General features: G+C 75.4%; 50 protein-coding genes and 3 tRNA genes (1 of these 53 running past the window's edge). 29 read left to right on the top strand and 24 right to left on the bottom strand.

Annotated elements, in window-relative coordinates:
* Positions 1-62 carry the 3' end of an orotate phosphoribosyltransferase gene (gene pyrE / locus U5M74_RS08635; RefSeq protein WP_410908087.1) on the top strand. Its footprint begins 514 nt before the window's first position, so the window shows 62 of its 576 coding nt (coding positions 515-576); its start codon lies beyond the left edge, outside the window; its stop codon occupies positions 60-62.
* Positions 63-176: 114 nt separating this feature from the next.
* Here pyrE and U5M74_RS08630 read toward each other — a convergent pair whose 3' ends face one another.
* Positions 177-917: an HAD-IIA family hydrolase gene (locus U5M74_RS08630; RefSeq protein ID WP_410908289.1), complete on the bottom strand. Its 741-nt coding sequence runs from the start codon at positions 915-917 to the stop codon at positions 177-179.
* 115 nt (positions 918-1032) lie between these two features.
* Entirely contained in the window at positions 1033-1833 is an 801-nt protein-coding gene (locus U5M74_RS08625; RefSeq protein ID WP_410908085.1) for a VTT domain-containing protein, read from the bottom strand.
* Between the two features lie 109 nt (positions 1834-1942).
* Here U5M74_RS08625 and U5M74_RS08620 point away from each other — a divergent pair, with 109 nt between their 5' ends.
* Together U5M74_RS08620 and fbaA are read left to right on the top strand one after the other, a co-directional pair.
* A complete protein-coding gene (locus tag U5M74_RS08620) occupies positions 1943-2728 on the top strand; it encodes a TrmH family RNA methyltransferase (protein WP_410908083.1) in 786 nt (261 codons plus the stop codon).
* 139 nt (positions 2729-2867) lie between these two features.
* Positions 2868-3887: a class II fructose-bisphosphate aldolase gene (gene fbaA, locus U5M74_RS08615; protein ID WP_410908081.1), complete on the top strand. Its 1020-nt coding sequence runs from the start codon at positions 2868-2870 to the stop codon at positions 3885-3887.
* Between the two features lie 100 nt (positions 3888-3987).
* On the opposite strand, the gene U5M74_RS08610 is transcribed toward fbaA, so the two are convergent.
* Positions 3988-4353 (bottom strand): STAS domain-containing protein, encoded by a 366-nt coding sequence (locus U5M74_RS08610; RefSeq protein ID WP_410908079.1) that lies wholly within the window; start codon positions 4351-4353, stop codon positions 3988-3990.
* 159 nt (positions 4354-4512) lie between these two features.
* Here U5M74_RS08610 and U5M74_RS08605 point away from each other — a divergent pair, with 159 nt between their 5' ends.
* Complete coding sequence (locus U5M74_RS08605; protein ID WP_410908077.1) at positions 4513-6870, top strand: SpoIIE family protein phosphatase; 2358 nt, start codon at positions 4513-4515, stop codon at positions 6868-6870.
* A 22-nt stretch (positions 6871-6892) separates the two neighbouring features.
* Here U5M74_RS08605 and U5M74_RS08600 read toward each other — a convergent pair whose 3' ends face one another.
* On the bottom strand, positions 6893-7303 hold the full coding sequence (locus tag U5M74_RS08600; RefSeq protein ID WP_410908075.1) for an STAS domain-containing protein: 411 nt from the start codon (positions 7301-7303) through the stop codon (positions 6893-6895).
* Between the two features lie 87 nt (positions 7304-7390).
* Here U5M74_RS08600 and U5M74_RS08595 point away from each other — a divergent pair, with 87 nt between their 5' ends.
* The 4 genes from U5M74_RS08595 (at position 7391) to U5M74_RS08580 (ending at position 11923) form a co-directional block, all read left to right on the top strand.
* Positions 7391-7849 carry a DUF3151 domain-containing protein gene (locus U5M74_RS08595; RefSeq protein WP_410908073.1) on the top strand — a complete coding sequence of 153 codons (459 nt, stop codon included), beginning with the start codon at positions 7391-7393 and terminating at the stop codon, positions 7847-7849.
* A gap of 209 nt (positions 7850-8058) precedes the next feature.
* Positions 8059-9351 (top strand): adenylosuccinate synthase, encoded by a 1293-nt coding sequence (locus tag U5M74_RS08590; protein ID WP_069983362.1) that lies wholly within the window; start codon positions 8059-8061, stop codon positions 9349-9351.
* Positions 9352-9454: 103 nt separating this feature from the next.
* A complete protein-coding gene (gene purD / locus U5M74_RS08585; protein WP_410908071.1) occupies positions 9455-10747 on the top strand; it encodes a phosphoribosylamine--glycine ligase in 1293 nt (430 codons plus the stop codon).
* A gap of 204 nt (positions 10748-10951) precedes the next feature.
* On the top strand, positions 10952-11923 hold the full coding sequence (locus U5M74_RS08580) for a phosphoribosylaminoimidazolesuccinocarboxamide synthase (protein WP_410908069.1): 972 nt from the start codon (positions 10952-10954) through the stop codon (positions 11921-11923).
* A 157-nt stretch (positions 11924-12080) separates the two neighbouring features.
* Here the strand turns inward: U5M74_RS08580 and U5M74_RS08575 are convergent, their stop codons facing one another.
* Entirely contained in the window at positions 12081-13118 is a 1038-nt protein-coding gene (locus U5M74_RS08575) for a DUF4190 domain-containing protein (RefSeq protein WP_410908067.1), read from the bottom strand.
* 433 nt (positions 13119-13551) lie between these two features.
* On the opposite strand from U5M74_RS08575, the gene purS reads away from it, so the two are divergent.
* From purS to U5M74_RS08560, 3 genes are all read left to right on the top strand, one after another.
* A complete protein-coding gene (gene purS / locus U5M74_RS08570) occupies positions 13552-13836 on the top strand; it encodes a phosphoribosylformylglycinamidine synthase subunit PurS (protein WP_069984737.1) in 285 nt (94 codons plus the stop codon).
* A complete protein-coding gene (gene purQ / locus U5M74_RS08565) occupies positions 13836-14555 on the top strand; it encodes a phosphoribosylformylglycinamidine synthase subunit PurQ (RefSeq protein ID WP_410908065.1) in 720 nt (239 codons plus the stop codon). The genes purS and purQ overlap by 1 nt, the downstream gene beginning before the upstream one ends.
* Positions 14556-14752: 197 nt before the next feature.
* Complete coding sequence (locus tag U5M74_RS08560; RefSeq protein ID WP_410908063.1) at positions 14753-15166, top strand: hypothetical protein; 414 nt, start codon at positions 14753-14755, stop codon at positions 15164-15166.
* A gap of 40 nt (positions 15167-15206) precedes the next feature.
* Here U5M74_RS08560 and U5M74_RS08555 read toward each other — a convergent pair whose 3' ends face one another.
* From U5M74_RS08555 to U5M74_RS08520, 8 genes are all read right to left on the bottom strand, one after another.
* Positions 15207-16034, bottom strand: coding sequence for an MBL fold metallo-hydrolase (locus U5M74_RS08555; RefSeq protein ID WP_410908061.1), 828 nt, complete (start codon positions 16032-16034; stop codon positions 15207-15209).
* Positions 16035-16064: 30 nt separating this feature from the next.
* The gene (locus U5M74_RS08550) at positions 16065-17126 is read right to left on the bottom strand and encodes an LLM class flavin-dependent oxidoreductase (RefSeq protein WP_410908059.1); all 1062 of its coding nucleotides are present in this window, start codon (positions 17124-17126) and stop codon (positions 16065-16067) included.
* A gap of 59 nt (positions 17127-17185) precedes the next feature.
* Positions 17186-17803, bottom strand: coding sequence for a hypothetical protein (locus U5M74_RS08545; RefSeq protein WP_410908057.1), 618 nt, complete (start codon positions 17801-17803; stop codon positions 17186-17188).
* 83 nt (positions 17804-17886) lie between these two features.
* Entirely contained in the window at positions 17887-19392 is a 1506-nt protein-coding gene (locus tag U5M74_RS08540) for an amidase (RefSeq protein WP_410908055.1), read from the bottom strand.
* A 25-nt stretch (positions 19393-19417) separates the two neighbouring features.
* Positions 19418-20311, bottom strand: coding sequence for an LLM class flavin-dependent oxidoreductase (locus U5M74_RS08535; RefSeq protein ID WP_410908053.1), 894 nt, complete (start codon positions 20309-20311; stop codon positions 19418-19420).
* Positions 20312-20382: 71 nt separating this feature from the next.
* Positions 20383-21477 carry a MaoC/PaaZ C-terminal domain-containing protein gene (locus tag U5M74_RS08530; protein ID WP_410908051.1) on the bottom strand — a complete coding sequence of 365 codons (1095 nt, stop codon included), beginning with the start codon at positions 21475-21477 and terminating at the stop codon, positions 20383-20385.
* Positions 21474-22841 carry a 3-oxoacyl-ACP reductase gene (locus tag U5M74_RS08525; protein WP_410908049.1) on the bottom strand — a complete coding sequence of 456 codons (1368 nt, stop codon included), beginning with the start codon at positions 22839-22841 and terminating at the stop codon, positions 21474-21476. Before U5M74_RS08525 ends, U5M74_RS08530 begins: the two co-directional genes overlap by 4 nt.
* A gap of 28 nt (positions 22842-22869) precedes the next feature.
* On the bottom strand, positions 22870-24255 hold the full coding sequence (locus U5M74_RS08520; RefSeq protein WP_410908047.1) for an acetyl-CoA C-acetyltransferase: 1386 nt from the start codon (positions 24253-24255) through the stop codon (positions 22870-22872).
* A 100-nt stretch (positions 24256-24355) separates the two neighbouring features.
* Here U5M74_RS08520 and U5M74_RS08515 point away from each other — a divergent pair, with 100 nt between their 5' ends.
* Entirely contained in the window at positions 24356-25117 is a 762-nt protein-coding gene (locus U5M74_RS08515) for a TetR family transcriptional regulator (protein WP_410908045.1), read from the top strand.
* Positions 25118-25166: 49 nt separating this feature from the next.
* The gene (locus U5M74_RS08510) at positions 25167-27437 is read left to right on the top strand and encodes an acyl-CoA dehydrogenase (protein WP_410908043.1); all 2271 of its coding nucleotides are present in this window, start codon (positions 25167-25169) and stop codon (positions 27435-27437) included.
* Between the two features lie 36 nt (positions 27438-27473).
* Here the strand turns inward: U5M74_RS08510 and U5M74_RS08505 are convergent, their stop codons facing one another.
* Positions 27474-27839, bottom strand: a complete 366-nt coding sequence (locus tag U5M74_RS08505; protein WP_410908041.1) for a hypothetical protein — start codon at positions 27837-27839, stop codon at positions 27474-27476.
* A gap of 212 nt (positions 27840-28051) precedes the next feature.
* Here U5M74_RS08505 and U5M74_RS08500 point away from each other — a divergent pair, with 212 nt between their 5' ends.
* Complete coding sequence (locus tag U5M74_RS08500; protein ID WP_410908039.1) at positions 28052-29356, top strand: MFS transporter; 1305 nt, start codon at positions 28052-28054, stop codon at positions 29354-29356.
* 92 nt (positions 29357-29448) lie between these two features.
* Here U5M74_RS08500 and U5M74_RS08495 read toward each other — a convergent pair whose 3' ends face one another.
* On the bottom strand, positions 29449-30471 hold the full coding sequence (locus U5M74_RS08495; RefSeq protein ID WP_410908037.1) for a LacI family DNA-binding transcriptional regulator: 1023 nt from the start codon (positions 30469-30471) through the stop codon (positions 29449-29451).
* A 174-nt stretch (positions 30472-30645) separates the two neighbouring features.
* Between U5M74_RS08495 and U5M74_RS08490 the strand changes: the two genes are divergently transcribed.
* The 5 genes from U5M74_RS08490 (at position 30646) to purL (ending at position 38460) form a co-directional block, all read left to right on the top strand.
* Positions 30646-32580 (top strand): glycoside hydrolase family 127 protein, encoded by a 1935-nt coding sequence (locus U5M74_RS08490; RefSeq protein ID WP_410908035.1) that lies wholly within the window; start codon positions 30646-30648, stop codon positions 32578-32580.
* 122 nt (positions 32581-32702) lie between these two features.
* Positions 32703-34016: an ABC transporter substrate-binding protein gene (locus U5M74_RS08485; RefSeq protein WP_410908033.1), complete on the top strand. Its 1314-nt coding sequence runs from the start codon at positions 32703-32705 to the stop codon at positions 34014-34016.
* Positions 34013-34972 carry a carbohydrate ABC transporter permease gene (locus U5M74_RS08480; RefSeq protein ID WP_410908031.1) on the top strand — a complete coding sequence of 320 codons (960 nt, stop codon included), beginning with the start codon at positions 34013-34015 and terminating at the stop codon, positions 34970-34972. The genes U5M74_RS08485 and U5M74_RS08480 overlap by 4 nt, the downstream gene beginning before the upstream one ends.
* A 1-nt stretch (position 34973) precedes the next feature.
* Complete coding sequence (locus U5M74_RS08475; RefSeq protein WP_410908029.1) at positions 34974-35906, top strand: carbohydrate ABC transporter permease; 933 nt, start codon at positions 34974-34976, stop codon at positions 35904-35906.
* Positions 35907-36111: 205 nt separating this feature from the next.
* A complete protein-coding gene (purL, locus tag U5M74_RS08470; RefSeq protein ID WP_410908027.1) occupies positions 36112-38460 on the top strand; it encodes a phosphoribosylformylglycinamidine synthase subunit PurL in 2349 nt (782 codons plus the stop codon).
* Between the two features lie 85 nt (positions 38461-38545).
* On the opposite strand, the gene U5M74_RS08465 is transcribed toward purL, so the two are convergent.
* Positions 38546-39610 carry an alpha/beta hydrolase family esterase gene (locus U5M74_RS08465; protein ID WP_410908025.1) on the bottom strand — a complete coding sequence of 355 codons (1065 nt, stop codon included), beginning with the start codon at positions 39608-39610 and terminating at the stop codon, positions 38546-38548.
* Positions 39611-39679: 69 nt separating this feature from the next.
* On the opposite strand from U5M74_RS08465, the gene U5M74_RS08460 reads away from it, so the two are divergent.
* On the top strand, positions 39680-40087 hold the full coding sequence (locus tag U5M74_RS08460) for a hypothetical protein (protein WP_410908023.1): 408 nt from the start codon (positions 39680-39682) through the stop codon (positions 40085-40087).
* Between the two features lie 140 nt (positions 40088-40227).
* Here U5M74_RS08460 and U5M74_RS08455 read toward each other — a convergent pair whose 3' ends face one another.
* Positions 40228-42468, bottom strand: coding sequence for an NADP-dependent isocitrate dehydrogenase (locus tag U5M74_RS08455; RefSeq protein WP_410908021.1), 2241 nt, complete (start codon positions 42466-42468; stop codon positions 40228-40230).
* Between the two features lie 237 nt (positions 42469-42705).
* On the opposite strand from U5M74_RS08455, the gene U5M74_RS08450 reads away from it, so the two are divergent.
* From U5M74_RS08450 to purM, 7 genes are all read left to right on the top strand, one after another.
* A complete protein-coding gene (locus tag U5M74_RS08450; protein ID WP_410908019.1) occupies positions 42706-44211 on the top strand; it encodes an RNB domain-containing ribonuclease in 1506 nt (501 codons plus the stop codon).
* Between the two features lie 17 nt (positions 44212-44228).
* Complete coding sequence (locus U5M74_RS08445; RefSeq protein ID WP_410908017.1) at positions 44229-44600, top strand: sterol carrier family protein; 372 nt, start codon at positions 44229-44231, stop codon at positions 44598-44600.
* A 204-nt stretch (positions 44601-44804) separates the two neighbouring features.
* The gene (locus U5M74_RS08440; protein WP_410908015.1) at positions 44805-47405 is read left to right on the top strand and encodes an ExeM/NucH family extracellular endonuclease; all 2601 of its coding nucleotides are present in this window, start codon (positions 44805-44807) and stop codon (positions 47403-47405) included.
* 80 nt (positions 47406-47485) lie between these two features.
* Entirely contained in the window at positions 47486-49681 is a 2196-nt protein-coding gene (locus U5M74_RS08435) for a 5'-nucleotidase C-terminal domain-containing protein (protein WP_410908013.1), read from the top strand.
* Between the two features lie 145 nt (positions 49682-49826).
* Positions 49827-50258, top strand: a complete 432-nt coding sequence (locus U5M74_RS08430; protein ID WP_410908011.1) for a hypothetical protein — start codon at positions 49827-49829, stop codon at positions 50256-50258.
* Positions 50259-50310: 52 nt separating this feature from the next.
* Positions 50311-51858, top strand: coding sequence for an amidophosphoribosyltransferase (gene purF, locus U5M74_RS08425; protein WP_410908009.1), 1548 nt, complete (start codon positions 50311-50313; stop codon positions 51856-51858).
* Positions 51859-51916: 58 nt separating this feature from the next.
* Positions 51917-53026 (top strand): phosphoribosylformylglycinamidine cyclo-ligase, encoded by a 1110-nt coding sequence (gene purM, locus U5M74_RS08420; RefSeq protein ID WP_410908007.1) that lies wholly within the window; start codon positions 51917-51919, stop codon positions 53024-53026.
* A gap of 100 nt (positions 53027-53126) precedes the next feature.
* Here purM and U5M74_RS08415 read toward each other — a convergent pair whose 3' ends face one another.
* Positions 53127-53333, bottom strand: a complete 207-nt coding sequence (locus U5M74_RS08415) for a DUF3073 domain-containing protein (protein ID WP_410908005.1) — start codon at positions 53331-53333, stop codon at positions 53127-53129.
* Positions 53334-53695: 362 nt separating this feature from the next.
* Here U5M74_RS08415 and U5M74_RS08410 point away from each other — a divergent pair, with 362 nt between their 5' ends.
* Positions 53696-53905 (top strand): BldC family transcriptional regulator, encoded by a 210-nt coding sequence (locus U5M74_RS08410; protein WP_069983647.1) that lies wholly within the window; start codon positions 53696-53698, stop codon positions 53903-53905.
* A gap of 141 nt (positions 53906-54046) precedes the next feature.
* On the opposite strand, the gene U5M74_RS08405 is transcribed toward U5M74_RS08410, so the two are convergent.
* The 5 genes from U5M74_RS08405 to U5M74_RS08385 all read right to left on the bottom strand — a co-directional run bounded on the left by U5M74_RS08405 (position 54047) and on the right by U5M74_RS08385 (position 55442).
* Positions 54047-54394 carry a DUF3618 domain-containing protein gene (locus tag U5M74_RS08405; protein ID WP_410908003.1) on the bottom strand — a complete coding sequence of 116 codons (348 nt, stop codon included), beginning with the start codon at positions 54392-54394 and terminating at the stop codon, positions 54047-54049.
* On the bottom strand, positions 54391-54807 hold the full coding sequence (locus U5M74_RS08400) for a phage holin family protein (RefSeq protein ID WP_410908001.1): 417 nt from the start codon (positions 54805-54807) through the stop codon (positions 54391-54393). Before U5M74_RS08400 ends, U5M74_RS08405 begins: the two co-directional genes overlap by 4 nt.
* 237 nt (positions 54808-55044) lie before the next feature.
* Positions 55045-55117, bottom strand: a tRNA-Phe gene (locus U5M74_RS08395).
* Between the two features lie 52 nt (positions 55118-55169).
* Positions 55170-55243, bottom strand: a tRNA-Asp gene (locus U5M74_RS08390).
* Between the two features lie 126 nt (positions 55244-55369).
* Positions 55370-55442: transfer RNA gene (locus tag U5M74_RS08385), tRNA-Glu, on the bottom strand.
* 152 nt (positions 55443-55594) lie between these two features.
* Between U5M74_RS08385 and U5M74_RS08380 the strand changes: the two genes are divergently transcribed.
* Entirely contained in the window at positions 55595-55939 is a 345-nt protein-coding gene (locus U5M74_RS08380; protein WP_410908287.1) for a metallopeptidase family protein, read from the top strand.
* Between the two features lie 5 nt (positions 55940-55944).
* Here U5M74_RS08380 and galE read toward each other — a convergent pair whose 3' ends face one another.
* Positions 55945-56967 (bottom strand): UDP-glucose 4-epimerase GalE, encoded by a 1023-nt coding sequence (gene galE / locus U5M74_RS08375; protein WP_410907999.1) that lies wholly within the window; start codon positions 56965-56967, stop codon positions 55945-55947.
* Positions 56968-57143 lie beyond the last annotated feature (176 nt).

The following is a 57143-nucleotide window of genomic DNA, read 5'->3' as shown; positions in this document are numbered from 1 at the left end:
TCGAGGAGCGCGGGTACGCCTACCACTACCTGTTCGGGCTGGCCGACCTCGACCTCGGCTGAGCCGAGCCCCACGCTCCCGCCGCACTTGCGCCGACGGCTGGAGAAGCAGGACGGAACAACGCGAGTTCCGTCCTGCTTCTCCAGCCGTCGGCGTGTGCGGGTGGCGGCGCGCGCTCAGACGTGCCTGATGAGGTCCGCCACCGAGTCGACCACCTGCGACGGGCGGAACGGGTACTTCTCGACGTCGGCGGGCGTCGTCGAGCCGGTCATCACGAGGAAGGTGTGCAGGCCGGCCTCGATCCCCGCCACGACGTCGGTGTCCATGCGGTCGCCGATCATCGCCGTCGTCTCCGAGTGCGCGTCGATCCGGTTGAGCGCGGACCGGAACATCATCGGGTTCGGCTTGCCCACGTAGTACGGCTGGCGGCCGGTGGCGGCGGTGATCATCGCGGCGACGGCGCCCGTGGCGGGCAGCGGGCCCTCCTGCGAGGGACCCGTCACGTCCGGGTTGGTGGCGATGAACTTCGCGCCGCCCTGCACCAGGCGGATCGCCTTGGTGATCGCCTCGAACGAGTACGTGCGGGTCTCGCCCAGCACCACGTACTCCGGGTCGTTGTCGGTGAGCGTGTAGCCCGCCTCGTACAGGGCCGTCGTGAGGCCGGCCTCGCCGATCGCGTACGCCGAGCCGCCCGGGTGCTGGTCGTCGAGGAACCGCGCGGTGGCCAGGGCGGAGGTCCAGATCGCCGACTCCGGCACGTCGATGCCGCTCGTCGCGAGGCGGGCGCGCAGGTCGCGCGGCGTGAAGATCGAGTTGTTCGTGAGGATGAGGAACGGCCGGCCGGCGTCGCGCAGCGCCTTGACGAACTCCGGCGCGCCGGGGATGGCGTACCCCTCGTGCACGAGCACGCCGTCCATGTCCGTGAGCCAGGACTCGATGGGGCGGTCGATCAGTCGCTCGGTCAACGCGGTACCTCTCTCGGAGCGGTGCGCCGGCTCGCGCCGGCGCGGTGGCGGTGCTGGGGCGGTGCGGTCAGCGCGCGTGCCGGGGCGGACGCGTGCCGTCGTCGTGGAAGGTACCGGGTGCGGCCGCCGCCGGCGCGGCACCCGGCGCGGCGGGTCCGGCGGCCGCGAGCCTGGCGGCCTTCTCTCGCTTCCGGGCCCGCAGCACCTCCACCACCATGGGCACCACGGAGACCAGCACGATGAGGACGATCAGCGCCTCGATGTTCTCCTTGACGAACGTGATGTTGCCCAGCAGGTAGCCGAGCACGGTCACGCCCACCGCCCACAGCAGCGCCCCGAGGGCGTTGAAGCCGACGAACTGGCGGTAGCCCATGTGGCCGACGCCCGCCGCGACCGGCGCGTAGGTGCGCACGATCGGCACGAACCGCGCGACGACGATGGTGCGGCCGCCGTACCTGTCGAAGTAGGCGTTGGTCTGGTCGATGTGCTGGCGCCGGAAGATCTTCGAGTCGGGCCGGTCGAAGATCCTGGGTCCGGCGAACCGGCCGATGAGGTAGCCGACCTGGTCGCCGGCGAACGCGGCGACGAAGAGGATCACGCACAGCACGGGCAGGTCGATGTGCAGCGTGCCCTGCGCCACGAGCGCGCCCGCGGTGAACAGCAGGGAGTCGCCCGGCAGGATCGGGAAGAGCAGGCCGGTCTCGACGAAGATGACGAGCGCGATGCCCACCAGCGCGGCGTCCCCGAACCGGTCGATGAGGTGCTGGGGGTCCATCCAGTCGGGGCCGAGCGCGTGCACGGCGCCCGCGGCGGGGAGGTGGGCGGCCAGCGCGGGCAGGGTGTCCGCGAGCGCGGTCGTCGCAAGCATGGGGCCGAGCCTAGCCGGGCCGGTCGGTGCGGCCCGCGGCGCCCGACGGGCCCTGGAGGGCGCCGACGGGTGCTGCCGGCTCCGGCGGTCGGTGCGGGAGGATGGGCGCATGACCGACCCCGCCGCGCCCGTGCCCGCGGTGCCCCACGTCGGTGTCGGCCCGTGGGCCGGCCCGTGGCCCACGGGGCCCGACGGCGCCCCGGACCCGCGCTACGACCCCGAGCTGCTGGCCCACGGCGACCGCCGCAACGTCGTCGACCGCTACCGCTACTGGACCGTCGAGGCGATCGTCACCGACCTGGACACCCGCCGGCACCCGCTGCACGTGGCCATCGAGAACTGGGCGCACGACCTCAACATCGGCTCGGTGGTGCGCACGGCCAACGCGTTCAACGTGGCGGGCGTGCACGTGGTGGGCAGACGGCGGTGGAACCGCCGCGGCGCGATGGTGACCGACCGCTACCTGCACGTGGATCACCGGCCCGACGCGGCGGCGCTCGCGGCGTGGGCGGACGACGCCGGCCTTCCGGTGATCGGCGTCGACAACGTGCCGGGCTCGGTGCCGATCGAGGGCTACCGGTTCCCCGAGCGCTGCGTCCTGGTGTTCGGCCAGGAGTCCACGGGCCTGACGGCGCCGATGCAGGCGGCGTGCGCCGACGTCGTCCACATCACCCAGCACGGCTCGACCCGGTCGCTCAACGCGGGCGCGGCAGCCGCGATCGCCATGCACGCCTGGGCGCTGCAGCACGCGCGCGCCGGCGGCGACGACGACGCCGACGACGACGCCGGCGACGACGACGGTGCCGAGGGCGGCGACGCCACCGGTGCCCGCCCGGACGCCCGGTCCGGCGTGCGGGGCGGACGCCTCGGTGCCCTGGCGGGCCGGACCCGATAGGGTCCGGGCGTCCGACGCCTCGTCATCGCCCGTGCCGGCGAGCGCCGCGGGCGTCGCCCCAGCCGTCTGAGGCATGACGCCCGCAGGTGCGCCGTGGGAGGATCGACCAGGCAGATCCGTTCGTCCTTGGAGCACTGACATGCCTATCGCTACCCCCGAGGTCTACGCCGAGATGATCGACCGGGCGAAGGCCGGCAAGTTCGCCTACCCCGCGGTCAACATCACGTCGTCGCAGACCATCACCGCCGCGCTGCAGGGCTTCGCGGAGGCCGAGTCGGACGGCATCATCCAGGTGTCGGTCGGTGGCGCGGAGTACGCCTCGGGCTCGACGATCAAGGACCGCATCGCCGGCTCGCTCGCCCTGGCGGCGTACGCGACCGAGGTCGCCAAGAACTACCCGGTGAACATCGCCGTCCACACCGACCACTGCACGGCGGACAAGCTGGACTCCTGGGTCCGCCCGCTGCTGGCCCTCGAGGCCGAGCAGGTCAAGGCCGGCAAGCTGCCGACGTTCCAGTCGCACATGTTCGACGGCTCCACCGTGCCGATCGACGAGAACCTCACCATCGCCTCCGAGCTGCTCGAGCTCTCGCAGGCCGCGCGCACGATCCTCGAGATCGAGATCGGCGTCGTCGGCGGCGAGGAGGACGGCCACGCCGCAGAGATCAACGACAAGCTCTACACGACGCCCGAGGACGGCCTGCAGACGGTCCGCGCCCTCGGCGCCGGCGAGAAGGGCCGCTACCTGACGGCGCTGACCTTCGGCAACGTGCACGGCGTCTACAAGCCGGGCGCCGTGAAGCTGCGCCCGGAGATCCTGCTGGAGATCCAGCAGGCCGTCGGCAAGGAGATCGGCAAGGAGATGCCGTTCGACCTGGTGTTCCACGGCGGGTCGGGCTCGACGGCCGAGGAGATCGGCCAGGCGGTCGACAACGGTGTCATCAAGATGAACATCGACACCGACACGCAGTACGCGTTCACCCGCCCGGTGGTCGACCACGTCATGAAGAACTACGACGGCGTGCTGAAGATCGACGGCGAGGTCGGCAACAAGAAGGCGTACGACCCGCGCGCCTGGGGCAAGCTCGCCGAGGGCGGCATGGCCCAGCGCATCGTCGAGGCCTGCCAGCAGCTGCGCTCGGCCGGCCACAAGATGTGACGTCTCGACAGGCCGAGATAGAGAGGCCCCCTCCGGCTGCGGGTGAACCGCGGCGGGAGGGGGCCTCTCTATCTCGGCCGGGGGGCTCTCTATCTCGGCGTCACTGGACGTCGAAGCCCTCGTCGGTGTCGACGATCTCGAGCATCTCGCCGATCCGGGTCACCTCGAGGAGGAACTTCACCGTGGGCGGCGCGCGCAGGATGCGGACCTTGTGCGGCATCCGGGAGGCCAGGCGTGCGAGGAACGCGACGCCCGAGGAGTCCATGAACGTGATGTGGTGCGCGTCGATCTCCACCGGCAGCCCGGACGCCTCGGCCTCGGAGACGGCCTCGCCCAGCTCCGGGCCGATGTCCGCGTCGATCTCGCCCGACAGGACGATGCGGGCACGGGTGGTGCCCACGATGAGATGGACGCTCGCCGGGTCACCGTCCGTCGGCAGGTGGTCGTCGGTGTCCGTGCCGCTCACCGCGGCCGCCTTGGGTTCCGTTCCGTCGCGCACGGTGCTCCTCTCACGCCCCCCGGTGCCTGGCGCGCATCCCTCGCGCCTCGTCAGGCACCACATTACGGTTTGATTGACCTGCAGGAACACCATCTTCACCCATGGACGCGGAGCGACGGAGGCATGATGACGGATTTGTACGATCCGTCACAGTGGCGTGGTGACCCCTCCGTCCTGGCCGACATCGCCGCCGCGACGTCGGTCCCCGTGCTCCTGACCGGCCCGTACGCGGCCGGGATGCCGCTGCTGTGGGCCAACGCCGCCTTCGTCGCCGCCACCGGCTACCGCCTCGACGACCTCGCCGCCGACCCCGCCCGCCCCGCCGACCCCGCCCGCCCTGCCGACCCCGCCGACCCCGCCGACCCCGCCGACCAGGGCGCGCCGCGCGACGGCCTCGGCGCGCTGGTCGCGCTGCTCGCCGACCCCGGCGCCGCGGACGACCTGCACGCGGGCCTGGCCCACGGCGACGTGGTCACCCGCACGCTGCAGTACCGGCGGCGCGACGGCGGCACGTACTGGGCGCTGAGCACCTTCACCCCGCGCCGCGACGCGGCGGGCGCGGTGACGCACTACCTCGTCGTGAGCATCGACGTCTCCCGGCGCGTGGACGAGCACGTCGCCCAGCAGCGCTCCCTCGAGGCGGAGCGCCGCCAGCGCGCCGACCTCGACCTCGTCGCCCGGTCCGCCGAGCTGCTCGCCGACCTCGACTACCCGTACGCGCTGCGGGACATCACCGACCTGCTGCGCCGGCTCGTGCCGTGGGCGGGCTTCTACCTCAACGACGACGGCCTGGTGTTCGCCGAGGGGGTCGACGTCGCCGCCCCGCCGAGCGGCCGCGGCCGTCGGCACGCCCGGTTCGTGGGCGACGCGGCGCCCGACGCCCTCGAGGGTGACCCGTCGGCCGCCCTCGGCATCGAGGCCGTCGACGCCGTGCAGGACCTGCTCGACGGGCTCGTGGACGGGCCGCTGGCGGTGCGCCTGGACGTGGCCTACCCGCCGTTCTCGGCGTCGGGCTGGCTGCGCCGCGACGTCGTGCGCCGCATCGGCGAGCGGACCGGCGCGCGGCCCGGCTCCGTCGTCGTGCACGCCGTGGGCGGGCGCCGGCAGGTGCTGGGGCTGCTCGTCACCTGGCCCGGCGACGACGCCGAGGCGCCGGCCGCCGCGGCCGTCGACGCCTCCGGGGGCGCCTCGACCGATGACGTGCGCACCGTGGTGGAGGTCGTCGCCCGCCGCGCCGGCACCGCCATCGACAACGCCCGGCTGTACGCCCGCGAGCACCGGCTCGCCGAGGCCCTGCAGCGCGCCATGCTCCCCGAGCAGGCCGACGTCGCCGGGCTGGACGTGTGGACCTACTACGCGCCCAACGTCGAGCACGCGCAGGTGGGCGGCGACTGGTACGACGTGCTGCAGATCGACGACGCCACCGTGGGCCTCGTCATCGGCGACGTCGTGGGGCACGACGTCGAGGCCGCGGCGGCCATGGGGCAGCTGCGCTCGGTGGTGCGCTCCTACGCGTACGAGCTGACCACGCCCGGGGTGGTGCTCGACCGGGTGGACCAGCTGGTCCAGGGCATGCGCGTGCCGCGCTCGGCGAGCCTCGTCTACGCCGCGCTGCGCCGGCCGGGCGACGGCGCCGGGACCGACACCCAGGCCGGGGAGACGTGGGCCCTGGAGTACACCCGCGCGGGCCACCTGCCGCCGCTGCTGCTGCGCGACGGGCAGGTGACCCAGCTCTCCGCCGTCGGCGGCTCGCTGGTGGGCTTCGGGTTCGCCGAGCGCAGCACCGCCACCGAGGAGCTGCGCCCGGGCGACGTGCTGCTGCTGTACACCGACGGGCTCATCGAGCGGCGCGACCGCTCCCTGCGCGCGGGGCTCGACGCGCTCGTCGAGACCTCGGGCCGGATCACGGCCCGCGACGCCGCGGGGGTGGGGGAGGAGCTGCTCGCGCGGCTCGCCGACGCGCCCGAGGACGACGTCGCCATCGTCGTCGTGCGGGTGCCCGACCCGGTCAACGACGCCGCGGCGGGGCGGACCCTCGGCCCGCGCTCGCGCCGCTGGCTGCTGCCGAGCGAGGCGCCGTCGATCGGGCGGGCGCGGCGCGCGGTGGTGCGCTCGTGCCAGGCGTGGGGGATCGCGGAGTCGGCGGCGGCGGAGCTGGTGGTCTCGGAGCTCGTGGCCAACGGCGTGCTGCACGGCTGGGGGAACGTGGCGCTGCGGTTGTACGACACGGGCGAGGGCCTGCGCATCGAGGTCGAGGACTCCAACCCCGCCCCGCCCGTCGCCACCGACGGGCACCCCCATCGCATGGGCGGGTTCGGCATGCAGATCGTGGAGCGGCTGGCCGACTGGGGCTGGCGGCCGACGGCGACGGGCAAGCTCGTGTGGGCCCGGCTCAAGCCGGTCGTGCCGGAGCCGGCCGAAGGGCCGGCGGGGGAGCCGGCGCAGGGGCAGACCGGCGGGCGCGTCACCCAGCCGTCCGCCTGAGCCCCGGCGGGAGGCGGTGCGCCTAGGCGCGCCGGCGGCGCTGCGCCAGCGCCGCGCGCCGGCTCCCGGCGGACTGCGCTCCGGCGGTCCGCGGCGGCACCGTGGGCATCGACGCCGGGTCGCAGCGGTGGTCGCCGTCGATCCGGAACAGGTCGAGCGCCCCGCAGACCTCGAGCACGAACAGGTCGCGCTCGTCCGCGCCCCGCAGCACCGTGGCCCCGCCGCGCTTGCGGCCGGCGTCGGCCAGGGAGATGAGGAACGCCGCCCCGGTGGAGTCCATGAAGGTGACCCGGCACATGTCGATGACCAGGAGCTGGCGGCGCAGCCCGACGACGCGTGCGGCGATCTCCGGGAACTGGTCGCGCTCGGCGAGGTCGAGGTCCCCCGCGATCACGAGGGTCGCAGTCGTCGAGGACGTCGCGATCTCGATCATGCGCTCGAGCCTACGGCGTGCGCGGGGGGCACGCGCGCGGCGGCGGGGTGCCGGACGCGCCCGCGGGAGCGGTGCGACGATGGGGCCATGAGCGACCAGCACCGCCCCGACCTCCTGGCCCCCGAGCCCACGCTGCTGCCCGACGAGCACCCCGAGGTCGCCGCCGGCCTCGACGCCGGCGAGGACCCCTCCGCGCTCGCCGCCGCGCACCCGTCGTCGTCGCTCGCCTGGGCGGCGCTGGCGGAGGACACCCTCGAGGGCTACGGCGGCGACGAGCACGCCGAGCTCGGCACCGCCCGCGTCGTGACGGCGTACGCCTACGCGCGCACCGGCTACCACCGCGGGCTCGACGCGCTGCGCCGTGCCGGCTGGCGCGGCCGCGGCCCGATCCCGGCCGACCACGCGCCGAACCACGGTTTCCTGCGCTCCTTGCTGGCGCTGGCCACGGCGGCCGAGCTCGTCGGCGAGACCGAGGAGGCGGAGCGCTGCAAGCAGCTCCTCGTCGACTCCGGCACCTCGACCGCCGAGGTCGCGGCGCTGCGCTGACGCGCGCCGGCGCGCCGGCGACGTGCCGGCGACGTGCCGGCGACGTGCCGGCGACGTGGCCGCTGAGCAGCCCGTCCGCCGGTGCGTCCACCGCCCGGCCGGCCCGCCCGCCCGGTAAAGGTCACGCGAGGGTAAACTCGGCAGGCGGTCGGGCCGCCGCCACGAGGCGGGCGCGCCGGCCTCGTCTACCTAGGGAAGAGGGATCCCCCATGCCAGCGGTCGTGCTCGTCGGTGCCCAGTGGGGCGATGAGGGCAAGGGCAAGGCGACGGACCTGCTCGGGTCCCGCGTCGACTACGTGGTGAAGTTCAACGGCGGCAACAACGCCGGCCACACGGTCGTGATCGGCGACGAGAAGTACGCCCTGCACCTGCTGCCCTCGGGCATCCTGTCGCCGGGCGTCACGCCGGTCATCGGCAACGGCGTCGTCGTCGACATCGAGGTGCTGTTCGAGGAGCTCGACGCGCTCGTCGCGCGCGGCGTCGACGTCTCGCGCCTGCTCGTGTCGAGCCAGGCGCACGTCATCACCGACTACCACCGCACCATCGACAAGGTGACCGAGCGGTTCCTGGGCAAGCGGAAGATCGGCACCACGGGCCGCGGCATCGGCCCGGCGTACGCGGACAAGATCAACCGCGTCGGCATCCGGATCTCCGACCTGTTCGACCCCAAGATCCTGCGGGACAAGGTCGAGGGCTCGCTCAACCAGAAGAACCACCTGCTGGTGAAGGTCTACAACCGCCGCGCGGTCGACGTGGACCAGACCGTCGACCAGCTGCTGGCGTACGCCGAGCGCCTCAAGCCGATGGTCGCCAACACCCCGCTGGTGCTCAACCAGGCCCTCGACGCCGGCAAGACCGTGCTGTTCGAGGCCGGCCAGGCGACGATGCTCGACATCGACCACGGCACCTACCCGTTCGTGACGTCGTCGAGCGCCACCGCCGGCGGCGCCGTGACCGGCTCGGGCATCGGACCCACCCGCGTCGACTCCGTCATCGGCGTCATCAAGGCCTACACCACCCGCGTGGGTGAGGGCCCGTTCCCCACCGAGCTGTTCGACGACTCCGGCGAGTACCTGCGCAAGACCGGCGGCGAGTACGGCGTCACCACCGGCCGCGCGCGCCGCACCGGCTGGTACGACGCCGTCATCGCCCGCTACGCCTCGCGCGTCAACGGCCTCACGGACCTCGTGGTCACCAAGCTCGACGTGCTCACCGGCATGGACAGGGTGCCGGTGTGCGTGGCGTACGACGTCGACGGCACCCGCTACGACGAGATGCCGGACGACCAGACCGCGTTCCACCACGCCGTCCCGGTCTACGAGGAGCTGCCGGGCTGGTGGGAGGACATCTCGGGTGCCCGCACCATCGAGGACCTGCCGAAGAACGCCCAGGAGTACCTGAAGTTCCTCGAGAGCGTGTCCGGCACGCGCATCTCCGCGGTGGGCGTGGGCCCGCGCCGCGACGAGATCATCCCCGTGCACGACCTCATCCACGGCCGCTGACGCTCCTGCAGCGTCGTCCCGGCGCGCCCGCCCGCCGCTGCCTCCGGCCGCGGACCGGGCGGGCGCGTCGTGCGTCACGGGCGCCCACCTACACTGGGCGCCCGTGAAGATCCTCGTCGTCGGGAACGGTGCCCGCGAGCACGCCATCGTCCACGCCCTGGCGGGCGAGCCCGGGGGCCACGAGCTCCACGCGGCGCCCGGCAACCCGGGGATCGGCCGGGAGGCGGCGCTGCACGCGGTGGACGCGAACGACGGCGCCGCCGTCGCCGCCCTCGCGACCGGCCTGGGCGCCGACCTCGTCGTCGTCGGCCCGGAGGCGCCGCTGGTCGCCGGGGTGGCCGACGCCGTGCGCGCGGCCGGGGTCCCGTGCTTCGGCCCGTCCGCCGAGGCGGCCCGCCTCGAGGGGTCCAAGGCCTTCGCGAAGGACGTCATGGCCGCCGCCGGCGTGCCCACCGCGGCGGCGCACGTGTGCACCACGCTCGACGAGGTCGCCGCGGCGCTCGACGACTTCGGCGCCCCCCACGTGGTCAAGGACGACGGCCTCGCGGCGGGCAAGGGCGTCGTCGTCACGTCCGACCGCGACGCCGCGCTGGCCCACGCCGAGGCCGCGCTCGCGGCGCCCGGCGGCGCGGGTCGCGTCGTCGTCGAGGAGTACCTCGACGGCCCCGAGGTCTCCCTCTTCTGCATCAGCGACGGCGCCGCCGTGGTGCCGCTCGTGCCCGCCCAGGACTTCAAGCGCGTCGGCGACGACGACGCCGGCCCCAACACCGGCGGCATGGGCGCCTACTCGCCGCTGGGCTGGGCGCCGGCCGGTCTCGTCGACGAGGTGGTGGAGCGCGTCGCGCAGCCGACGGTCGACGAGATGGCCCGCCGCGGCACGCCGTTCGCCGGCGTGCTGTACGTGGGCCTCGCGCTGACCTCGCGCGGCACGCGGGTGGTCGAGTTCAACGCCCGCTTCGGCGACCCCGAGACGCAGGTCGTGCTGACCCGCCTGGTCACGCCGCTGTCGGCCGTCCTGCTCGCCGCCGCCACCGGCGCGCTGGGTGACCTGGAGCCGCTGCGCTGGTCGGACGACGCGGTCGTCAACGTCGTCGTCGCGGCCGCCGGGTACCCGGGCACGCCACGCAAGGGCGACGCGATCACCGGGACCGACGACGCCGAGGCGCTGGACGGCGTGCACGTGCTGCACGCCGGCACGGCGACGTCGCCCGACGGCACGCTCGTGGCCGCCGGGGGGCGCGTGCTGTCCGTCGTCGCGCGCGGCGCGGACCTCGACGCGGCGCGCCGTCTGGCCTACGAGGGCGTGGCGCGCGTCGGGCTCGCCGGCTCGCACCACCGCACGGACATCGCGCTCAGGGCGGCGCGGGGCGAGGTCACGGTCCCGACGGCCGGCTGAGGCCGCCACCGGACCTTGCGCGGCCCGGTCTCGGCGCGGCGCCCCGGGCACGGGAAGCGGCGCCGTCCTCCGCCGGCCCGTGCTCACCGACCAGACGCCCGCCGACGTCGGCCGGCCGCCGGTAACCCGGCGGACTCTCCGCCGCCGGCGCTCGACGCCCGGACGCGGCGCCGTCGTCCGGCGCCGGGATGGGAGACTGGGCCGGTGACCGACACGCGCCCTGACAACCTCTCGGAGGCCTTCGCCGGCGGCCCGCTCGACCTGCCCGGCTGGCGGCACGTCTACTCGGGCAAGGTCCGGGACCTGTACGAGCCCGACCTGCCGTCCCTCGGCGGTGCGCACCCGCTCGGCGAGGTCGTCCTCGTCGTCGCCTCCGACCGGGTCTCGGCGTACGACCACGTGCTCGCCCCCGGCATCCCCGACAAGGGCGTGGTGCTCACGCAGCTGAGCCTGTGGTGGTTCGACCAGCTCGCGGACCTGGTGCCGAACCACGTGGTCAGCACCGAGGTCAGCGCCGCGCCGTTCGACGGGCTCGTGCCCGACGTCGTGGCCGGCCGGGCCATGATCTGCCGGCGCCTGGACATGTTCCCCGTCGAGTGCGTCGCGCGCGGCTACCTCACCGGCTCCGGCCTGGCGGAGTACCGCGCGTCCGGCTCGGTGACCGGCATCCCGCTGCCCGACGGCCTCGTGGACGGCTCCCGCCTGCCCGAGCCGATCTTCACGCCGGCGACCAAGGCCGAGGTGGGCGAGCACGACGAGAACGTGCCCTTCTCCGCCGTCGTCGAACGCCTCGGCGAGGCCGCCGCCACCACGCTGCGCGACCTCACCCTGGCGGTCTACGCCCGGGCCGAGGAGATCGCGCGCGAGAAGGGCGTGATCCTCGCGGACACGAAGCTCGAGTTCGGCACCGACCCGGTCACCGGCGAGGTCGTGCTCGGCGACGAGGTGCTCACGCCCGACTCGTCGCGCTTCTGGCCGGCCGACCAGTGGGCGCCGGGGCGCGCCCAGCCCAGCTTCGACAAGCAGTTCGTGCGCGACTGGCTCACCTCGCCGGCCTCCGGCTGGGACCGCGCCGGCGACGCCGCGCCCCCCGCGCTGCCGGCCGACGTCGTCCTGCGCACCCGCGACCGCTACCTCGAGGCGTACGAGCGCCTCACGGGCGCGCCGCTGAGCTGACGGCCGACGCGCGACGGCCGACGCGCGGCCGCCGGCCCGGCCGCACCGCCCAGGCCCGCCACGACGACGGGGCGCCCTCCGTGCGGAGGGCGCCCCGTCGTCGTGGGTGTGCCGAGCGGGTCCGGCGCACCCACGACGATGGGGGGCCGGACCGGCGTCAGAGGCCCGAGCCCTTGACGCTGCTGGTCAGCGGCTCGCCGTCGAGCGAGTAGGCGTAGCAGGCGAGCTCACGGTCGCCCATGTCCCACGAGTCGCCGTCGGGCAGGTAGGCGTCGTAGTCGAGGGCCGAGTCGTAGTAGTCGGTGCCGACGTACGGCTCGAAGGCGGACTCGCAGAACTCGACCGCCGTGCTCGCCACCGCGTCCTCGCCGGGGAAGGCCCCCTCGGCGAAGGCGTCCACGGCGTACACCTCGAACTCGTGCGACTGGGTGCAGTCGACGAACTCGATGTCGTAGACGTTGCCGCTCTCGGGCGCGTCGAAGCAGCCGCCGAGGTCGAACGCGGCGTCGGCCGCGACGGTGCCCTCGAGGGCGGTGCTGCCGGTCCCGGTGGCGGCCGAGTCCTCGGCCGTGTCCTCAGCCGTGTCCTCGGCCGTGTCCTCGACGGGCGCCTCGGACTCCTGGACCACCGAGGTGCCGGCGGCGGTGTCGAGCTCCTCGAGCTCGTCGGCGTTGTTGACCAGCCACACGACCATGGCGATCCAGACGATCCCGCCCAGGATGCCGAGCGCGCCGAGCACGATGCCGGCGATGGACAGGCCCTTGCCGTTCTGCCCGGACTTCTTGACGCGGTTCAGGCCGACGATGCCGAGCACGAGCGCGACGACGCCCGTGCCGAGGATGCCGGTGACGAGCGAGGCGATGGCGAAGCCGTCGGTGCCGGGGGCGGCGGGCCGGTCGTACGGGGAGGACCCGTAGGGCGACTGCGGCGCGGCCGACGGCTGGCTGTACGGCGACGGCGCGGCCCCGTACGGCGACGGCGCGGCCCCGTACGGCGAGGCCGGGGCGTCGGTGCTCGGCGCGCCACCCTCGGTGTACGGCGCCGGCTGTCCGGGCGTCGTCCGCGGGGCGGACGGCGCGCCGTACGGGGCGGCGGGCGGCGTGGCGCCCGCCGGCGTCGGGGCCGGCGTCTCGGGGGTCGAGGACGGCGGGGCGAACGGGTCCGGGGTCGTGCCCTCCGGGGGCGTGGTGCTCAAGGCGGCCTCACAGGTCGGCGGTGTCGTGGCGCGGGCTGGTGTCACCCCGCGGGACGGCGCCACGGGTACGAGCGGGGTGCGACGACGGCGGTGCCACCGCGTCGGTGGACGCGGACGGGCGGACCGCCGTCGCGACCCTATCCGGCCCCACGTCGCGGCGGCGGGTCGGCCCGGCGCTCCCGCGGCAGGGTGTTGCGGGATCGTGACCTGCGGACCCGCGGCGCCGGCGGGGTCGGCGGTGGCCGCGGAGGTGCGTCCCGGGTGGCGGCGCGGACGGCGGACCGGGGCGCCGCGCGCCGCGGGTAGACTGGCCGCGGAACCCCGCCGTCGTGCTCCCGCTCGCGCACGCCTGCGCCACCGCTCCGCCGGATGGCCCCGTGCGCGGGATCCCGGAGCGGCGGCACGTGCCGGAAGACCCACCAGAGGAGCCCCCGTGGGACGCGTCGTCGTCGAGGTCATGCCCAAGCCCGAGATCCTGGACCCCCAGGGCAAGGCCGTGGTCGGGGCGCTGCCTCGCCTCGGATTCACCCAGTTCACCAGCGTGCGCCAGGGCAAGCGGTTCGAGCTCGAGGTCGAGGGCGACGTGACGCCCGAGGTGCTCGCCGCCGCCCAGGAGGCCGCGGTGACGCTGCTGAGCAACCCGGTCATCGAGGACGTCGTCCGCGTGGCCGACGCCGTCACCGACGCCGCCGCGACGACGGTCGAGGGCGCGGCCTGATGGCCGCCGCCACGCTCGGCGCCGCCCGCATCGGCGTCCTCACGTTCCCCGGCACGCTCGACGACCGCGACGCGGCGCGCGCCGTCCGCCTCGCCGGCGGTGAGCCGGTCGCCCTGTGGCACGCCGACGCCGACCTGCACGGGGTCGACGCCGTCGTCCTGCCGGGCGGCTTCTCCTACGGCGACTACCTCCGCGCCGGCGCCATCAGCCGGTTCGCGCCGGCGATGGGCGCCGTCGTCGACGCCGCCCGCGGCGGCATGCCGGTGCTGGGCATCTGCAACGGCTTCCAGATCCTCACCGAGGCGCACCTGCTGCCGGGGTCGATGGTCAAGAACGACCACCTGCACTTCGTCTGCCGCGAGCAGCAGCTCCTGGTGGAGAACGCCTCCACCGCATGGACGAACGAGTTCGCGCAGGGCCAGACGATCACCATCCCGCTGAAGAACCAGGACGGGCAGTTCGTCGCCGACGACCGCACCCTCGACGAGCTCGAGGGCGAGGGCCGCGTGGTGTTCCGCTACGTCGGCCAGAACCCGAACGGCTCGCGCCGCGACATCGCCGGCATCACCAACGAGCGGGGCAACGTCGTCGGCCTCATGCCGCACCCCGAGCACGCGGTCGAGGCCGGCTTCGGCCCCGACGCCGCCGACGGCGTGCGCGCCGGCACGGACGGCCTGACGTTCTTCACGTCGGTGCTCGCGTCGCTGGTGCACGCCTGACGCATCCGCCGCACGCAGCGCGAGGGCCCCGGAGCGACGGCTCCGGGGCCCTCGTCGTCCCTGCCCCGGCCGCATCGGCCGTTCCGGGTCTCTGGCGGTCCGAGACAGCGGGGTCTGTCTCGGACCGCCAGGGACCCGGAAGGCGGGTGGAGGAAATCCCGTGCCGTCCGCCGCGCGGCGCCGCTACGGTGCCGCGCATGACCGTCCCCACGTCCTGGCTCCCCGTGCACCGGCCGTCCGACGACGAGCTCGTCGGCTACCTGCTGCCCGCGGCGGACGACCGCCGGGACCGGACCACGGCCGAGGGCGACCAGGTGCGGGAGTGGGTGCCGGCCACGCTGTTCGGGCACCCCGTGGGCCCGGCGGCCGACGAGGACGCCGGCCGCGAGCTGCTGCACGCGACGGGCCTCGCCGTGCTCGCGGACCGGTGGGTGCTCCTGCGCGGCGAGGGCGTCGACGGCCCCACGACGGTCGAGATCGCCTCCGCGCGACCCGACCGCGTCGTCGTGCAGACGCCGTACCACGCCGTCTCGAGCGGCCACGGCTCCCGCTGGCAGCTGCCCGTCCCCACGGACGGGGCGCTGGTGCGGCCGCACGAGGTCCGCGCCTGACCGGCTGACCACCCGGCACGCCCGCGGGCGAGGGCGCGGGTCACCGGCCGGCGAGGTACTCCAGCTGCGCGACGACCGACTGCCGCGCCGCCCGGCGCACCGCGTCGTCCACGTCCGCGTACACGGCGTCGACGACGGCGTCGGCCAGGCCGGCGGGCACGTCCCCGCCGTCCGGCAGCGCCACGCCGAGCGCCGCCACCGCGGCGCGCACCTGCGCGAGCCGCTCGTGGCGGTGGGCCCGGTACGCGCGCACCACGGCGCCGAGGTCGTCGACCACCGGGCCGTGGCCGGGCAGCCCGCGCACCGGCGCCGCGCCCGCGGCGCGCTCGAGCACGTCGAGACTCACGAGGTAGTCGCGCAGCGACCCGTCGGGCTCGGCGATCACCGTGGTGCCGCGGCCGAGCACCGTGTCGCCGGTGAGCACCACGCGCTCGGGCGCAGCGGCGCCCTCCGCCGCGCCGGCGGGCGCGACGACGAAGGAGACCGAGTCGGCCGTGTGGCCGGGCGTGGCCAGCACCTCGACGCGCAGGCCGGCCGCCTCGATCACCTCGCCGCCCGCCAGCGGCGCACCGCCGTGGCAGTGCGCCGGGTCCGCCGCGCGCACGGGCGCACCGGTGAGCGCGTGCAGCCGCGGCGCCCCGGCGGTGTGGTCGGCGTGCCGGTGCGTCACGAGCACCAGCGCCACCGGGCCGGCGGCGGCCAGCGCCGCGAGGTGGTCCGCATGATCCGGCCCGGGGTCGACGACGACGGCCGCCTCCGCGCCGGGGGCGCGCAGCACGTGGCTGCGGGTGCCGTCGAGCGTCATCGGGCCGGGGTTGTCGGCCCGCAGCACCGCGGCGAACGGCGTCACCGGGTCGGGCGTCGTCATGCGCGGCAGCCTAGACGGCGGGCGCCCCGGTCAGCGCGCGGCGAGGGCGCCCGCGAGCAGCTCCAGCGTCCGCGTGCGGCCCGGCGTCGTGGTCAGGTCCTCGCCGGCGTACGACGACGCGACGGGCACGGCCATGACCTCGCCGGTGCCGTGGGCGGCGGCGAGCCGGGCCAGCTCGTCGGCGGCCGCCTCGGGCGTGCCGATGATCCAGCGCGCGCGCATGTCCGCGACCGCCTGCTCGCCGAGGGTGTCGAGCGGAGCGGCCTTGGCCTCCTCGACGGTCTCCAGCGGGCCCATCGGCTTGCCGGTGCGCAGCCGCGCCATCGACCGCAGCTGCGGCAGCGCGCGCTCGTCGGCCTCCTCCTGGGTGGCCGCCACGACGACGTTCGCCGTGACGAACGTGCGCGGCTCCGGGTGCTCCTCGCTGGGGCGGTAGCCGTCGCGGTACAGCGTCAGCGCCTGCTGGAGCCCGGGCCCGGCGAAGTGGTGCGCGAACACGTACGGCAGGCCGAGCTCGGCGGCCAGGCGCGCGGAGTAGTCCGAGGAGCCGAGCAGCCACACCGTGGGGGTGCCCTCGGCGGCCGGGGTGGCCCGCACGGGGTAGGTCTCGCCGCTGGTGAGGCGGATGGTGGCGCCGTCGCGCTGCAGCAGCGCCATGACGTCCTGCACGTGCTGCGGGAAGCGCTCGACGTCGGCGGTGGGCCCCGAGGACCGCAGCAGCGCGGTGATCACCGGGTCGCTGCCGGGCGCGCGGCCGATGCCGAGGTCGATGCGGCCCGGGGCGAGCGCCTCGAGCGCGGCGAACTGCTCGGCGACCACGAGCGGCGCGTGGTTGGGCAGCATGACGCCGCCGGAGCCGAGGTGGATGCGCTCGGTCTGCGCCGCCGCGGCGGCGATCATCACCGGCGGCGTGGACGCCGCGACGGCCGGCATGTTGTGGTGCTCGGCGAACCAGTACCGGGCCAGGCCGAGCCGGTCGGCGAGCCGCACGAGCTCGAGCGACGAGGCGATGGCCTGGGCGGTGCTCTGCCCGGAGCGGACGGGCACGAGGTCGAGCACGGACAGCGCGGGGGAGGGGTTCACGGCGTTCATCGCCTAGGGCAACACCGCGCGGCGGCGCCGTGTTCCGCCCAGTCCTCACAGGGCGCGCGTCACGCCCCCGCGGCGACCGCGAGCACCACGCACGCCCCGCCGAGCAGCACGTCCAGGCCCATGCACCACACGGCGAGCGAGCGGTGCACGACGACGTCGCGCCGGTAGTGCACCGCGTCCCACGCCGCGTGCACGGCGAGCGCGACGCCGGCCAGCGCGAGCCCGACGCGCGGCGCGAGCTGCAGGGCCACGACGCACGCGGCGGACCAGCCCGCCATGGCGAGCGCCTGCGGCCACGTCGCGGCCCGCCGCGCGAGCGCGCCGAGCGCCACGAGCACCACCCCGGCGGCGACGAGGGCCGTCCACCGCGGCACGTCGAGCACCTCGGCGAGGAACGGCAGGGCGCTCGCGACCGGCACGGCGGCCCACGCCGCCCACCGGCGGCCGGTGGCCGCTGCCGCCAGGTAGCACAGCGCCGCGACGCCGACGGCGGTGGCCGGGGTGGACACGCCGACGGCGTCGAGCCGCAGGCCGCCGCCCGCGCCGCCACCGTCGAGCAGGGCGCCGGCCGCCAGCAGCCCGGCCGCCGAGAGCGCGCCGAGGACGAGCCACGCGGCGGTGCGCAACCACGGCCACGGCGCCGGGCGGGCGGCACGCTGCGCTGGGGTCTCGGGCATCGGTCACTCCCTCGTGCTCCGGCTGTGAGTACCCCCTGGGGGTAACGCTACGCCGGGGCGGGGGCGAGGGGAAGGCCGACGGGTCACCAGACGGGCGGCCGCCGCTCCGACCACCGCAGCCGCTCCTCGAGCTGCGCGGCGAGCGCCAGGAGCACGTGCTCTCCGCCGGGCCGCCCGACGAGCTGCACCCCCATCGGCAGGCCCGCCGGCGCCGAGGCCGTCGGCTCCGTCCACGTGACCGGCACCGTGATCGCCGGGAGGCCGCAGACGTTGATCATCGACGTGTACGGCGTGTACTGGCACTGCTGCTCGAAGTTGCGCTCCGGGTCCTCGGCGTCGAACCAGCCCAGCGGGCGGGGCGTCATCGCCAGCGCCGGCGTCACGACCGCGTCGAACCGCTCGACGCGCGCCACCATCGTGCGCTCGAACCGCGCGAGCGCCGCGAGCGCCTCGGCGAGCTGGCGGGCCGAGACCCTGCGGCCGGCGTCCACCAGCCACCGGGTGAGCGGCTCGAGCAGGGCGAGGCGCTCGGGGTCGTCGACGCGCACCGTGGACGCCCCGGCCATCCAGATCGTCCGGAACGCGGGCGCGTAGGCGGCGTCGGGCTCCCAGGCGGGTTCGTCGATCCCGTGCCCCAGGGCACCCAGCCCGGCCACCGCGGCGTCGAGCGCCGCGCGCGCCTCGGGCCCGGCCGGGACGTCGTAGAAGCCGTCCCACGCGCTGAACGTGCTCACCGCCAGGTGGAAGCGGCGGCGGCCGTCCGGCGCCTCGCCGCGCTGCGCGGCGGCGAGGTAGCCGCCCCGCTCCCCGGCGGCGGTGCGGAGGGTGAGCGGGTGGTCGACGGTGCCGTCGCCGCGGCGCGGCAGCATGCCCTCGAGCAGCAGCGCGGCGTCGGCCGTCGTGCGGGCGAGGGGCCCGGCGACCACGAGCCCGCCGAGGGAGTCGACGCCCGACCCGGCCGGCAGCAGGCCGCGGGTCGGCTTGAGCCCCACGAGGCCGCAGGCGGCGGCCGGGATGCGGATCGAGCCGCCACCGTCGGACCCCGGCGCGAACGGCAGCAGGCCGGCGGCCACCGCGGCGCCCGCGCCGCCGCTCGACCCGCCCGCCCCGCGGCCGAGGTCCCACGGGTTGCGCGCCGGCGGCCCGGCCAGCATCTCGGTGTAGGCCGGGAACCCGAGCTCCGGCGCCGCCGTGCGGCCGAGCGACACCGTGCCCGCGGCGTCGAGCACCTGCACGACGTCGCTGCTGACCTCGGGCACGTACGCGTGCCGACCGGCGAACGCCCGCGACCCGAACCCGGTCGGCACGCCCGCGCGGTCCCACAGGTCCTTGTCGGCCGACGGCAGGCCCCACAGCACGGCGTCGTCGTCGGGGCAGTCGTCCACGAGGGCGCCGGCGTCCCGCTCGCGCTCCAGCACGGCGGCGCGCTCGCGGGCGGCGTCGGCGGTCACCAGGGTGAGGGCGCCGACGGCGGCGTTGCCCGCCGCGACGCGCTTGAGATAGTGCTCGACGACGTCGGTCGGCGCCAGGGAGCCGTCCCGGAGCAGGTCGCGCAGCTCGACGGCGGTGCGCTCGTGCAGCTCGGTCATGCCGCCAGCCTAGGAGGCGCCGCCCTCACCGCAGCAGCGGCGCGACCTCCTGGCCGAACCAGGCGGCCAGCCCCTCGGGGTCGCGCTCGTGCGCGTCCGGCTCGGCCACCACGGTGGTGGCTCCGGCGTCGGCGTACGCCCGCAGGGTGGCCGCGACCTGCTCGGCGTCGCCGAACGCGGCCAGCCGGGCCAGCCCGGCGTCGTCGGCGACGTCGTGGCCCCCGCGGGCGAGCATCGCCCGGGTGTCCGCGAGGTGCTCGACGCGGCGCGCGACGGCGACGAACGCGACCACGGCGAACGGGTCCTCGCGGCCCACGGCCCGGCGGCCGGCACCGACCTGCTCGAGCGCCCCGGGAAGGCCGTCCAGCCCGGTCGCCGACGTGAGGATCACCCCGTCGGCGTGCTCGCCCACCAGGCGCAGCGTCCTGGGGCCGACCGCCGCCGCCAGCACGGGCGGGCGGGTGGCCGGCGGCCAGTCGAGGGCGACGTCGTCCAGCGTCACGTACCGCCCGCGCGTGGTGACGCGCTCGCCGGCCAGCAGGGCCCGCAGCGCGGTGAGGTGCTCGCGCAGCAGGGCCAGCGGGGAGGCCGCCCGCGCGCCCGCCCGGCCCATCCACTCCTGGACGCCGTGCCCGACGCCGGGCACGAGCCGGCCCGGGAACATGCCGTCGATCGTGGCGATCTCCATCGCCGTCAGCGCCACGTTGCGCAGCGGCACGGGAAGCACGCCGAGCCCGACGCGCAGCCGGTCCGTCGCGCCCAGGACCGCCGCAGCCCCGGCCACGGCCGTCTCCTTGAAGCAGTCCTCCCACAGCCACAGCTCGTCGATCCCGGCGGCCTCGACCGCGCGGGCCAGCGGGACGTACCTCGCGGGCGGCAGCGTGGGTCGCGCGATGAACCCCAGCGTCGGTGCGCTCATGTCCCGACCCTGCCCGCGCCGGGCGGGGCCGGCCGGCCGACACGCCGTCCGCCGGCCCGGCCCAGCCGGCCTCAGAGCGGCGTGACCGTGCCCTCGAAGTGCTTCTGCCGGCGCAGCGCGTTCCAGCCCACGTAGGCGAACCCGCCCGGCTCGAGCGCCTCGGGCGCCGCCTCGGACGCGATCGCGACCTGGGCGGGCGTGACCGCCACGTCGATCGTGCCGGGCAGCAGCACCGGCTTGGCGAACTGCACGGTCCACCGGTAGGCGTCGCCGCGCGCCACGCCGACGTCGGCCAGCGCCCGCGCCGCGGTGTACATCCCGTGCGCGATCGCCCGCGGGAAGCCGAACGCCTTGGCGGACAGCGCCGACATGTGGATGGGGTTGCGGTCTCCCGACAGCGCGCCGTAGGCCCGGCCCGTGCCGGCGGGCAGCACCCACCGGCCGGTGGGCAGCGGCGGGGCCCACGGGTCCGCGGCCGACCGGCCGTCGCCGTCCGCCCCGGCCGCGGCGCCGTCCGTGACGCCGTCCGCGGCGCCGGCCACGCCGTCGTCGTGGGCCTCGTCGGCGCCCTCGACCTCCGACGGGTCGAACCCGCGGGCCAGGTACGTCGAGACCCCGCGCCACGCGGGCACCGGGTCGTCCAGGGCGCCGTGCTCGCGGACCTCCGCCACGAGGTCCACCTGCACGCCCCGGCGGTGCGGGCGCAGGTTCTCGGCCCACGCGCGCAGCTCGAGCCGGTCACCCAGCCGCAGGGGGCGGGCCAGCGCGGCGTCGTTGGCCAGGTGCACCATGCCCAGCAGCGGCAGCGGGAAGTCGGCACGCACCATGACGGCCGTGGCCAGCGGGAACGCCAGCACGTGCAGGTAGCCCGACGGCAGGCGGTCCGACACCGGCTCGTGCAGCAGCCGCTGGTAGTCGCGCAGATGGGACGCCATGCCGGCGGTGTCGACGTCGGCGACGCGGTAGGCGACGGGCGGCAGCGTGAGCGCGTCCTCGCCGCCCGCGCCGATGACCGGCAGGGACGGCAGCGCGCGCCCGGCGGCGATGCGGCCGGACGACGCGGCGCCGCGCGCGTAGAGGCCGGTCAGGCCGGGCACGGACGTGAGGGTCTCGACCGCGAGCACGCCGCCCGCGCCCGTGGTCACGGCCAGCGGTCCGGCGGTCACCGGCCCACCATGTTCTGGCCGCACACGCGAAGCGTCTGCCCGTTGACCCCGGCGGCGGCCGGGGAGGCGAGGAACGCGATCGCCTCGGCGACGTCGACCGGCTGGCCGCCCTGCAGCAGGGACGACAGGCGCCGGGCCGCCTCGCGGGTGGCGAACGGGATCGCCCGCGTCATGTCGGTCTCGATGAAGCCGGGCGCGACGGCGTTGGCGGTGCCGCCGTGCCGCGCGAGCAGCGGGCCCGTGGCCGCGGTGTGCCCGACGACGCCGGCCTTGGTGAACGCGTAGTTCGTCTGCCCGCGGTTGCCGGCCAGGCCGCTGGTGGAGGCCAGCGACACCACGCGCAGCCCGGAGACCTCGCCGCGCTCGGCCGCCTCGAGCAGCTGGGCGTTGATGCGCAGCTGGGAGGCGAGGTTGACGGCCACGACGGAGTCCCACCGGGCGGCGTCCATGTTGGCCAGCAGCTTGTCCCGCGTGATGCCGGCGTTGTGCACGACGACGTCCAGGCGCCCGTGGCGGGCCCGGGCGTGCTCCAGGAGCCGCGTCCCGGCGTCGGGCGCGGTGACGTCGAGCTGCAGCGCGGTGCCGCGCACGGCGTTGGCGGTGCGCGCCAGGCCCTCGCCGGCGGCCGGCACGTCGACGCAGACGACGGTGGCGCCGTCGCGCGCGAGCGTGCGGGCGATGGCGGCGCCGATGCCGCGGGCGGCGCCCGTGACGGCGGCGACCTGGCCCTCGAGCGGGCGGTCCCACGACGTCGGCAGGGCGGCGTCGGTGGGGCCGACCTCGAGCAGCTGGCCGTCCACGTACGCCGACCTCGCGGACAGGAAGAACCGGAGCGCGGCCAGCGCCGACGTCGAGCCGGCGGCCGCGCCGTCGGTGAGCACGACCCCGTTGCCGGTGGCGCCGGCCCGCAGCTCCTTGGCCAGCGAGCGGCAGAAGGCGTCGACGCCCTGGCGCGCCGCGGCGAGCTCGGGGGAGTCCTGCTCCGTGCGGGCGCGCGAGAGCGTGACGACGCGGCCGTGCGGGGCGAGCTTGCGCAGCACCGACCCGGCGGCCAGCACGGCCTCGGAGGCGTCCTGCGGCCGGGCCAGCTCGGTGAGCACGAGCACGACGGCGCCGAGGCGGCCGGGGTCGGCCCGCAGCTCGACCGGGTCGCGGCGCACGTCGAGCTCCCAGGCGAGCAGCGCCTGGGCCACGCGGTCGGCGTCGGCCTTCGACGCGGCGTCGGACAGCACGAGCACGGGGCCGACGGTGAGCGGGTCGCCGGGGCGGTGCCGGCGCAGCACGGCGGGGCGCGGCAGGCCGAGCTTCTTCGCGAGGGTCTTGGTGATCCCGGTGTTGACGAGCCGGGTGTAGGAGTCGGTCATCGGTGGTCCCTCCCTGGGTCCCGGGTCGTCAGGCGGACTCGATGATCGCCGTCGCGCCGAGGCCGCCGGCGGCGCACACCGACACCAGCGCCCGCGCGGGGCGCCCGGTCTCGGCGGCGCGCTGCGCCACGAGCTTGGCGGCGGTCGCGAGGATGCGCCCGCCCGTCGCGGCGAACGGGTGGCCCGCGGCGAGCGAGGAGCCGTTGACGTTCACCTTGGAGCGGTCGACCTTGCCGAGGGCGCCGGGCAGCCCCAGCTCCGTGCGGCAGTACTCGTCGTCCTCCCACGCGGCCAGCGTGGTGAGGACCGTCGCGGCGAAGGCCTCGTGGATCTCGAGGAAGTCGAAGTCCTCCAGCGTCAGCCCGTTGCGGGCGAGCAGGCGCGGCACCGCGTGCACGGGCGCCATGAGCAGGCCCTCGTGGCCGTGCACGAAGTCGACGGCGGCCGTCTCGGCGTCGACGAACCGGGCCAGCACGGGCAGGTCGTGCTCCTCGGCCCACTGCCGCGAGGCGAGCAGCACGGCGGAGGCGCCGTCGGTCAGCGGCGTGGAGTTGCCGGCCGTCATGGTCGGCACGGCCGGGGTGTCCGACGTCGCCAGGCTCTTGCCGAACACCGGCTTGAGGCCGGCGAGCTTCTCCGCCGAGGTGTCGGGGCGCAGGTTGTCGTCACGGGTCAGGCCGCGGAACGGCGTCACGAGGTCGTCGAAGAACCCGGACTCCCAGGCGCGGGCGAGGTTGCGGTGGCTGGCGAGCGCGACCTCGTCCTGGGCCTCGCGCGTGATGCCCCAGCGGGCGGTGGTGACGGCCTGGTGCTCGCCCATGGACAGGCCGGTGCGCGGCTCGTCGGTGGCCGGGGTGAGCGGCTTGAGGTCGGCCGGGCGGATCCTGGCCAGCGCCTTCAGCCGCTGCTGCAGCGTCTTGGCGTGCGAGGCGGCCAGCAGGGCGCGGCGCAGGCCCTCGCTCACGGCGATCGGCGCGTCCGAGACGGTGTCGGTGCCGCCGGCGACGCCGGACTCGATCTGGCCCAGGCGGATCTTGTTGGCGACCGCGATGGCCGCCTCCAGGCCGGTGGCGCACGCCTGCTGCAGGTCGTAGGCGGGGGTCTGGGGCGACAGGGAGGAGCCGAGCACGCACTCGCGGACGAGGTTGAAGTCGCGCGAGTGCTTGAGGACGGCGCCGCCGACCACCTCGCCCAGGCGCTCGCCCTGCAGCCCGAAGCGGGCCACGAGGCCCTCGAGGGCGGCGGTGAACATCTCCTGGTTGGAGGCGTCGGCGTACTTCTTGCCGGCGCGCGAGAACGGGATGCGGTTGCCGCCGACGACGACGGCGTCGCGCAGGGCGGGCGCGTCGTCCGCGCGCTTCGGGGACCGGGCCTTGCCGGAGGCGGTCGCGGCGGCGGTGGAGCGTGTGGCCACTTCGTCGTTCCTTCGCTCAGGGGGTGGGTGCTGCTCGTGACGTAGGACTCACAGTACCTGATACTCTCGGTCTCGTGAGTCGGGTCACAGGAGGCGGTCGATGACGGCGGTGGACGGGCGCTCGACCCGTTGGGACGATCATCGCGCGGCGCGGCGCACCCAGCTGGTGAACGCCGCGCGCAAGGCGGTGCACCGGCACGGTCCCGGCGTCTCCATGGACGAGATCGCCACCGAGGCCGGTACGTCGAAGTCGATCGTCTACCGCTACTTCGAGGACAAGGCGGGGCTGCGGCTCGCCGTCTCCTCCGCCGTCGTCGCCGACATGCACGACGCGCTGCGCCAGGCGGCGGAGGCGGCCCCGACCCCGCTCGCGGCCCTGCGGGCCATGGTGCGGGTGTACCTCGAGATGATCGAGCACTCGCCGCACGTCTACTGGTTCGTGACCCGCACGTCGATCGCCGGCGTCGAGCCCGCGGACTCCGCGGTGCCGGCCGAGCCCGCCGACCGCCGGCCGGGCGTCGTCGGCACGGCCGACGCCCCGCTGAGCGCCTACCTCGACTCGGTCATCGAGCTCGTCGCGCGCCCGTTCGCGCAGGTGGCCGACGTGCCGCCGGGCGTCGCCGCCGCGTGGGCCGCGGGCGCCGTCGGCTTCGTGCGCGGCGCGGGGGAGTGGTGGCTCAGCCACCCCGACGAGCGCCCCGAGCGCGAGGAGCTCACCGAGCAGGTCACGCGGTGGCTGTGGCACGGCCCCGTCGGCGTCCTGCACGACACCCTGCACGGCGCCGCGCCCGCCACCGAGCCGGCCACCGAGCCAGCCACCGAGCCAGCCACCGCGCCCCGGCCCCCGGCGCCGACCCCCTGACCGCCGGCACGGACGCCGGCCCTTCCCACGGAAGCACGGAGAACCACCGATGACGACGACCTCCGACCGCACCGCACCCGAGCCGACCACCGACCCCACGGACGCGACCGAGGCGACGACCGGCCCGGCGGCCGGCTCGGCGGCCGGCGTGGAGCCCGAGCCCGCCGAGACCGACCGGCTCACCGGACCCGCCTTCGTCCACGAGGCCGCCGCCGCGGCGGCCGCCCCGGGCGAGCCGCCGGCGCCCGCGGCGCCGGCCCGGCGCCTCCCCGTCGGGCGGCCCGCCGCCGACGACCCCCGCGTCGACGTCCCCGCGCTGGAGCACCTGCTGCTCGGCCGCTGGCCGCAGTGGCGCCAGGCCGCCCGCGACCGCGCCACCGACCCGGACTTCTGGAAGGACGAGTCGCTGTCGATGGCCGAGCACCGCGAGCGGGTGCTCGAGCAGCTGCGGCGCCTGGCACAGGAGGAGGCCAAGCAGGTCTGGCTGGCGTTCCCCGAGCGCCTCGGGGGCGGCGACGCACCGGGCGCGAACCTTGCGGGGTTCGAGGAGCTCGCCCTCGCCGACCCGTCGCTGCAGATCAAGGCGGGCGTGCAGTGGGGCCTGTTCGCCGCGGCGATCCTGCACCTGGGCACGCCCGAGCAGCAGGACCGCTGGCTCCCCGGGGCGATGGACATGTCGGTACCCGGGGCGTTCGCGATGACGGAGACCGGGCACGGCTCCGACGTCGCCGCGATCGGCACCACGGCCACCTACGACCCGCAGACCCAGGAGTTCGTGATCCACACGCCGTTCCGCGCGGCGTGGAAGGACTACCTCGGCAACGCCGCCGCGCACGCCACGGCCGCGACCGTGTTCGCCCAGCTCGTCACGAACGGCGTCAACCACGGCGTGCACTGCTTCTACGTGCCCGTGCGCGACCCGGGGACGATGGAGTTCCTGCCCGGCGTGGGCGGCGAGGACGACGGCCTCAAGGGCGGCCTGCGGGGCGTCGACAACGGCCGGCTGCACTTCACCGAGGTCCGCGTGCCGCGGGAGAACCTGCTGGCCCGGTACGGCCGGGTGGCCGAGGACGGCAGCTACACCTCGCCGATCGACAGCCCCGGCCGCCGCTTCTTCACGATGCTCGGGTCACTGGTCCAGGGGCGCGTCTCGCTCGACGGCTCGGCGTCGGTGGCCGCGAAGGTCGGCCTCGCGATCGCCGTGCGCTACGGCGCCGAGCGCCGCCAGTTCACCGGCGCCTCGCCCGTCGACGAGGTGGTGCTGCTCGACTACGCCACGCACCGCCGCCGGCTCTTCCCCCGCATCGCCGAGACCTACGCGATCCACTTCGCGCACGACCGGCTGCTCGACCTGTTCGACGAGGTGTTCTCCGGCGCGGGCGACACCCCCGAGAACCGCGAGGACCTCGAGACCATGGCGGCCGCGCTCAAGGCGACCTCCACGGACTTCGCCCTGAAGACCCTGCAGGAGTGCCGCGAGGCCTGCGGCGGCGCCGGGTTCCTCACGGAGAACCGCATCACGAGCCTGCGGCACGACATGGACGTGTACGCCACGTTCGAGGGCGACAACACGGTGCTCCTGCAGCTCGTGGCCAAGCGGCTGGTGGGCGACTACGCCCGCCAGCTCGGCCGGCAGGTGCGGAGCGGTCCCGGCATGGCGCGGTTCGTCGTCGACCAGGCGGTCGACCGGGCGCTGCACCGCACCCCGCTCGCGCGCGCGGTGCAGGTCGTCGAGGACGTCGCCGGCGGCCGCGGGCTGCTCGACGCCGCGACGCAGCGCGAGCTGCTCGCCGACCGCGTCGCCACCAAGGTGGAGGAGGTGGCGCTCGCGCTGCGCCCGGCGCAGAAGGCGGACCCGGTCACGGCCCAGCGCCTCTTCGACGACAACCAGGTGGCGCTCGTGGACGCCGCCCGCTCCCACGCCGAGCTCGTGCGCTGGGAGGCCTTCACCACGGCGCTCGAGAAGGTCGAGGACGCCGGCACGCGCCGGGTGCTCACCTGGCTGCGCGACGTCTACGCCCTCACGGTCGTCGAGCGCGACCTCGCCTGGTTCCTGCTGCACGGGCGCCTGTCCGGCCAGCGCGGCCGCGCCGTCGCCCCGGCGCTCGAGGAGCTGCTGGTGCGCCTGCGCCCGCACGTGCTCGACCTCGTCGACGCCTGGGGCTACGGGCCTGACCACCTGCGCGCGCACATCGCCAGCGGGGCGGAGAAGCAGCGGCAGGACGAGGCGCGCGCCTACTACGCCCGCCGGCGCGCCGAGGGCACGGCCCCCGTCAGCGAGAAGGCGCTGCGCAAGCAGGAGAAGGCCGCCCGGCGCTGACCGGCGCTGAACGGCGCTGACCGGCGCCGACCCGGTTCAGGCGGCGGCCGGCGACCCGACGTCGCCGGCCGCCGCCTGCTGCGGCGGTGCCGGCTGCTCCGGCCCCGGGGCGGCTGCCTCGGCCCCGACATCGCTCTCGACATCGCTCTCGGCCTCGCTCTCGGCCCCGCTCTCGGCCTCGTCGTCCGCCGTCGCCGCCCCCGCCGGTGCGGGCCCGGACAGGGTCACCGTCCGGGTCGCGCCCCGCTCGTCGACCGGCGTGGTCAGCGCCAGGACGACGGCCAGGACGACGGCGACCACGGCGGCGCCGGCCGCGACCGCGGTGTGGCCGAGGGCGGCGGCGGTGCCGAGCACGACGCCGTCCAGCAGCACGGCGGTCCCCGCGACGAGTGCGCGCGTCATCCCACGTCCCCTCCCGCACGCGGTGCCATGCGGCATCGTGGTCGCGCGCGCCCCGGTGTGCCGGCGTCGTCGTCGGGCCTGGCGCTCTGCGGCCTCAGCACCATGGGACGCCGCCGCCGGGCGTCTCGCCAGCGGGCGGCGCGGCGGCCGTCACACCGGGGCAGTGGCCGGCGTCACGGCCCGCGCGGCGGCGCTGTGCCTACGCTCCCGCGGTGAGCTCCCAGAGCACCTCGGCCGCCCGGCCGGTCCGCATCGACGCCGCCCGCCGCCGCTCGATGATCGCCTCCGCCGTCGGCAACGGCCTGGAGTGGTTCGACTGGAACATCTACGTCGTCTTCACGCCGTTCCTCACCGCCGCGCTGTTCGACCCCGGCGACCCCGCCTCGTCGCTGCTGCAGGTGCTGGCCATCTTCGGCGTCGGCTTCGTGTTCCGGCCGGTGGGCGGCATGCTCGCCGGCTACCTGGCCGACCGGTACGGGCGGCGCACGGTGATGATGGCGACCATGCTGACGATGTCGGCGGCGTCGCTGCTCATCGCCGTGACGCCCGCCTTCGCCGTCGCCGGCGTGGGCGCGTCGGTGCTGCTGCTCCTCGCGCGGCTCGTGCAGGGGATGGCGCACGGCGCCGAGTCCACCGCCGGCTACGCGTACATCGCCGAGATCGCCCCCGCGCCGCGGCGCGGCTTCTTCTCCTCCACGCTGTCCACCGGCGTCCTGGTCGGCTCGATGCTCGCCTCCGCGCTCGGCTGGGCCCTGACCGGCCTGCTGCCGGACGACGCCATGGCGGCGTGGGGCTGGCGCGTCCCGTTCGCGGTCGGCTCGCTGCTCAGCGTGGCCGTGCTGGTCATGCGCCGCCGCATGATGGAGTCGGAGGCGGTCACGGAGGAGCTGGCGCACGAGGACCTCGGCGCGCCGGCGGACCCGCGCGTGCGCCGCGCCGTCTTCTGGTCCGGCTTCCGCATCTTCTGGTTCGTCGCGGCCATCACGATCGTCTTCTACACCTGGCTCACGTCCGCCTCGACGCTGGCCACCACCCAGCACGGCATGGACGCGTCCGCCGCGTTCGCCTCCAGCCTCGTGGCGCAGGCCGTGTGCGTGTGCCTCATGCCGGTGGCGGGCCTCGTGAGCGACCGCGTCGGCCGCCGCCCGGTGACCCTGGTGTTCGCGCTCGGGTTCGTGGTGCTGAGCTTCCCGCTCATGGGGATGATCAGCGACGCCCCGTGGACGCTGCTGGTCGCGCAGACCGTCGCGCTGTGCTTCGTCGCGTGCGGCAACTCGATGTACTCGGCGCTCCTGGCGGAGCAGCTGCCGACACGCTACCGGGCCCGCACGATCGGCATCGCGAACTCCCTCAGCGTCGCGATCTTCGGCGGCACCGCGCTGTACCTCAACCAGTGGCTGTTCGGGCTCGGCCTGCAGTGGGTGTTCACCCTCTACTTCGTGCTCGTGTGCCTCGCGGCCGCCGTGGCGGTGTGGTTCATGCCGGAGCGCAAGGGCGTCGAGCTGCGGCACGTCTGAGCACGTCTGAGCACGTCTGAGCACGTCTGAGCACGTCGGAGCACGTCTGAGCACGGCGGCCGGGGCCCGGCCCCGGTCCCGGCGGTCACCGGTCAGCCGTCGCCCATCGTGGACGCCCGCACGACGAGGCGTGGCGGGGACGGCTCGACACCGTGCGACGGGCGGCCGTCGATGGCCGCGAGGAGCAGCTCCGCGGCGCGCTGGCCGAGGCGCTCCAGCTGCGGGTCGACCGTGGTCAGCGGTGGCCGGCTGGCCATGGTCATGACGTCCCAGTCGTCGTACCCGGTGACGGCGACGTCCTGCGGGACCCGGATCCCGCGGTCGCGCAGCCGGTCGCAGCCGCCGCGGGCGAGCTGGTCGGACGCGAAGGCGACGGCGTCGAACGGGAGCGGCTCGCCGGCACGGTGGTCACCGAGCAGCAGGTCGACCGCCAGCCGGCCCCAGCGCTCGGACCACTCGCCGTACAAGGGCTCGCCGGCGCGCTGCAGGCCGTGCTCGGCCAGCGCGTCGACCAGGGCGTCGTGGCGCAGGGTCGAGGCCAGCTGGTCGCCCCGGCCTCCCACGTAGGCGACCCGCCGGCGGCCGAGCGACAGCAGGTGGGCGGCGACGGCGCGCATGCCCGCGGTGTCGTCGGGCACGACCGACGCGTCGTCAGGGTCCTGCGAGGGGGCGAACGCGTAGACGACCGGCATCGGCACGTGGATCGGCGGGCGCGGGTCCACGGTGCGGCCGGTGACGATGATGCCGTCGACGCGCCGGGCGACGAGGCTGCGCACGTGGTGCTGCTCGCGCACCGGGTCGTGCCTGGCGGTCGCGAGGAGCGCCGAGATCTGCCCGCCCACCAGGGCGTTCTCCGCGCCGAGCACCACGGGTAGCGAGAAGCGGCCGGCGGAGTCCGTGCTGAGCAGCCCCACCGTGAAGCTGCGGCGCGCCGACAGGGAGCGTGCCGTCGCGTCGGGGACGAACCCGAGCCGTTCGGCCGCCTCGCGCACCCGCGCCCGCGTGGCCGGGCGCAGCGAGCCCGTGTCGTTGAGCGCCTTGGACACGGTGCTCGGGGACACGCCGGCGAGCGCGGCCACGTCCGTGATCCGGACGACGCCGGATGCCTCCGCCATGGTCGCCTCCCTCGGTTTTCCGGCCGTTCCGCGGCGGGCCCCGGGGAACGCATCCCTCGATCCTAGCCGCGCATCCGATACTGGGTGTTGACGGTGGTGCGGCGCGTCCCTACCGTAGTCGGAAATCGGATTCCTAGCTTCCGGATCGCGATCCCGTCCTCAAAGGAGAGGTGCATGACGACGACGACGCAGCGGCCCGCCGGCCAGACCACGGGACGCGGCCCCGTCGCACCCACCAGCTCCGCCATCGCGGCCCTGCGGCCGCTGCCGCCCGGTGCGGCGTCGATCGACGGCGGGCTGTGGGGGCACCGGCTCCGCGCGAACCGCGAGGCCTCGGTGCCGTCCGGCCTCGACCGGCTGCACGAGGCGGGCAACCTGCGCAACCTCGAGATCGCCGCCGGGCAGGCCGCGGGCGAGGCGCTCGGCCCGGTCTTCGCCGACTCCGACGTGCACAAGTGGCTCGAGGCCGCCGCGTGGGAGTACGGGCGCGAGGCCGACGCGAGGCTGCTCGAGGACGTGCTCCGGGTGACCCGTGCGGTGGCCGCGGCGCAGGCGCCGGACGGCTACCTCGACTCCGTGCCGCAGCTGCGCGGCCTGGAGCGGTACACCGACCTCCCGTGGAGCCACGAGCTGTACTGTGCGGGGCACCTGTTCCAGGCGGCCGTGGCGCAGTCGCGGGCCACCGGGCGGCGGGAGCTGCTCGACGTGGCCGTCCGGCTCGCCGACCATCTCGTCGCCACGTTCGGCGACGCCGAGGGGCAGCTGCGCGAGGTGGACGGCCACCCCGTGGTCGAGATGGGCCTCGTCGAGCTGTACCGGGAGACCGGGACGGCCGCCTACCTCGAGCTCGCCCGCTGGTTCGTGGAGGCCCGCGGCACCGGCATCATCGCGGGCCACGGCAAGGCGCCGACCTACTTCTCCGACCGCGTGCGCGTCCGCGAGGCCACCACCGTCGAGGGCCATGCCGTCCGCGCCGTCTACCTCGGCGCCGGCGCGACCGACGTCGCCGTCGAGACCGGCGACACCGAGCTGCTCGCCGCGCTGGAGCGCCAGTACGCCGCGATGGTCGACGCCAAGCAGTACATCACCGGCGGGCTGGGCTCCCGGTGGGAGGGCGAGGCGTTCGGCGACCCGTACGAGCTGCCCGCCGACCGCGCCTACGCCGAGACGTGCGCCGCGATCGGCGGTGTCCAGTGGGCGTGGCGCCTGCTGCTGGCCACGGGCGACGCCCGCTACGCCGACCAGATCGAGCGCATGCTGCTCAACGGCTTCCTCGCCGGGCTGTCCCTGGCCGGGACCGAGTACTTCTACGTCAACCCGCTGCAGGTGCGCGCCGACGCCCACGCCGACGAGGAGCGCACCCCCGCCAGCGGCCGGCTGCCCTGGTTCGGCTGCGCCTGCTGCCCGCCCAACGTCATGCGCACCCTCTCCAGCCTCGAGGGCTACCTCGCCACCACCACCGGCGACGCGGTGCAGCTGCACCAGTACGCGCCGGGGACGCTCGCGGTGGCGCTCGACGGCGGCACGCTGCGGCTGCGGGTCGAGACCCGCTACCCGCACGCGGGCCGCGTCGTCGTGCACGTCGAGGAGGCGCCGGCCGGCGCCCGCCTGGCGCTGCGCGTCCCGGCGTGGGCCGACGGCGCGACGCTCGACGGCGCCTCCGTGGCGCCGGGCGCCTACGCGACGGTGGACCGGGCTCTCGTGGCCGGGGACGTCGTCGTCCTCGAGCTGCCCGTGGCCCCGCGGCTGACGACGGCGGACCCGCGCGTGGACGCGGTGCGTGGCTGCGTCGCGATCGAGCGGGGGCCGCTCGTGTACGCCCTCGAGCAGGGCGACCAGGAGACGGGCGCCGTCCTCGACGACGTGCGCATCGACCCCGCGGCGGCCCTCGGCGAGGAGGAGCGGCCGGACCTGCTGGGCGGCGTCGTCGTGGTGACGGCGCAGGGGGCGGTCGCCGAGCGGCCCGCCGTCCCGGCCGGCGCCGGGCCGTACCGGCCGGCCGGCACCGCGCCGGCCGCGTCCCGCCCGGTCACCCTCCGGGCGATCCCGTACCACCTGTGGGCCAACCGCGGGCCGCAGGCCATGCGGGTCTGGGTGCCGGTCGTGTGAACCACGGCGGGGCGCCCGCGGGCGCCCCGCCGCACGCCGCGGCACCGACGCCGTGGCGGAGTCGAGCGCCCGCGGGGGCGCCGGAGGCTCGAGCGCCCGCACGGGCGCGAAGGAGGAGAGCGATGGAGCTCACCAGACGCCAGCTGCTCGCGCTGCTCGGGGCGGGTGGCACGGCGGCGGCGCTCGCCGGCTGCGCGCGCGACGTCCCGGTCGTGGACGTCGGCGCGCCGGGGTTCGGCGACGGGGCGCGCGGGACGGTCGACCTGTGGTGCCGCTCGGACACCGTCAACGGCGTGCAGGCCGTGGTGGACGCGTTCCACGCGGCGCAGGACCGGATCCGGGTGCGGCTCACCCCCATCCAGAACGGCCAGTACGTCACCAAGGTCGCCACGGCGATCCGCGGCGGGCGGGTGCCCGACGTCATCGACATCGACGACATCTACTCGACCCAGTTCGCGTTCCGCGACGCGTTCACGGACCTCACCCCGCTCGTCGAGGAGCTCGCGCTCGGCGACGCGCTCAGCCCGGGCCACCTGGCCCTGGCGACCAAGGACGGGCGCCACTACGGGATCCCGTTCCTCGGTGACTTCTCCGTGCTGTTCTGCAACACGGAGCTGTTCGACCGCGCCGGCCTCGACGTGGACGAGCACACCGGTTCCTTCGACGGGATCCTCGAGGCGGCCCGCGCGATCTCCGCGCTGGCCGACGACGTGTACGGCTGGTCGTACCCGGGCAACGCGTCGGGCGCGCTGGGCTTCACCGTGCAGCCGCACGTGTGGGCCACCGGCACGGACCTCATCGCCGGCGAGGTCGGCGACCAGCGCGGCCACGTCGAGGGCAACGACGCGGTGCGCCGCACGCTCGACCTGCTGCGCACCTTCTGGGCGGAGGGCCTGGTGCCGCCGGGCAGCTTCGCCGACGACGCGTCGCGGTGGTCGGCCGACTACGTCGCCGGCCGGCTGGGGATGTTCCCCGCCGGGTACGGCGTCGTGGCGCCGAACGCGTCGCCCGAGCTGCTCGAGCGCACCCGGGTGGTGCTGCTGCCCGGGCCCGACGGCGGGCGCAGCTTCTTCGACGGCGGCGACAACCTGTGCATGCCGGTGGGCGGCAGGAACCCCGAGGCCGCCGCCGAGCTCATCCGCTTCGCCGTCGCCCGGGAGCAGCAGGCACGGATGCCCGAGGGCTACTACTCGCCGATCCGCTCGGACGTGGCGACCCCCGAGTTCGCCCAGCGGTACCCGCTCGTGGTGCCGCCGCTCGAGACGCTCGAGTCCGGCTACGCGCCGACCACGCTCGCGTACAACCTCATCTACAACCAGCAGGACGGGCCGTGGCTGCGCATGTTCCGCCGCGCCGTCTTCGACGGGGAGGTCGATGCCGCCATGGCGGAGGCACAGTCTACGTACGACCGGATCCTGCGGCAGGCCCAGGCATGAGCGCGCCCGCGGTCCCCCGCGCCGGCGTCACGCCGCCGGCCGCGCGCGCCGCCCGGGACGAGCGCCGCCGTCCGGCGCGCCGCCGCGGCACGCTCACCCACCCCGACCGCACCGGCATCCTGCTGGTGGCGCCCGCGGTGGCGTTCGTCGTCGTCTTCGTCCTCGTGCCGCTCGTGGCGGCCGTGGTCATCTCGCTGACGAACTTCCCGCTCATCGGCTCGTTCCGGTTCATCGGGCTCGAGAACTACGCGGCGGTGCTCACCGACCCGTCCTTCTGGCGCGCGGTCGGCTACACGCTGCTCTACACCGCGATCGTCACCGGCCCGATCCTGCTCGTGGGCTACGTGCTCGCGGTCGTGGTGCGCGCCAACCGTCGCGGCGCCACGCTGCTGCGGACGGTCTTCTTCGTCCCCTACGTGATCGGGCTGACCACGCTCAGCTTCCTCATGCTCCTGGAGGCCCAGCCCAACAGCGGCATGGTGAACGTCGTCCTGCGCGCCCTGGGGATCACCGACGGCACCACCGCCTGGCTGGTCGACGGCCCGCTGGCCACCGGGCTGCTGTGCGTCATGGTGATCTGGGGCGTCTCCGGCCTGACCATGGTGCTGCTGATGTCCGGGATGCAGGGCATCCCCCGCGAGGTCTACGAGTCGGCCGAGCTCGACGGCGCGTCCTGGTGGGTCCGGGAACGGTCGATCACCGTCCCCATGCTGCGGCGCACGATCGCCATGACCGTGATCCTGTCGGTCATCGGGTCGTTCCTCGCGTTCACGCAGTTCTACATCCTGACCCAGGGCGGCCCCGGCTCGGACACCACCACGGTGGTGCTCGCGATCTACCGGCGGGCGTTCGTGCAGCTCCAGCTGGGGGCCGCGACGGCGATGTCGCTGGTCCTGGTCGTCATCACCGGACTGGTCACCGCTGCGCAGTTCTGGCTGCTGCGGGAGAGGAGCTGACATGGCCACGATCGCCCCCGCCGCCCGGCGCGCGGCCGGCGCGGCGTCGGCACGGCCGTCCGCGCGCGGACGCACCGGCCAGGACGGCGCGTCCGGTCCCGAGCGGGACACCCGTGTCCGGCGGACTCTCTACGTCGTGGGCGGCACGCTCGCCGCCCTGGTGTTCCTCGTGCCCCTGCTGCTGGCGTTCGTGCGCGCCGGCCAGCCGGGCGACGTCGTGGTCGCGGCGCCCGACGACCGGTTCCTCGACCTGTCCGCGGTGAACTTCCGGGCGATCCTCGACCAGCCGGAGATCTGGCGCGGCATCGTCAACTCGGCGGTCGTCTCGGTCGCGACGGCGCTGCTCACGGCCGTGCTCGCCACCCTGGCGGGCTACGGGTTCGCCAAGTTCGGCTTCCGCGGGCGCTCGGCGCTGTTCGGCCTGGTCCTGGTGACGCTCATGGTGCCGTTCCAGGCGATCCTCACGCCGCTGTACCTGCAGATGAACGCCATGGGCCTGACCGACAGCCTCCTGGGGCTCGTGCTCTTCTACACCACGATGAACCTGCCGTTCGGCATCTTCGTGATGCGCAACGCGTTCGAGGCGGTACCGGGGGAGATCGAGGACTCCGCGCACGTGGACGGGGCGGGCACGCTGCGCCTGCTCGTGTCCGTGCTGCGTCCGCTGGTGGTGCCGGGCGCCGCGACGGCGGCGCTGTACGCCTTCCTGGCCTCGTGGACGGAGTTCCTCGGTGCGCTGACGTTCCTCACCGACTCGGCCCTGTACACGCTGCCGGTCTCGCTGGTGAACCTCCAGCAGGGCGCCTACGGCCAGGTCGACTTCGGCCTGCTGGCCGCCGGGTCCGTGGTGGCGATGGTCCCGTGCGTGGTGCTGTACGTGGCGCTGCAGCGGTACTACGTCGCCGGGCTCGCGTCCGGCTCGGTCAAGGGCTGAGCGCACCGGGAGGTGGCGCCGGGGGGCGGGCGGCGGCGCCCGCCCCCCGGTGCGGGCCGGAGCGCGTGCGCCCGCCGGTAGACTGGCCGACGAACCCCGGCTCCGACCGATGCCGGATGCCGGCCCGCGCCCGCCGTCGCTCCCGCGACACCCGGCGCGGGCGGTGATCACCCGGTCGGGGCACCGCGCGAACCGAGGGACCTTGATGACCGCTCCTGCCGAGTCGTCCGCCGCCACCTACCAGCGCCCGGTGCTCGACACCGTCGAGCACGCTGCCGAGACCCCCGACGAGGTGCAGCCGTACGCGGACCTCGGCCTCAAGGCCGACGAGTACCAGCGCATCCGCGACATCCTGGGCCGCCGGCCCACCGCCGCGGAGCTGGCCATGTACTCGGTCATGTGGTCCGAGCACTGCTCGTACAAGTCCTCCAAGGTGCACCTGCGCAAGTTCGGCGAGCGCGTCACCGACGAGATGAAGGAGCACCTGCTCGTCGGCATCGGCGAGAACGCCGGCGTCGTCGACATCGGCGACGGCTGGGCGGTGACCTTCAAGGTCGAGTCGCACAACCACCCGTCGTTCGTCGAGCCGTACCAGGGCGCGGCCACCGGCGTCGGCGGCATCGTGCGCGACATCATCTCGATGGGCGCGCGGCCCGTGGCCGTGATGGACCAGCTCCGCTTCGGCGACGTCGAGCACCCCGACACCGCCCGCGTGGTGCACGGCGTGGTCTCCGGCGTCGGCGGCTACGGCAACTCCCTCGGCCTGCCGAACATCGGCGGCGAGCTCGTGTTCGACGCCTCCTACCAGGGCAACCCGCTGGTCAACGCCCTGTGCGTGGGCGTGCTGCGGCACGAGGACATCCACCTGGCCAACGCCTCGGGCGTGGGCAACAAGGTCATCCTCTTCGGCGCCCGCACGGGCGGCGACGGCATCGGCGGCGCCTCCATCCTCGCCTCGGAGACGTTCGAGGACGGCGTGCCGGCCAAGCGCCCCAGCGTGCAGGTGGGCGACCCGTTCATGGAGAAGGTGCTCATCGAGTGCTGCCTGGAGCTGTTCCAGGCGAAGGTCGTCGAGGGCATCCAGGACCTCGGCGCCGCCGGCATCTCCTGCGCCACCTCCGAGCTGGCCTCCAACGGCGAGGGCGGCATGCACGTCGACCTCGACTCGGTGCTGCTGCGCGACCCCACGCTCAACGCCGGCGAGATCCTCATGTCGGAGTCGCAGGAGCGCATGATGGCGGTCGTCCGGCCGGAGAAGCTGGACGAGTTCCTCGCCATCACGAAGAGGTGGGACGTCGAGACGTCGGTGATCGGCGAGGTCAACGCCTCCGGCCGCCTGACGATCGACCACCACGGCCAGCGCATCGTCGACGTCGACCCCAAGACCGTGGCGCACGAGGGCCCGGTCTACGAGCGCCCGTACGCCCGCCCCGCCTGGCAGGACGCCCTCGTGTCCGACACCACCGCCGCCGCCGGCCTGGCCCGCCCGGGCACGGCCGACGAGCTGCGCGCCACCGCGCTGCGCCTGCTCGCCGCGCCGAACCTCGCCTCCAAGGCGTGGGTGACCGACCAGTACGACCGCTTCGTGCAGGGCAACACCGCCCTGGCCCAGCCGGACGACGGCGGCGTGGTGCGCGTGGACGAGTTCACGCACCGCGGCGTGGCCCTGGCCACCGACGCCAACGGCCGCTACGCCAAGCTCGACCCGCGCGCCGGCGCGGCGCTCGCGCTCGCCGAGGCCTACCGCAACGTGGCCACCGCGGGCGCCGAGCCCATGGCCGTCACGGACTGCCTCAACTTCGGCTCGCCGGAGAACAGCGACTCGATGTGGCAGCTCGTCGAGGCGATCGAGGGCCTGGCCGACGCGTGCCAGGAGCTCGGCGTGCCGGTGACCGGCGGCAACGTGTCGCTGTACAACGAGACCGGCGAGCCCGGCCGCGTCGACTCCGCGATCCACCCGACCCCGGTGGTCGGCGTGCTCGGCGTGCTCGACGACGTGCGCACCGCCGTGCCGTCCGGCTGGCGCGCCGCCGGGCTGAGCCTGCTGCTGCTCGGCACCACCGCCGACGAGCTCGACGGCTCGGCCTGGGCCGAGGTCGAGCACCGCCACCTAGGCGGCGTGCCGCCGCGCGTCGACCTGGCCGCGGAGCGGGCCCTGGCCGAGGTGCTCGTCGGCGCCCGCAAGGCCGGCCTGGCCGTCGCCGCCCACGACCTGTCCGAGGGCGGCCTCGCCCAGGCCCTGCTCGAGGCGTCGCTGCGCTTCGGCGTCGGGGCGCGGGTCACGGTCGCGCCGGTCACGGAGCGCGACGGCGTCACCCCGTTCGCCGCGCTGTTCAGCGAGAGCACGGCCCGCGCGCTCGTCGCGGTGGACCCGGCCCGCGAGGCCGAGCTCGTCGCCGCGGCGCAGGCCGCGGGCGTGTCGGTCGCCCGCCTCGGCGAGACCGGCGGGGACGCCGTCGTCGTCGAGGGGCCGATCGACGGCGGCGCGCTCGAGATCTCGCTGGCCGAGGCCCGCGAGGCGTTCGAGGGCACGCTGCCCCGCATCTTCGGCTGACGCCGCCGCCGTGGGCGGGCCCGGGCGACCGCCCGGGCCCGCCCACGGCCGTCTCCGGGTGCCGCCGGGGCCTCGGCGCGCGCCGTCAGCCGGCGCCGAGCGCCTCGTCGAGCACCGCCCCGGCGAACCCGGGCGCGAGGTCCGGCACGTGCTCGGCGCCCTCGACGCTCCACAGCGTGACGCTCGTGCCGTCGTCGCAGCCGCCGTAGGTGGTCACCGACGTCTCGGCGCCGGGCTGCGACTCCTCGACGTCGAGCGCGCGCGGCGTCGTGGCGGGCTCGGCGTCGCACCCGTCGAGCCGCGCCCAGGCCCCGACCGAGTCCCGCGCGGACGGGTACGGGAACGGGCCGTTGCTGCCGCCCTCGTACCGGATGGTGGAGTCGGCCGTGCCGTGCACCTGCAGCACGCTCACCGGCCGCGCCGGCGCGCAGGCGTCGGCCGAGGCCGGCATGGCGCCGGCCAGGGAGACCACCGCGCTGACCAGGTCGGCGTGCTCGCACGCCATCCGGTAGGCCATGAAGCCGCCGTTGGAGTGGCCGGCGACCACCACGCCGTCCGGGTCCACGGCGTACCCGGCGGCCACGGTGCGCAGCACGTCCGCGAGGTGGCCGGCGTCGTCGACTTCCGGGCCGAAGAAGTTGCAGCACGCCTCGGTGGCGTCCCAGAACAGCCGCCCGCCGCCATCGGGCGTGCCCTCGGCGAGCACGTACAGCAGGCCGCGACGCTCGGCCTCGGCGCGCAGCCCGAGCACGGCGTCGACCTCGTCGGCGGTGGAGCCGAACCCGTGCAGCAGCAGCACGAGCGGGGCGGGGTCGGCCGGGTCGTACGACGACGGCACCACCAGGCGTACAGGACGCTCGCCGACGTCGACGGTGCCCTCCGTGCCGGGGGCGATCGCCGGCGGCGGCACCGCGCCGGCCGGCGGCGCGGGAGCGGTGCTCGGCCCCGCGGAGGGCCCCGCGGAGGGTCCGGCGACGCTCGGCCCGGGCGCGTCGTCGGGGGGCGGCGGGTCGTCCGGCGTGCACGCGGCGAGCAGCAGCACGCCGAGGACCGCGGTGAGCACCGCGACGAGGACCGCGGGGCCGGCGGCGGGGCCGGCGGCGGTGACGGCGGCGGTGACGGCGGCGTGCGGACGGCGAGCGACCGGCATGTCCCGATCCTCGCGCATGCGCGCCGCGCGCTCCATAGAGTGGAGACGACCCGTCCTTGGAGTCCCGCGATGTGGCGCACGGCCCTCGGCTCGACGACGGTCGCCGCGCTCACCGCGGTGGCCGCCCGGGCGCCGCTGTGGCCGCTGCACCGGCGGCGCGGTCCCCGCCGCCCGCGGCGGGTGCGACGTCGGCACCGCCGCATCCCCGGCCCCGACCCGCTGGCCACGCTCCGCCTGCAGGTCCGCCTCGGTGAGCTGGCGCACCAGCTGCGCGACGTCGAGCAGGACCCGCAGGTCTACGCCCGGGCCCACCACTGGCTGGCGACGCAGGGCGCCTACGACGCGCTCCTGCGCGAGGCGGGCCGGCTCGCCGGCGTCCCGGTCGACGACCGCCCGCTGCGCGCCGGCGAGCACGCCGCCGCGGCGGAGCGCCTGCGCCTCGAGCTGGAGCTGGCGGAGCGCGGCTGGTCGTGGTGAGGGCGGGGCCGGCGCCCCGACCGGCACGCGACGCGCGCACGTGGGGTGCGCGACGGGCGCACGACGGCGAGACGCCCGAGGGCGGCCCCGCCGCAGCGGGACCGCCCTCGGGCGTCATGCTCTCCGGCGCTCGGGCGCCGTCAGGCGCCGAGCGAGGCGAGCGCCTCGTTCAGCGTCGTGGACGGGCGCATCACGGCCGAGGCCTTCGCGTCGTCCGGGCGGTAGTAGCCGCCGATGTCGGCGGGGTGGCCCTGGACCGCGGCGAGCTCGTCGACGATCCGCTGCTCGTCGGCCGCGAGCTTCTCGGCCAGCGGGGCGAACGTCGTGGCGAGCTCGGCGTCGTCGGACTGCGCGGCCAGCTCCTGCGCCCAGTACAGGGCGAGGTAGAAGTGCGAGCCGCGGTTGTCGATGCCGCCCAGGCGGCGGGTCGGCGACCTGTCCTCGTTGAGGAACGTGCCCGTGGCGCGGTCGAGCGTGTCGGCCAGCACCTGCGCGCGGGAGTTGCCGGTCACGGTGGCGAGGTGCTCGAACGAGGCGGCCAGCGCGAAGAACTCCCCGAGCGAGTCCCAGCGCAGGTAGTTCTCCTCGACCAGCTGCTGGACGTGCTTCGGGGCCGAGCCGCCGGCACCGGTCTCGAACAGGCCGCCGCCGTTCATCAGCGGCACGACCGACAGCATCTTGGCCGACGTGCCGAGCTCGAGGATGGGGAACAGGTCGGTGTTGTAGTCGCGCAGCACGTTGCCCGTCACCGAGATGGTGTCCAGGCCCTCGCGCATGCGGGCGAAGGAGTACGCGCACGCCTCGGCCGGCGCCATGACGAGGATCTCGAGGCCCTCGGTGTCGTGCTCCGGCAGGTACTGCTCGACCTTGTTGATGAGGTTGGCGTCGTGGGCGCGCTCGGCGTCGAGCCAGAACACGGCCGGGGCGCCGGTGGCGCGGGCGCGGGTGACGGCCAGCTTGATCCAGTCCCGGACCGGGGCGTCCTTCGTCTGGCAGGCGCGCCAGATGTCGCCGGCCTCGACCTCGTGGCTCATGATCACGTCGCCGGCCGCGGTGACGAGCTCGACCGTGCCGTCGGCCGGGATCTCGAACGTCTTGTCGTGCGAGCCGTACTCCTCGGCCTTCTTGGCCATGAGGCCGACGTTCGGCACGGAGCCGATGGTGGCCGGGTCGAGGGCGCCGTTCTCGCGGCAGTCGTCGATCGCGGCCTGGTAGACGCCGGCGTACGAGGAGTCGGGGATGACGGCGAGCGTGTCGTGCTCGGCGCCGTCCGGGCCCCACATCTTGCCGCCGGCGCGGATCATCGCCGGCATCGAGGCGTCGATGATGACGTCGGAGGGCACGTGCAGGTTGGTGATGCCCTTGTCCGAGTTCACCATCGCCAGGGCCGGGCCCTCGGCCAGGCCCTGCTCGACGGCGGCCTTGATCGCGGCGCCGTCGGGCAGCTCGTCGACCTTGGCCAGCAGGGCGCCGAGGCCGTCGTTGGGCGAGACGCCCGCGGCGCGCAGCGCGTCGCCGTGCTTCGCGAACAGGTCGGGGAAGTAGGCCTGGACCACGTGGCCGAAGATGATCGGGTCGGAGACCTTCATCATCGTGGCCTTGAGGTGGGCGGAGAACAGCACGTCCTCGGCCTTGGCGCGGGCGACCTGCTCGGCGAGGAAGGTGCGCAGCGCGCGGACCGACATGAACGTGCCGTCGACGACCTCGCCGGCCTCGACGTCCAGGCCGTCCTTGAGCACCGTGGTGGTGCCGTCGGCCGCGACGAGGCGGATGGTCAGCGTGTCCGCGGCGGGCATGACGACGGACTTCTCGTTGGAGCGGAAGTCGCCGGACTCCATGTGCGCCACGGTCGTCCGCGACTCCGGCGACCAGGCGCCCATGCGGTGCGGGTGGGCCTTGGCGTACGCCTTGACCGACGCGGGCGCGCGGCGGTCGGAGTTGCCCTCGCGCAGCACGGGGTTCACGGCCGAGCCCTTGACCCGGTCGTAGCGGGCGCGCACGTCGCGCTCGGCGTCGGTCTGCGGGTCCTCCGGGTAGTCCGGGATCGCGTAGCCCTGCGCCTGCAGCTCCGCGATCGCGGCCTTGAGCTGCGGCACCGACGCCGAGATGTTCGGCAGCTTGATGATGTTGGCCTCGGGCGTCGTGGCCAGGCGGCCCAGCTCCGCGAGGGCGTCGTCGACCCGCTGCTCCTCGGGCAGGACGTCGGGGAACTGCGCCAGGATGCGGCCGGACAGCGAGATGTCCCGGGTCTCGACCTCGACGCCCGCCTGGCCGGCGTACGCCTGGACGATCGGCAGGAACGAGTACGTCGCCAGCAGCGGCGCCTCGTCGGTGTGCGTGTAGATGATCGTGGACTTGCTGGTCTTGACGGACGAAGCCATGGGCGGCGGTGCTCCCTGGGACGTGGGTGCTGCGGTGGCAGCCGTGCGGATTTCGCTCGACGTCAAGATATCGGACCCCTCCGGTCGCCGGGAACCGGAGCGACGGGCGCCCGCCGCGCCGTCGCGCGGCCCCGCCGGCCGCGACGGGCGGGGCCGCTCGTGGAGGCCCCGTGGAGGGTGTCGCACGCGTGGTGTCACGCCGCGCTACCAGGACCGACGGCCGCTAGTGTCGGCGACGTGCCTCTACGCAACCTGCGGATCGCACCCCCCGTGACGGACGAGGTGCGGGCCGCCCTCGCAGCGCTGCGCGCCGAGCTGCGCCTGCCCCCGATGTTCCCGCCCGACGTGCTCGACGAGGCGCGCGCCGCGGCGCAGGAGCTGGCGCCGGGCGGCGCGTGGGACACCCGGCGGGACGCCGCGGACGGGCGGCAGGACCACCGGGACGTCGAGCTGGTGACGATCGACCCGCCGGGCTCCCTCGACCTCGACCAGGCGGTGCACGTCGCCTCGTCCGGCGACGGGTACGTGGTGCGCTACGCCATCGCCGACCTCGCGACGTTCGTGGCGCCGGGCGGCGCCGTCGACCGGGAGGTGCACCGGCGCGGCGCGACGGTCTACGGGCCGGACACCCGCACGCCGCTGCACCCGCCGGCGCTGAGCGAGGGCGCGGCGAGCCTCCTGCCCGGCCAGGACCGCCCGGCCGTCCTGTGGACGATCGGCCTCGACTCCCACGGCGAGATCACCTCCGCCTCGGTGGTGCGCGCGGTCGTGCGCTCGCGCCAGCGGCTCACGTACGGCGAGGCGCAGTCGGCGCTCGACGACGGCACCGCGCCCGAGCCGCTGCAGCTGCTCGCCGACGTCGGCCGGCTGCGCCAGGAGCGCGAGCGGGCCCGCGGCGGCGTCTCGCTCGACGTGCCGGAGCAGGAGGTGGTCCCGCGGGCCGACGGCTCGTTCGGGCTGGAGTTCCGCCGCACGCTGCCGGTCGAGGGCTGGAACGCCCAGATCTCGCTGCTCACCGGCATCGTCGCCGCCCGCATGATGCGCGAGGCCGGCGTCGGCATCCTCCGCACGCTGCCCGCGGCGGACCCGCGCGACGTCGCGCGCCTGCGGCGCACCGCCGCGGCGCTCGGCATCGACTGGCCCGAGCACGTCGAGTACCCCGACCTGCTGCCGCGCCTGGAGTCGCGGCGCCCGGCGCACGCGGCGTTCCTCAACGAGGCCACGAGCCTGTTCCGCGGCGCCGGCTACCTCGCGTTCGGGGTGCCGGCCGACGGCGCGGAGGGCGGCAAGGTCGTCGCCCTGCCCACCGACGCCCGCCACGCCGCCATCGCCGCGGAGTACGCGCACGTCACGGCGCCGCTGCGCCGCCTCGTGGACCGGTACGCCACCGAGATCTGCCTGGCCCACGCGGCCGGCCGCGAGGTGCCCGGCTGGGTGCTCGAGGCGCTGCCCGGCCTGCCGGCCACGATGGCGGCCGCGGGCCGCACGGCGTCGGCGTTCGAGCGCGCCTGCGTGGACGTCGTCGAGGCGGCGCTGCTCGGCGGCCGCGTGGGGCAGCGGTTCGACGCCGTGGTGGTCGACGTCGACGAGCGCGACGGCGCCGACCGCGGCCAGGTGGTGCTGCGCGACCCGGCGGTCCGCGCCCGGGTCGACGGCGCGTCGCTGCCCCTGGGCGAGCGCGCCAAGGTGACGCTCGCCGAGGCCTCGGTGCCCGCCCGGACGGTGCGGTTCACGCTGCCCTGACGTCTACCGTTCCTCCCATGCCTCCCCGCCGCCGCACCGACCCCGTCGCCGGCCGCGCCGCCGTCGCCGCCTGGCTCGCCGGCGGCGCCTCGCGCGCCGACGTGACCACCGCCGTCCGCTTCACCCTCGAGGAGCTGGCCGACGTCGCGCCCGGCAACGCCGTCGAGGTGCGCGTCCCGCCGGCCGGGGCGGTGCAGGCCGTCGCCGGGCCGCGGCACACCCGCGGCACGCCCCCGAACGTGGTGGAGACGGACGTCGAGACGTGGCTCGCCCTCGCCACGGGCCGCCGCTCCTGGGCCGACGCCGTCGCCGCCGGGCGCGTGAACGCCTCGGGGGAGCGGGCCGACCTGTCCGCCCTCCTGCCGCTGCAGGCGGCGCGGGAGCGCTGAGCGCGCCGGAGCCCTGGAGCGCCCCGGGGCGCCCCGGGCGCCCCGGGCGACGAAACATGCCTGTCACCGGCATCCGCTAACGTCCGAGCCACCTTTGCCGGGCCGTCGTCGTCCCGTCTCCGCGCGTTCGTGCCCGGTTCACCGGGTGCTGGTCGGATGACGGCGCCTCGCACCGACGGCCCACTCCGACAAGCAGGAGCCAGCGTGACCACGACAGCTTCCCCCCACGGCCGCGCAGGAGCGGTCGCCACGGCGCTCGCGGCGGCGCTCGTGCTGCCGACGACGGCAGCGCTCGCCGCGCCCGCGTCGGCCGCCGTCTCGCCCGCCGCGCCCGTCGTCATCGACGAGGTGTACGGCGGCGGCGGCAACAGCGGCGGCGCGTTCGACCAGGACTTCGTCGAGCTGTGGAACCCCACGGACGAGCCGGTCAGCCTCGACGGCTGGACCGTGCAGTACGCCTCGGCCACCGGCTCCTGGGCCAACGGCGCGCAGACGGCGCTGACCGGCACCATCCCTGCGCACGGGTCCTTCCTGGTCGGCCAGGGCTTCGGCACCGACCGCGACCTGCCGGACCTGCCGGCGCCGGACGTCACGGGCACGATCGCCCTGTCGGGCAGCGCCGGCAAGGTCGCGCTGGTCCGCGACACCGCGCGGCTCGACTGCGCCGCCGCGGCCTGCGCGCAGCTGCCGCAGGTCGTCGACCTCGTCGGCTGGGGCGGCGCCTCCGCGTTCGCCGGGTCGGCCCCGGCGCCGGGCACGAGCAACGCCACGTCGGTGGCCCGTGTGGAGCACGCGAACACGGCCGACAACGCCGCCGACTTCCGCACCGGCGCCCCGACGCCCGCGGGCAGCGGCGCCGGGCCGACGCCCGAGCCCACCCCCGAGCCCACCCCCGAGCCCACCCCCGAGCCCACCCCCGAGCCCACGCCCGGGCCGACCGACCCCGGCACGCCGGTCCCGGTCGTGCCGATCGCCGAGATCCAGGGCACGGGTGCCGCCTCCCCGCTCGCGGGCCGGACCGTCACCACGGTCGGCGTCGTCACCGCCGCGTACCCGACCGGCGGGCTCGACGGGTACACCATCCAGACGCCGGGGACCGGCGGCGCCCTCGACCTCGCCGCCCACACCGCCTCGGACGCCGTGTTCGTCTACTCCGCGGCGACCGACCACCTCGTCGCCGTCGGCGACACCGTGCAGGTGACCGGCGAGGTCACGGAGTACCAGGGCCTCACCGAGGTCACCGTCCGGGCCGCCACCGACCTCGTCGTGCTGCCCGACGCCGCGCCCGTCGAGCCGGCCGTCGTCGCCTGGCCCGGGACCGACGCCGAGCGCGAGGCGCTGGAGTCGATGCTCTACGCGCCCGGTGCCTTCACGGTCACCGACACCCACTCGACCAACCAGTACGGCGAGGTCGGCCTCGCGGCCGGCGACGGCCCGCTGCTGCAGCCGACCGACGTCGCGCGCCCCGGCACCGCCGAGGCCGCCGCGGTCGAGGCCGAGAACGCCGCGCGGGCCGTGGTGCTCGACGACGGCGCCTCGACGAACTTCCTCAGCAGCGCGAACCAGGGACTGACCCCGCCGTACGTCTCGCTCGACGAGCCCGTGCGCGTGGGCGCCGCCGCCGACCTCACCGAGCCGGTGGTCGTCGACTACCGGAACAGCGCGTGGAAGCTCAACCCCACCCGCCCGCTGGTGGCCGGCGAGGACGACCCGGTGACCTTCGCCGACACGCGCACCGACCGGCCGGAGGACGTGGGCGGCGACGTCCAGGTCGCCACCTTCAACGTGCTCAACTACTTCACCACGGTCGGCGCCGACGTCGCCGGGTGCACCGCGTACTCCGACCGCACGGGCGACCCGGTCACCACCCGCAGCTGCCCGGGCAACGGCCCCCGCGGCGCGTTCGAGGCCGAGGACCTGGAGCGCCAGCAGGCCAAGATCGTCGCGGCGATCAACGCGCTCGACGCCGACGTGGTCGGCCTGCTGGAGATCGAGAACTCGCTGGTGGTGGACGGCGTGGCCGACGAGGCGACCGCCACCCTGGTGGAGGCGCTCAACGCCGCCGCGGGCGCGGACGTCTGGGACTACGTCCCGTCGTCGGAGCAGCTGCCGGACGTCACCGAGATGGACGTCATCGCCAACGCGATCATCTACAAGCCGGCCGAGGTGCGCCGCGCCGGGGAGTCGCTGGCGCTCGGCACCGAGTCGGCCGCCGGCGGGGCGTTCGACAACGCCCGCGAGCCGGTCGCGCAGAAGTTCGTGCCGGTGGGCGGCGGCAAGCCGTTCCTGGTCGTGGTCAACCACTTCAAGTCGAAGGGCTCGGCGGGCCCGTGGCCGGGCGACGCCGACGCCGGCGACGGCCAGGGCGCCGCGAACGAGTCCCGGGTGCGGCAGGCCACGGCGCTGCGCGACTGGGTCGGCGAGATCGCCGGCGCCGGCCAGGCCGTCGCGCTGGTGGGCGACTTCAACTCCTACACGCAGGAGGACCCGCTGCAGGTGCTCTACGACGCCGGGTACACCGACGCCGCGTCGCACCTGGCCGAGGGCCAGCACTCCTACTCGTTCGACGGCCTGTCCGGCTCGCTCGACCACGTGCTGCTGAACGGTCCCGCGCTCGCGCGGGCCACCGGCGCCGACGTGTGGGAGATCAACGCCGAGGAGTCCGTCGCCCTCGAGTACAGCCGGTTCAACTACCACGGCACGACGTTCTACGCGGCGGACCCGTACCGCTCGAGCGACCACGACCCCGTCGTCGTCGGCCTCGGCAGCGGCAAGGGCGCGCCGTCCGGCCGGGGCACCCGGTGACCGCCCGCCCCGACCGCTCCGCCCGCCGGGCCGAGCGCCCCCGTCCCGCAGCACCGAACCCCTCCCGAGGAGAACTCACCGTGAACGACCGAACCCTCCGGCGCCGGGGCAGCGCGGCCGCGGCCGCCGCCCTGTCCGTGTCGCTGGCCGTGCCCGTGACGGTGTCGCTGGCAGGCCCGGCCGCGGCAGCGGACCCCGTCCGGATCGACATCGTCGACATCAACGACTTCCACGGCCGCATCGACATGGCCGCCCCCGACACCGCCGTGCAGCTCGCCGGCACGGTCGAGGAGCTCAAGAGCCGCAACCCCGAGGGCACGATCTTCGCTTCCGTCGGCGACAACATCGGCGCCTCGCTGTTCGCCTCCTCGGTGGCCGGCGACCGGCCGACGATCGACCTGCTCGACGCGCTGGACCTGCAGGTCTCCGCGGTCGGCAACCACGAGTTCGACCAGGGCTTCGCCGACCTGACCGGCCGGGTGGCCGACGCCGCCGACTGGGACTACCTCGGCGCCAACGTCTACGCCAAGGGCACCACCACCCCGGCCCTGCCCGAGTACGCCGTCGTGCCGGTCCAGGGCGTCGACGTCGCCTTCGTCGGCGTCGTCACGCAGGAGACGCCGACGCTCGTCTCGCCGGCCGGCGTGGCGGACCTCGACTTCGGCGACCCGGTCGAGGCGCTGAACCGCGTGACCGACGAGCTCAAGGACGGCGAGGCGGCCAACGGCGAGGCGGACGTCGTCGTCGCGCTGGTGCACGACGGCGCGGGCGCCGGCACGCCCGACGGCTCCACCCTCGAGGAGGAGGTGGCCGCCGGCGGCGTGTTCGCCGACGTCGTCACCGACTCCGACCCGCGCATCGCCGCGATCCTCACCGGGCACACCCACAAGCAGTACGCGTGGGACGCCCCGGTCGGTGACACCGGCAAGACCCGCCCCGTGATCCAGACCGGCAGCTACGGCGAGCGCGTCGGCCTCGTCTCGCTCTCGGTCGACCCGGCCACCGGCGAGGTGCTGACCGCCTCGGCGCAGAACGTCGCGCGCACCACGCGCACCGCGGCAGACCTCGTGGCGGCCTACCCGGCCGTCGCCGAGGCGAAGCGGATCGTGGACGCCGCGGTGGCGGAGGCCAAGGTCGTGGGCAACCAGCCGCGCTCCTCGGTCACCGCCGACATCACGACCGCCTTCGCCGGCGGCTCCTACGTCGACGGCAGGTACGTCGGCGGCACGCGCGACGACCGCGCCGCGGAGTCCGCGCTCGGCAACCTCGTCGGCAACGCGCTGCGCGACTCGCTCGCCGCGCCGGAGCGCGGCGCCGCGGAGATCGGCATCGTCAACCCCGGCGGCCTGCGCGCCGAGCTGCTGCGCGGCGAGGACGGCGTCATCACCTACGCCGAGGCGAACGCCGTGCTGCCGTTCGTCAACAACCTCTGGTCGCTGACCCTCACCGGCGCCCAGCTCGAGGAGGTCCTCGAGCAGCAGTGGCAGACGGACGCGAACGGCAACCGCCCGTCGCGGCCGTACCTGGCGCTCGGCCTGTCCGACAACGTCACCTGGGTGGCCCGCAGGGCCGACCCGGCCGCGACGCCCGGGGACAACGTCCTCGCGGTGTACGTCGACGGCGAGCCCGTCCGGCCGGACGACACGTTCCGCGTGGCGACGTTCAGCTTCCTCGGCACGGGCGGCGACAACTTCCGCGCCTTCACGCAGGCGACGGACGTGCGCGACTCCGGCCTGGTCGACCGCGACGCGTGGATCGACTACCTCGGCGCCAACCAGCCGCTCACCCCGTCCTTCGCCCGGTCCCGCACGGTCGCCGACGCGCTGCCCGACACCGTGACCGCGGGCGAGAAGCTCTCGGCCACCCTGCGCGGGCTCGACCTCACGTCGCTCGGCGCGCCGCAGAACACCTCGGCCACGCTCACGCTGGTCCCGGCCGGGCAGCCCGACGCCGAGGGCGTCGGCCTCGGCGAGGCCGCGGTCTCCGGCGGCACCGCCGAGATCGCCGCCGTCGTCCCGGCCGACACGGCCGCGGGTGACTACACGTTGCGCGTGAGCGTCGCGCCGTCGGGCACGGTGGCCAGCCTGCCGGTCACGGTGGAGGCCGCCGCCCCGGTGTACCCCGAGTGGTCCCGCACCACGGTGTACGGCGCGGGCGACCGTGTCGCGTACCAGGGCAAGGTCTACGAGGCCGACGGCCGCGTCCGGGGGCTCGCCCCGGGCAAGAACAAGAACGGCCCGTGGTTCGAGGTGCAGGGCGGGCTGACGACGCGCTGACGCGTCGTCAGCCCGCAACGGGGTCCCGGGCCGCGCGGCCCGGGACCCCGTGCCCGTCCGCGGCGTCGGCGCCCGTCGTCCTCCGTCGTCCCGGTCCTCCCAGAGGGGGGTCCGGGGGCGCCCGGGGCGCCGATAGGCTGGGCGGGTGAGCACCACCGCGGACGAGCCGGGCGCCCCGCGCCCGCAGACCGGCCGGCCCGACGTCCCGCAGGACGGTCGCGAGACCGGCGCGGGGACCACCCCGGACAGCCCCCCGCCGCCCGGGACGACGGAGGCGGGCCCCGAGGCCGGCGCGCAGGCCGACGCCGACGTCAGCACCGTCGTCGACCCGACGACGGTGCGTCGCGCCCCCCGGTACCGGGCGTTCTTCTGGCTGGGTGCCCTCCTCGGCATCGTGCTCGGCGGCGCGTTCGGCCTCTACCTGGTGGCCAGCACGGACCCGGCCGACATCGGTGGGCCGCTGCAGAAGCCGGGCGTCTACGTCACGGTGATCATGCTGGCCACCACGACGGTCACCGTGCTGCTTGCCGGGCTGGTCGCGGTGCTGCTCGACCGGCGCAGCGTGCGCCGGCGCTGAGCCGTCGCGGACGCCGGGCGGCGGCCCCGGGCCGCTGTGAAATACTCGAGCCATGCCTCTGCGCCCTGACGGCCGTCTCAACCACGACCTGATGCCCGGCGAGAAGGGGCCGCAGGACGCCTGTGGCGTCTTCGGCGTCTGGGCTCCCGGCGAGGAGGTCGCCAAGCTCGCCTACTTCGGTCTGTACGCGCTCCAGCACCGCGGGCAGGAGTCCGCGGGCATCGCGACCAGCAACGGCGAGCAGATCCTCGTCTACAAGGACATGGGCCTGGTCTCGCAGGTCTTCGACGAGACGGCGCTCAACGCCCTCCAGGGCCACATCGCCGTCGGCCACTGCCGCTACTCCACCACGGGCGGCGTCACGTGGGAGAACGCCCAGCCGACGCTCGGCGCCACGGCGTCCGGCACCGTGGCCCTCGGCCACAACGGCAACCTCACCAACACCGCGGAGCTGGTCAACCTCGTGGCCGAGCGGTACGGCGCCCAGCGGCGCGGCGAGCTCGCGCGGGGCAACACCACGGACACGGCGCTGGTCACGGCGCTCTTCGCGGGCGACCCGGACCACACGCTCGAGCAGACCGCGATGGAGGTGCTGCCGCGGCTGCGCGGCGCGTTCTCGCTGGTCTTCATGGACGAGCGCACCCTGTACGCCGCCCGCGACCCGCAGGGCGTGCGGCCGCTCGTCCTCGGCCGCCTGGACCGCGGCTGGGTCGTGGCCTCCGAGACGCCGGCCCTCGACATCGTCGGCGCCTCGTACGTCCGCGAGGTCGAGCCCGGCGAGCTAATTATGATCGACGCCGACGGCCTGCGCTCCCACCGGTTCGCCCCGACCCAGCGCGCCGGCTGCGTCTTCGAGTACGTCTACCTGGCCCGCCCGGACACCTCGATCAACGGCCGCTCCGTGCACGCCGCGCGCGTCGAGATGGGCCGCGCGCTCGCCCGCGAGCACCCCGTCGAGGCGGACCTGGTCATCCCGACGCCGGAGTCGGGCACCCCGGCGGCCGTCGGCTACGCCCAGGAGTCGGGCATCCCGTTCGGCCAGGGCCTGACCAAGAACGCGTACGTGGGCCGCACGTTCATCCAGCCGTCCGACACGCTGCGCCAGCTCGGGATCCGTCTCAAGCTCAACCCGCTGCGCGAGGTCATCCGCGGCAAGCGCCTCGTCGTCGTCGACGACTCGATCGTGCGCGGCAACACCCAGCGGGCCCTGGTGCGCATGCTGCGCGAGGCGGGCGCCGCCGAGGTGCACGTGCGCATCTCCTCGCCGCCCGTGAAGTGGCCGTGCTTCTACGGCATCGACTTCGCCAGCCGCGCCGAGCTCATCGCCAACGGGCTCGCGGTCGAGGAGATCGGCCAGTCCCTGGGCGCGGACTCGCTCGGCTACATCTCGCTGGACGGCATGATCGCCGCCACGGAGCAGCCGGCGTCGCAGCTGTGCGCCGCCTGCTTCACCGGCAGGTACCCCATCGAGCTGCCGCCCGAGGACCAGCTCGGCAAGCACCTGCTCGAGCAGGAGGAGCTGCCGCTCGGCGCGCCGGAGGACGGCCTGCGGTCCCTGTCCGTCGCCGCCGGCGGCGGGTCGTCGCTGCAGCACCCCTGAGCCACCCCCGCGGCGCTGCGCAGCCCGGCGCCCGCCCCTGCACGAGGAGCACCACGACGTGACGAACGAAGGCCTGACGTACGCCGCCGCCGGCGTCGACACCGAGGCGGGCGACAAGGCCGTCGAGCTGATGAAGGACGCCGTGCGCCGCACGCACGGCCCCGCCGTGCTGGGCGGGGTCGGCGGGTTCGCCGGGCTGTACGACCTGTCGGCGTTCCAGGGCTACCGCGCCCCGCTGCTGGCGACGTCGACCGACGGCGTGGGCACCAAGGTGGCGATCGCCCAGGCGCTCGACAAGCACGACACCATCGGGTTCGACCTGGTGGGCATGGTCGTGGACGACATCGTCGTGGTCGGCGCCAAGCCGCTGTTCATGACCGACTACATCGCCACCGGCAAGGTGGTCCCGGAGCGCATCGCCGACATCGTGCGCGGCATCGCGCAGGCGTGCGAGGTCGCCGGCACGGCGCTGGTCGGCGGCGAGACGGCCGAGCACCCCGGGCTGCTCGCGCCGGACGAGTACGACGTCGCGGGCGCCGCCACCGGCATCGTCGAGGCGGACAAGGTGCTGGGCCCCGAGCGCGTCCGGGCGGGCGACCTGCTCATCGGCATGGCCTCGAGCGGCCTGCACTCCAACGGCTACTCGCTGGTGCGCGCCGTGCTCAAGCACGCCGGCTGGGGCCTGGAGCGCCACGTCGAGGAGCTGGGCCGCACGGTGGGGGAGGAGCTGCTCGAGCCCACCCGCGTGTACGCCTCCGACGTGCTCGCCCTCGCGGCCGACGACGCCGCACACGTGCACGCCTTCACGCACGTCACCGGCGGCGGCCTGGCCGCCAACCTCGCCCGCGTGCTGCCCGCCGGCCTGGTGGCGACGGTGGACCGCAACACCTGGCAGGTGCCGCCGGTGTTCGGCCTCGTGCGCGAGCTGGGTCAGGTGCCGGTCCGCGACCTCGAGGGCACGCTGAACCTCGGCGTCGGCATGGTCGCCGTCGTCGGCAAGGACGGGGCCGACGCCGCGCTCGCGCGGCTCGCGGCGCTGGGCGTGCCCGCGTGGGTGCTCGGCGCGGTCGGCGAGCTCGACGCCGACGCGCCCGCGGCCGACCTCGTGGCCGGGACCAAGGGCGTCGAGGGCGGGGCCGTGCGCCTGGTGGGGGACTACCGGTTCTGACGGCCGGCCGTGCCCCGGGAGCGCGCGAGGGGCCGGACGACGCTCAGCGTCGTCCGGCCCCTCGTCACCTCTGGAGAACCGGCCGCGACCGGCTCAGGGGTCAGCGCTCGTCGTCAGCCCAGGTCGAGTACTGGTTGTCGTACTCGGTGTCCGCGTCGGAGGCGAACCGGTCCTCGGTGGCGAGGTCGGTGCGGCGGCCGCCACCACTGAGCTCCTGCTCGAGGGCGTGGTAGTTCGTCTCCGGGCTGTAGTACTTCAGCGCGCGAGCAACCTTGGTCTGCTTTGCCTTCTGTCGGCCGCGGCCCATGGCTCCCCCTCAACGTAGGAGCGGGGCGGCAACGCGCTCAGACGTGCGGCCCCGGAGTAAGTGCGTGTCTGTTCAGTCCACAACGGTACAGGACCCGGGGCGCTTCCCTCCACTCCACACGGAGTCGACAGCGTCACGTTGCGAGACGCCGTGTCACTCCGTGAGCGCCGGGCGGGCCCCACGGCACGCCGCGACAGGGTGAAATCCCTGGTCAAGAGCCTCCGAGCGGCGCTCTTTCGGCATTTTTCATCCTGTCACCAAGTCGCATATATCGCCCTTGCGGCGACAATAGTGAGACGACGGCCGCCTCTGTGCCCGGGACCCTCCGGGGCCGGCCGTCGCCGATGAGGGAAGGTGTCGGGATGTCGCTCCACGGAGAGTCGGAGGTGCTGCTCACGCCCGCCGAGGTCGCGAGCATGTTCCGTGTCGACCCGAAGACGGTCACGCGATGGGCCAAGGCGGGCAAGCTCTCGTCGATCCGGACCCTCGGCGGCCACCGCCGCTACAAGGAGTCCGAGGTCCGGGCGCTGCTCGGGGCCGCGTCGGAGAACGCCGAGGGCGTCGACAAGTAAGCGTGCCGCGGGTCCCGGCGTCGCCGCCGCGGACCTGCCGGTCGACCCGCGGGTCGACTCACGACGTGCCGGTGCCCGGCGGCGGACCCCCGCCGCCGGGCACCGGCACGTCGTGCGCCGCGCAGGACGCTCAGGGCGCGGTCAGCGGCGCACCCGGCGGACCAGCGCGATGGTCACCACGGTCACGCACGCGGCGACGGCGCCCAGCAGCGCCTTGGCGTTGCGGGCCCGGTCGCGGTCCTGGCTGGGCAGGCCGTTGCCCGTGAAGAAGGCGCCGACGTCCTGCGCGGCCGTCCGCGCGACGTCGCGCAGCCGCTCGGCCTGGTAGGCGGGCGACAGCCGGGTGGTCAGCGCGTCGAGCGTGGCACCCAGCTCGGCGCGGGCGCGCTCGACCTCGGACCGCAGCTCGTACGGCGTGGGCCCCTTGCCGTCGGGGGCGGGTCCGCCCCGGCCGGCCGCGGGGCGCGGCAGCTTGTCCTCGACGCTCACCGGTGGATCCCCTCCTTGACCGCGTCGATGTCGTCCTTGACGCGGTCGATCGTCTCGGGCCGCGTGGCGGCTCGCTTGATCAGCCGGCTCGCGACGAGCACCATCAGGCCCGCGACCAGCAGCATGACCACGCCGACCACCAGGGCGGAGAGCCACAGCGGCCACGCCTCCGCGAGCCCGGTGATGGCGGCCCAGATGAGCACGCCGACGGCGTAGAGCAGGATCACCAGCGCGACGGCGACGAGGCCCGCACCGATCCCGAAGCGCTTGGCCTTGGCGGTCATCTCCGTCTTCGCGAGCGCGATCTCCGCCCGCACGAGGCGCGTGGCCTGCTCCGAGAGCTGCTCGACGAGCTTGCCCAGCGTGGGCTGCTGCGCCTTCGGCGGTGTGCTGCCGTCGTCCCAGTCGGTCATCCGTGGCTCCATCCGTGGTGGTCCTGTGGTGAAGATTCGCAGGACTCCGTGCCCCACTCAACTCGGACGCGCTGGTCCCGGCAATTCGGGGGCCCGACGGCGGCGCCGCAGGTGGCGGGGGTCGCGCCGTCCAAGCAGCCCCGCAGGCACCTCCGTGCCCGCGCGCGGGGCGCGGACGGCCCGGCCCGGAGACGGCGAGACCCCCGGATCCTGGTGGATCCGGGGGTCTCGTTCCGGTGGCTCCGAGGGGCGTCGATCCCCTGACCTCACGATTTTCAGTCGTGCGCTCTACCAACTGAGCTACAGAGCCTCGGACACGAACGCCCGGGGCGTCGTTTCCGACGAACCGGGCGCCTTGTGCGCGACCCTGACGGGACTTGAACCCGCGACCTCCGCCGTGACAGGGCGGCGCGCTAACCAACTGCGCTACAGGGCCTTGACTCCGCGGCGTTCCCGCCGTTCGAGCCGAGAAGAAGCGTACCCCACCCCGCCGGAAACCTGAAATCGGCCTCTGACCTGGTCAGACACGTTCTGCGTGCCGCTCTCGGGGAGAGCGGCGGCGTACCCCCAACGGGATTCGAACCCGTGCTACCGCCGTGAAAGGGCGGGGTCCTAGGCCGCTAGACGATGGGGGCTGGACGGCCGCCAGCATACCGGTGCGCCGGCATCGGCGAGGATGGGGCGGCGACCCGGCGACCCGGGTGCCGGCGGGACGACCGCAGGACGACGACGCAGGACGATAGCGGCGCGCGAGGCGCCGCGAGGGAGGGGCACCGTGGCGGTCGAGATGTCGCGCGAGGACTTCGAGGGCGCGGTCGCGGACGCGCTCGATCTCATCCCGCCGGACCTGGCCGCCCGGATGGACAACGTCGTCGTGCTGGTCGAGGACGAGGCGCCCGCCGACGACCCGGAGCTGCTGGGCCTGTACGAGGGGGTCCCGCTCACCGAGCGCGACCTCGCGTGGGCCGCCGGCGCGCTGCCCGACCGGATCACGGTCTTTCGCAACCCGACCCTGGCGATCTGCGACACCCGTGAGGACGTGGTGGAGGAGGTGGCGGTCACGGTGGTGCACGAGATCGCCCACCACTTCGGCATCGACGACGAGCGGCTGCACGAGCTCGGCTGGGCCTGAGCGGCTCAGTCCTCCGGGTAGCCCTGCGGGTTCTGCGACTGCCACCGCCAGGTGTCGGCGCACATGTCGTCGATGGTGCGCGTGGCGTGCCAGCCGAGCTCGGCGTGGGCGCGCGACGGGTCGGCCCAGTAGGCCGGCAGGTCGCCGGGGCGGCGGGGGCCGATCTCGTGCGGCAGGTCGTGCCCCACGGCGCGCTCGAACGCGTGCAGCAGCTGCAGCACGGAGGTGCCGGTGCCCGTGCCGAGGTTGAAGGCGCGGACGGGCTCGCTCATCGCCTCCAGGTGCTCCAGGGCGGCCACGTGCCCCTCGGCGAGGTCGTCGACGTGGATGTAGTCGCGCTCGCAGGTGCCGTCCGCGGTGGGGTAGTCGCCGCCGAAGATCGTGAGCCTGTCGCGGCGGCCGACGGCGACCTGCGCCAGGAACGGCATGAGGTTGTTCGGCACGCCCTGCGGGTCCTCGCCGATGCGGCCCGACGGGTGCGCGCCCACCGGGTTGAAATAGCGCAGCAGCGCCACCTTCCAGCCCTCGGTCACCGCGGCGACGTCGGACAGGATGCGCTCGTTCATCACCTTGGTCTGCCCGTAGGGCGACGAGGAGGAGAGGAACCCGTAGTCCTCGCTGTAGGGCACCGGCGCCTGCTCGCCGTACACGGTGGCCGACGACGAGAACACGAGCCGCGTGACGCCGTGCCGCTGCATGGCCTCGATCAGCGACAGCGTGCTGTCGAGGTTGTTGCGGTAGTACGCGGCCGGCTTCTGCACGCTCTCGCCCACGGCCTTGAAGGCGGCGAAGTGGATGACGGCGTCGAGCTGCTCGGTGGCGAACAGCTCGTCGGTGCGGGCGGCGTCGGTGAGGTCGAAGGCGTGCACCGGCACCGAGCGGCCGGCGAGCTCCTCGAGCCGGGTGATCGCCGCGGGCTTCGCGTTGGAGAAGTCGTCGACGACGACGACGTCGTGCCCCGCCGCGGCGAGGGCGAGGACGGTGTGGGACCCGATGTACCCGGCGCCGCCGGTGACGAGAACGCGCATGGGCACAGCGTAGAGGCACGCGGCAGAGGGCCCCGCCGGTCCGCCCCGGCGTCGTGGGAGACGGCGGGACGGGCCGGCGGGGCCCTCGGGGTGCGGCCGGGGGCCCGGCCCCGCGCCCCCCCGCCCCCCCCCCCCGGGGCGTCGCCGCGGGCGCCATCCCCCAGGCCCCGCCCCCC

It is taken from the genome of Puerhibacterium sp. TATVAM-FAB25 (assembly GCF_046535855.1).
In the GTDB taxonomy this organism is placed as follows: domain Bacteria; phylum Actinomycetota; class Actinomycetes; order Actinomycetales; family Cellulomonadaceae; genus Puerhibacterium; species Puerhibacterium variabilis_A.
This window is presented reverse-complemented; position numbering and strand designations above follow the sequence as displayed.

Coding starts and splice junctions, on each gene's coding strand:
- U5M74_RS08590 (WP_069983362.1), top strand. CDS start 8,059: ATGCCAGCGGTCGTGCTCGTCGGTGCCCAGTGGGGCGATGAGGGCAAG.
- U5M74_RS08490 (WP_410908035.1), top strand. CDS start 30,646: ATGACGACGACGACGCAGCGGCCCGCCGGCCAGACCACGGGACGCGGC.
- U5M74_RS08480 (WP_410908031.1), top strand. CDS start 34,013: ATGAGCGCGCCCGCGGTCCCCCGCGCCGGCGTCACGCCGCCGGCCGCG.
- U5M74_RS08620 (WP_410908083.1), top strand. CDS start 1,943: ATGACCGACCCCGCCGCGCCCGTGCCCGCGGTGCCCCACGTCGGTGTC.
- U5M74_RS08415 (WP_410908005.1), bottom strand. CDS start 53,333: ATGGGCCGCGGCCGACAGAAGGCAAAGCAGACCAAGGTTGCTCGCGCG.
- U5M74_RS08625 (WP_410908085.1), bottom strand. CDS start 1,833: ATGCTTGCGACGACCGCGCTCGCGGACACCCTGCCCGCGCTGGCCGCC.
- U5M74_RS08465 (WP_410908025.1), bottom strand. CDS start 39,610: ATGCCGGTCGCTCGCCGTCCGCACGCCGCCGTCACCGCCGCCGTCACC.
- U5M74_RS08455 (WP_410908021.1), bottom strand. CDS start 42,468: ATGGCTTCGTCCGTCAAGACCAGCAAGTCCACGATCATCTACACGCAC.
- U5M74_RS08505 (WP_410908041.1), bottom strand. CDS start 27,839: ATGACGCGCGCACTCGTCGCGGGGACCGCCGTGCTGCTGGACGGCGTC.
- U5M74_RS08380 (WP_410908287.1), top strand. CDS start 55,595: ATGTCGCGCGAGGACTTCGAGGGCGCGGTCGCGGACGCGCTCGATCTC.
- U5M74_RS08595 (WP_410908073.1), top strand. CDS start 7,391: ATGAGCGACCAGCACCGCCCCGACCTCCTGGCCCCCGAGCCCACGCTG.
- U5M74_RS08460 (WP_410908023.1), top strand. CDS start 39,680: ATGTGGCGCACGGCCCTCGGCTCGACGACGGTCGCCGCGCTCACCGCG.
- U5M74_RS08600 (WP_410908075.1), bottom strand. CDS start 7,303: ATGATCGAGATCGCGACGTCCTCGACGACTGCGACCCTCGTGATCGCG.
- U5M74_RS08525 (WP_410908049.1), bottom strand. CDS start 22,841: ATGACCGACTCCTACACCCGGCTCGTCAACACCGGGATCACCAAGACC.
- U5M74_RS08515 (WP_410908045.1), top strand. CDS start 24,356: ATGACGGCGGTGGACGGGCGCTCGACCCGTTGGGACGATCATCGCGCG.
- U5M74_RS08540 (WP_410908055.1), bottom strand. CDS start 19,392: ATGACCGAGCTGCACGAGCGCACCGCCGTCGAGCTGCGCGACCTGCTC.
- U5M74_RS08550 (WP_410908059.1), bottom strand. CDS start 17,126: ATGAACGCCGTGAACCCCTCCCCCGCGCTGTCCGTGCTCGACCTCGTG.
- purF (WP_410908009.1), top strand. CDS start 50,311: ATGCCTCTGCGCCCTGACGGCCGTCTCAACCACGACCTGATGCCCGGC.
- U5M74_RS08400 (WP_410908001.1), bottom strand. CDS start 54,807: ATGACCGACTGGGACGACGGCAGCACACCGCCGAAGGCGCAGCAGCCC.
- fbaA (WP_410908081.1), top strand. CDS start 2,868: ATGCCTATCGCTACCCCCGAGGTCTACGCCGAGATGATCGACCGGGCG.
- U5M74_RS08475 (WP_410908029.1), top strand. CDS start 34,974: ATGGCCACGATCGCCCCCGCCGCCCGGCGCGCGGCCGGCGCGGCGTCG.
- U5M74_RS08485 (WP_410908033.1), top strand. CDS start 32,703: ATGGAGCTCACCAGACGCCAGCTGCTCGCGCTGCTCGGGGCGGGTGGC.
- U5M74_RS08445 (WP_410908017.1), top strand. CDS start 44,229: ATGCCTCCCCGCCGCCGCACCGACCCCGTCGCCGGCCGCGCCGCCGTC.
- U5M74_RS08495 (WP_410908037.1), bottom strand. CDS start 30,471: ATGGCGGAGGCATCCGGCGTCGTCCGGATCACGGACGTGGCCGCGCTC.
- U5M74_RS08605 (WP_410908077.1), top strand. CDS start 4,513: ATGACGGATTTGTACGATCCGTCACAGTGGCGTGGTGACCCCTCCGTC.
- U5M74_RS08560 (WP_410908063.1), top strand. CDS start 14,753: ATGACCGTCCCCACGTCCTGGCTCCCCGTGCACCGGCCGTCCGACGAC.
- U5M74_RS08510 (WP_410908043.1), top strand. CDS start 25,167: ATGACGACGACCTCCGACCGCACCGCACCCGAGCCGACCACCGACCCC.
- U5M74_RS08630 (WP_410908289.1), bottom strand. CDS start 917: ATGGACGGCGTGCTCGTGCACGAGGGGTACGCCATCCCCGGCGCGCCG.
- U5M74_RS08410 (WP_069983647.1), top strand. CDS start 53,696: ATGTCGCTCCACGGAGAGTCGGAGGTGCTGCTCACGCCCGCCGAGGTC.
- purL (WP_410908027.1), top strand. CDS start 36,112: ATGACCGCTCCTGCCGAGTCGTCCGCCGCCACCTACCAGCGCCCGGTG.
- U5M74_RS08545 (WP_410908057.1), bottom strand. CDS start 17,803: ATGCCCGAGACCCCAGCGCAGCGTGCCGCCCGCCCGGCGCCGTGGCCG.
- galE (WP_410907999.1), bottom strand. CDS start 56,967: ATGCGCGTTCTCGTCACCGGCGGCGCCGGGTACATCGGGTCCCACACC.
- U5M74_RS08535 (WP_410908053.1), bottom strand. CDS start 20,311: ATGAGCGCACCGACGCTGGGGTTCATCGCGCGACCCACGCTGCCGCCC.
- U5M74_RS08555 (WP_410908061.1), bottom strand. CDS start 16,034: ATGACGACGCCCGACCCGGTGACGCCGTTCGCCGCGGTGCTGCGGGCC.
- purQ (WP_410908065.1), top strand. CDS start 13,836: ATGGCCGCCGCCACGCTCGGCGCCGCCCGCATCGGCGTCCTCACGTTC.